The sequence below is a fragment of the Paracoccus sp. FO-3 genome, assembly GCF_006386455.1.
GTDB classification, from domain to species: domain Bacteria; phylum Pseudomonadota; class Alphaproteobacteria; order Rhodobacterales; family Rhodobacteraceae; genus Paracoccus; species Paracoccus versutus.
In genome coordinates this window covers 1-55219 of the sequence record NZ_VCBQ01000016.1, presented here as the reverse complement: position 1 = coordinate 55219, position 55219 = coordinate 1, and the positions used below count along the sequence as shown (strand labels likewise).

Below are 55219 nucleotides of genomic sequence, written 5' to 3'. Positions count from 1 at the left end.
AGACCCCCTCGTGGCTGCGGGCATGGTCGAGGAAGCGCTTGATCGCCATGGCCCGGCCCGGCCGGCCCGCGAGGCGGCAGTGCAGGCCGATAGACATCATCTTGGGCGCGCCGGCCTCTCCCTCGGCATAAAGCACGTCGAAGCTGTCGCGCAGGTAGTCGAAGAACTCGACCCCGGTGCCGAAGCCCTGGCCCGAGGAAAAGCGCATGTCGTTGGCGTCCATCGTATAGGGCACCATCAGCTGCGGCTTGCCGTCGTGGACATGCCAATAGGGCAGGTCGTCGGCGATGGTGTCGGCCAGGTATTCGAATCCGCCCTCCTCGCAGCCCAGAGCCACCGTGTTCATCGAGGTGCGGCCCTGGTAGAAGCCGCGCGGCCGCTCGCCGGTGACGCGGGTGTGCAGCTCGACCGCGCGGGCGATATGCTCGGCCTCGACCTCGCGCGGGATGTCGCGGTAGTCGATCCATTTCAGGCCGTGGGTGGCGATCTCCCAGCCGGCGGCCTGCATGGCGGCGACCTGTTCGGGCGCGCGCTCCAGCGCGGTCGCGACGCCGTAGACGGTCACGGGCACGTCGCTGAGCAGCCGGTGGAGCCGCCAGAACCCCGCCCGCGCGCCATAGTCATAGATCGATTCCATGTTCCAGTGGCGCTGGCCGGGCCAGGGCTGGCAGCCGATGATCTCGGACAGGAAGGCTTCCGAGGCGGCGTCGCCATGCTCGATGCTGTTTTCGCCGCCTTCCTCGTAGTTGATGACGATCTGCACCGCGATCCGGGCATCGCCGGGCCATTTGGGATCGGGCGTATGCTCGCCATAACCGATCATGTCGCGGCTGTATCGCATCGCTTGCTTCCTTTCCTGATTTCTGGCTGACTAGCACTCATCACCCTGCCGGCCCCGCAGGCAACCCGAGAATTTCTATAAACAGAGCCAAGTTTTTCTTGAAAATGGCTGTTTATTAACGTCCCGTTGAAACTCTGTCGCCAGACCCTGCATTCTCGTTGAAGATGCCTGGGCATAATCTGGCCAGCATGGCGGGCAAACCGCCAATGGGAGGAATCATGCCAGACAAGCAATCCGGCCTGACGGCCAGCGGCGCCAGCATCAGTCCAGGGGAAGGAACCGTGCTCGACAAGCGCTTCGGCCTGACGGCCCATGGCACCAGCGCCAGAACCGAGGTGATCGCGGGGATAACCACCTTCCTGACGATGGCCTACATCATCTTCGTGAACCCCGAGATCCTGTCCTCGACCGGCATGGATCGCAACGCGGTCTTCGTCGCGACCTGCCTGGCCGCGGCGCTGGGATCGGCGATCATGGCGCTTTGGGCCAACTGGCCCATCGGCATGGCGCCCGGCATGGGGCTGAACGCCTTTTTCGCCTTCACCGTGGTCGGCGCGCTGGGGTTCACCTGGCAACAGGCGCTGGGAGCGGTGTTCATCTCGGGCCTGGTGTTCCTGTTCCTGTCGGTGACGGGCATCCGGCGCTGGCTGATCGCGGGCATCCCCACATCCATGCGCAGCGCCATCGCGGCCGGCATCGGCATGTTCCTGGGGCTGATCGCGCTGAAGAACTCGGGCATCGTGGTGGACAACCCGGCGACGCTGGTCGGCCTGGGCGACCTGACCCAGACCGGCACGCTGCTGGCCATCGCCGGCTTCTTCATCATCGCGGCGCTGGATGCGCTGAAGGTGCGCGGCTCGATCCTGATCGGCATCCTGGTCATCACCGTCGTCTCGATCGCCATCGGCGCCAGCCCCTTTGCCGGGGTGATCTCGATGCCGCCCTCGATCATGCCGACCTTCATGCAACTCGACATCGCCGGGGCGCTGACCGTCGGCATCTTCCACGTGATCCTGGTCATGGTGCTGGTCGAGGTCTTCGACGCCACCGGCACGCTGATCGGCGTGGCCAAGCGCGCCGGCCTGCTGACCGAGGGGCCGACCCATACCAACAAGAACCTGGGCCGGGCGCTGATGGCGGATTCGACGGCGATCCTGGCCGGCTCGATGCTGGGCACCAGCTCGACCACCGCCTATGTCGAAAGCGCCTCGGGCGTGCAGGCGGGCGGGCGCACCGGGCTGACCGCGCTGGTCGTGGCGGGTCTGTTCCTGCTGGCGGTGTTCTTTGCGCCGCTGGCAGGCTCGGTCCCGGCCTATGCCACCGGACCGGCGCTGCTTTACGTCGCCTGCCTGATGGTGCGCGAGTTCGAGGAGATCCAGTGGAGCGACGTCACCGAAAGCGCGCCCGCCGTGCTGACGGCGCTGATGATGCCCTTCACCTATTCCATCGCCAATGGCCTGGCCTTCGGTTTCGTGAGCTATGCCGCGATCAAGCTGGCGACCGGCCGCGCGCGCGAGGTGCATGCCGCGACCTGGATCGTCGCCGCGCTGTTCGTGATCCGGTTTGCCTTCTTCATGGAGTGATCTGCGCCAAGGCCGGGGGTCTGTCTGCCCCCCGGACCCCCCGAGGATATTTGGACAAGGAAGAATGGAACTTGCCGGGTCGGCCGGGATTCCGGCCGGAGGCCATTGCCTGGGCCGCGTGATCGCGCATCGCAAGCCGGGCCATCGCAAGCCGGGGCGCGGGATGCGCATCCGGCCGTTGCGTTTCTGGCCGGGTTTCCGCGGGATCCCCGGCAGGCCGGCTGCCGCGGCCCGGCATGGCTTGGCTTGGTCGCGTCGGGTGAACGGGGCGAGGAAAGCGGCCAGGGAATTTTCCCGTCCGGCGCGGCTTGGCTTGGCTTGGTTTTCGTCGCCGTCGGCTGCGCGTGCCCCCTGTCCGATTCGAACGGACGACCTACCGCTTACAAGGCGGTTGCTCTGGCCAGCTGAGCTAAGAGGGCGACGCCCGGACTGTTTAAACGACCAGCGCCTTTCGGGCAAGTGAGTCCGCCGCGCCGGGAAGATGATAGGCCGCAGCACAGCCAGGAGTGCAGATGCAGCCGACCGTCTGTCGCCCGGTGCCTGCCCGCCGATTCGACGAAGGCCAGGCGGCGCGGAGGGAGGCCAATGCCTGGGACGCAGGCGCGCGATGCCGCAGGGCACAGGGCACAGGGCACAGGGCACAGGGCACAGGGCACAGGGCACAGGGCACAGGGCACAGGGCACAGGGCACAGGGCACAGCCTGCGATAGGCAGCTACTGAACGCAAGGCGACCCTCGCCTGGCCGGGACAGCATCCATTCTACCGCGGGACAGGTCTTGGGAAGGATGGCCCCGAGGCGTCGCTGACTTGCCATTCGCCCTTGGGGAATCACCACCATCGTAGCCGAGGGCGGGGCAGTTCGCGCTGCCGCATGGCGAGGGCCGATGCTGCCCCGCTTGCCCGCGCGCCCTTGCCACGGTCACGGGGGACGGCCATCGGGGGTGGCGACCATGCGCACCGTCTCGACCAGCCGCACCGGGTCGAGCGGATAGGGCAGCCAACCCGCCGCCCCGGCATTGCGGGCGCGGGCCTTCAGCTGCGGCGTGGCCGAAACGGCCATGACCAGGATCGGGATATCGCGCAGGCGGGCCTGGCGCCGCACCGCCTCGATGAAGCCGAAACCGCAGATCCGCCGCATGTTGATCCCCGTCAGGATCACGTCGACGGAAGCGGTCCTGAGCAGCGCCAGCCCCTCGGCGCCGTCGCAGGATCGCTGCACCGCCATCCCCGCCGCCTCCAACGCAGCGACGGCGGCTTCGCGCAATTCGCCGCGGGGATGCTGGACCAGCACCGTCAGCGCCATCGCCGCCCCCAGGCGACCGGGCCAGGCCGTCCTTTTCCTTCCGCAGCGATCATCCGCCCCCTCCGATTCAGCCGGTTTCGCGCAGGATCGCGCAGAAAGATTGAATTTCGGTTGACGCGGCCGGGGCGGAAGGCCATCTGTCCCGAATTGCCGCGAAACCGGCCCATTTCCTGTCGCCGGGGCTTGCATTCCGGGCGGAAAAGGACTATTTCGCGCGCACTTCACAGGCGGGGTCGGGCCCCGGAGGGAGACATCCTTCGACGGTCCACCGGTTGGGGCAAGCCCCTGAAAGCCCCGCCAAGGCGCAAACCGGAAAGGACATGGACATGGCGCTTCCCGAATTCTCCATGCGTCAGCTGCTTGAAGCTGGCGTTCATTACGGCCACCAGACCCAGCGCTGGAACCCCCGCATGGCCGAGTTCATCTATGGTGAACGCAACGGCATCCACATCGTCGACCTGACCCAGACCGTGCCGATGCTGGACGCGGCGCTGCAGGTGGTGCGCGACACCGTCGCCAAGGGCGGCCGCGTGCTGTTCGTCGGCACCAAGCGCCAGGCGCAGAAAGCCGTCGCCGACGCGGCCGAGCGTTCGGCACAGTTCTACATGAACCACCGCTGGCTGGGCGGCACGCTGACCAACTGGAAGACCGTCTCGCAGTCGATCCAGCGCCTGAAGGCGCTTGACGAGACGCTGGGTTCGGGCGCCGAGGGCCTGACCAAGAAGGAACGGCTGCAGATGGAGCGCGAGCAGGCCAAGCTGCAAGCCTCGCTGGGCGGCATCCGCGAGATGGGCGGCCTGCCCGACCTGCTGTTCGTCATCGACGTGAACAAGGAAGACCTGGCCATCGCCGAGGCGAAGAAGCTGGGCATCCCGGTGGTCGCCGTGGTCGACACCAACTGCTCGCCCAAGGGCGTGGACTATGTCATCCCCGGCAACGACGACGCCGCCCGCGCCATCGCGCTTTACTGCGACCTGATCAGCCGCGCCGCGCTGGACGGCATGACCGCGCAGATGGGCGCTGCCGGCGTGGACCTGGGCGCGCTGGAAGCCAGCGTCGAGGAAGAGCTGGCCGGCGAGACCGCTGAGGAAGCCGCCGAAGCCTGATCGGCGCCGGTCCCAAGCGGGCCGCGACAGGTTTACGGAACATTCATCAGGCGGGGATAAACCCCGCCTGACGCATTGAAAAGCAAGGAGACTCTCGATGGCTATCACCGCTGCTATGGTGAAAGACCTGCGCGAAACCACCGGCGCGGGCATGATGGACGCCAAGAAGGCGCTGACCGAAACCAATGGCGACATGGAAGCCGCCGTCGACTGGCTGCGCACCAAGGGTCTGGCCAAGGCCGCCAAGAAATCGGGCCGCGTCGCCGCCGAGGGCCTGGTGGGCGTCGCCGTCCGCGCCGGCCGCGGGGTCGCCGTCGAACTGAACTCGGAAACCGATTTCGTCGCCAAGAACGCCGATTTCCAGCAGCTCGTGCGCGAGATCACCAATGTCGCGCTGGACGCTGCCACCGATGTCGAGGTGCTGAAGGCCACGCATCTGAACGGCCGCCCGGTCGAGGACGTGCTGACCGACGCCATCGCCCGCATCGGCGAGAACATGACCCTGCGCCGGATGCACGCGCTGGAAGGCGACACCATCGTCTCTTACGTGCATAACGCCGCTGCCGAGGGCATGGGCAAGATCGGCGTGCTGGTCGCGCTGAAGGGCGATGCCGCCAAGGCGCAGGAGATCGGCAAGCAGATCGCCATGCATATCGCGGCGACCAACCCGGCCTCGCTGTCGGAAGCCGACCTGGACCCCTCGCTGGTCGAGCGCGAGAAGTCGGTGCTGACCGAGCAGGCCCGCGAATCGGGCAAGCCCGAGGCGGTGATCGAGAAGATGATCGAAGGCCGGATGAAGAAGTTCTTCGAGGAAGTGACCCTGCTGGGCCAGAAATTCGTCATCAACCCCGACGTGACCGTGGCCCAGGCCGCGCAAGAGGCCGGCGTCGAAGTGACCGGCTATGCCCGCGTCGTGGTCGGCGAAGGCATCGAGAAGAAGGAAGAGGATTTCGCCGCCGAGGTCGCCAAGACCCGCGCCGGCGCCTGATTCTCGCCAGACCCGGATTACGGACGCCGGCCCCCTTTTGGGCCGGCGTTTCGCATTCCGCGACGGCATCGGGCCGAGGCTGTGTGAAAACTCCAATTCTGAAAATTTACGAAGAACAGTTTCCTTAGAAATACATTCACGGCGGCCCGCTTTAGAACAAAGTCTCTCTGCAAGGCCAGCAGGCGAACATTGTTCCGTGCCCGACCATGCTCGACTGAGTTTCCACACAGCCTCGGCCGCAATGCGTCAGCCGGCGCAGATCTGGTCGCGCGCCGACAGCCCCGGCGCGCCGTCTCGGGCGGGCGAGGGATGCCCGCCCTGTCCGGGGCCATGCGGCTCGGCGGTGGAGTTGAAGATCTGCCTGCGGCTGGCGGCCAGCAGGATCGCCTGCGCCGTGGTCTTGGCCCCCAGCGCCTTGCGCGCCAGCCGCAGATGCTTTTCCACCGTGGCCGGCGTGACGTCCAGGATCTCGGCGATTTCCTGGGTGGTGCGGCCGACCGAGATGCATTCCAGCACCTCGCGCTGGCGCAGGGTCAGCACGCATTCCTGCTCGGCATGGGGCAGGGTCGAGATGCGCAGATGCGCCAGCCGGCTCAGCGCCTCGACAAGCCGGCCGTGCTGCGCCCAAAGCGCGTCCAGCCGGTCCTGCCGCATGCCGATCGCGCCGCCGAGGATCACGCCAGCGCGCACCCGCTCCACATCGTCGCCCATGCCGACCGCATAGCCCGCGACATGGCCGTAGCGGGCGAAAGCATCGGCCGCGCGCTCTTCCTGCGGCGTCAGCCGCCCGGCCAGGCGGAGCCGCCGCATCCAGTCCCAGCTTTCGCTGCCCCTGTTATGGGTCAGCCAGCGGTGCATCGGCAGGCTTTCAAGCAGGTCCAGCGCGGCAAGCTCCTGCATCAGGCGCGGCGGGTAACTGGACAGCAGGACGCGGTCCTCCAGCATCCGGTCGCACGAGGCCTCCAGGATCCGCACCGCATGATAGGAAATGTTGGGAAAACCCAGTTCGGTCAGGCGCGCAACGTAATGCTGCCAGACCTCTTGCGCCGAACGGGCCCCCAGGATGACTTCGATGTCATTCAGCATTTCCATATTATACCAAGCTCTTTCGAAAATATTTAAGAATAAATTTGCACCATAACGGATAGCTTTGAAACATTATTGCCAAGAACCGCAAAGGATCAATGCATCACGCGCAAACCGAACGGTTACGTAAGGTCAACATGATTAACCCTGGCCGTGAAACCCGTTGTTCGTCATGGAAAATCTTCCGTCCGCCGATGAAATGGCCACGCCATCACCACGATTTTTGCCGCAGGATTCGCCATATCGCGCCATTTTCGCGACACGTCATGATTGCATGATTGAATAAATTTCCACCTTTGCATGAAAATCGCGCGGCTCGGTGCCAGGGCGGGGGGAATCCGGGCCACTCGTCGACGCGGTGTCGTTGGAAGCCCGCGCCGGGACATTCATGAAAACCCGCCGCTGCCGCAGAATCAGCCATGCCGCGGTGCCGGTTCCCCGGCCGGCAATTGCAGCCGATCTTGCGCTTTCGCACCGGCCCGCCGCATTCCGCAAGCCGGGAAACCGCCCGGTCAGGGGGTAAGGAATTCGATTCCGGGCAGGGCGGCGATCTCGGCCATGTCGGCGTCATAGGCGGCGGTGATGCGATCGACCATCTGCTGGGTCCAGCCGGGCAGGTTCAGCTCGACCTCGATCTGCTCGGGCTGGCCATATGCCTCCAGGGCGGCGGCAAAGATGCGGCGGCGGCTTGCGACGGTCAGCCGTTCTTCCTGCGCCAGCGCGTCGCGGATCATGCGGATGCCGTCCGGGTGCAGGATGTCGCCCAGGATCTGCAATCCGGCCTTGAGCGGCACGTCGGCGGGCATGGTCGCGATGCGGCGCACCACCTCGGGCCAGATCAGCGAGGTGTCCTCGTGGCACCAGACCACCAGGCGCCGGCCCGGCAGCGCGGCCTGGATGCGCCGCAGCGCCGGCCCCCAGCGCAGCGCCTCGGGATCGACGCCGTCCATCAGCTCGGCATAGCTGCCGCTGCCCTCCTGCGACAGGACGAACGGGACCAGCGTGGCCGGGTTCTTCAGCGCGATGAAGAACTCGACCTCGGCGCTGGGAAACAGGTTGGCCAGCGCCGCCATCTTCTCGCCGGCGGTGACGTAAAGCCCCTCGGGCGAGATGGCCCGCGTCGCCCGGCCAAGAAAGCTGGGCGTGCTGCAAATGATACGGCGCGGATCGTCCGAATCCAGGATCGCATCCAGCATCACCTGCTCCATCGCCTTGGTGGCGGGGCCACCGCGCAGCGCGCTCAGCGCCTCGTTGAAGATCTCGCCATGCCGGTTCGGGGTGACGGGCTCGATCCCGTTGCGCAGCAGCCAGTCGCGGTTCTGCAACAGCGTCTTGACCATGCGATAGAGGTCCGTTCCGTGAACCCCGCAATGAAAGACCACCTGCATACCCGCAACCCCCGACTCGTTTGGGCGCACAGTAACCAGCAATGCGCGCGCAGAAAACCTCATGGTTGAGCGACGCCTGTGCCGATCCCGCGCCCCGCGCCCACCGTCCATGCCCGGCCATCTTGCGACGCGCCGCCGCGGCGCGGAACAGCAGGACCGGATCGCAGCTGAGGCGCGGCATGCGGCATGGCCGGAGCGCGATCATCCGCCCCGATCATCCAGGCGCGGATCAGCCGCCGGGATCGGTCCACAGTACCACCCTGCCCTTGCCGGCCAACTTCGCCTGGTAAAGCGCCGCATCCGCCATCTCGAACAGCTGGTGCTGGTGGGTGATGCGCCTGTTGCCGGACACCGCGACGCCCATGCTGGCCGTGATCCGGCACGGATAGGTTTTCGCGGCCATGATCTGGTGGATCATCCGGGTGCAGACGTTCATCGCATCCTCCTCCGGCCTGTCGGAGAAGATCAGGATCAGGAACTCGTCCCCGCCGATGCGGCAGACCCGGTCGCCGGAACGCACCCCCGAGGCCAGGACCGATGCCACCGTGACCAGGACGCGGTCGCCGGCGGCATGGCCGAATCGGTCGTTGACCTCCTTGAAATGGTCGAGATCCAGGTGGACCAGCGCAAAGGGATTGCGGTTGCGCGCCTCGAATGCCTTGGAAAACACGACGTCGAAGCCACGCCTGTTCAGCAGCCCGGTCAGCGGATCGGTGATCGACAGGATCTGCGCGCTTTCGCGGGCGCCCTCCAGGCTGGTGTTGACGCGCGACAGTTCCAGCAGCGCCGCGCGGTTCGCCTCGTGCAGGAACAGGAATTCCATGGCCAGGTCGGACGGCGGAAAATCGGAATCGTTCAATTCGAATTTCTGCACTGCCGAGGAAAGATATATGCCGAAGCCCAGGTTGAGCATGGCCATGTCCGGCGACAGATGCACGCCATGCCCGCGCAGGGAAACGCCGCCATGGTCGCGCAGCTGCAAAAAGACCCGCCTGCCGCAGCCAAGCTGGGGAAACAGCTCCTCGAAACGGATGCGGTGGCCCAGGTTGTTGGCGGGAATGAAGGCGTCCTCCAGGCGGGACGCGCTGCCCAATACCTTGGCAAGCGTCTTGCCGCGCGACACCATCACGCCGGCGCGATCCACCATGAGATGCATCGGCATCAGCTCCGACAGGGTGCGAATGTCTATCACGGCGTCTTTCAAATCTGCGCTCGCTTGGGGGAAAGCTCGAAGCCCCGCTTGCTGGAGTAATCAGGCAGGACGACATCTATGTCGATGCGGTCCCGGACGACCGAAATGACGGCAAGCGAGCCATAGTCGTCCGCCATCACCCGCAGCATGCCGGCCAGGACGCGCATCAGGCCCGGCTGGTGCGGCTCGGCGATGATCCGGTAGCGTCCCGGCGCGTCGGACAGGACCGTGAATCCGGGAAACTCCAGGTCGGGGATCACCAGGTGGATGCGGCCCGGCAATTCACGCAGCGATTCGACGAATTCCTGGAAATTCGCGCCGCCGAACCGCAACAGCCGGCGGATCTGCTCCTGCCGGCTCAGCCATGCCCCGACATCCTCGAGCAGCTCGCCCACCGATTTGTCGAGCCGCCGGGCCGAGGCGAGGACGATGGCATGGGTGATGCTGTCCGGGCTGCTTTCCCAGGTCAGGAACCCGTCGGGGTGGACATCGGCTTCGGCGGCGACCTGCTGCCAGGTCGCGCTGCCATAGGTGTTGCGCAGGAACGCCTCGATACAGCGATTGACCAGACCATGCATTTGCTTCGACCCCATGCGGATTGCGTCAGTGCCAGAGTCGGCGGATGCCCGGCCGGTCGACGGAAACGTATCTGGGGCCGGAAGGCTCCAGGAATATCGCCACCGCGCCGTGTTTCCGCAGATAGGGCGGATCGAGAACCAGGCATTCGCCCAGGGCGGCGGGGCTGGGGGAAAGGGCGGCGTTCGCGACCAGGATGCCGCCTTCGCGGCATTGGCCGCGGGCATCCTCGCGCGTGGCCCTGCCGGTCAGGTGGCGGATGCGAAGCCGGATCCCGCCTCGGTCGAGTTCCGCCCAGCGATTCGCGGGCGGGCCCTGCCACAGCGGGCGCGCCGCGGCACCGGCCTGATCGGCGGCGTCGCCATCGGCCTTGAGCCAGCTCTCTACCGCGAAGCTGCCGCCGCCGGGCTTCGAAGGCACCCTGCCCGCGGGGGTCAGCACCGCCACCGCGTCGCCCTGGGCCGAAACCAGGATGTCAGGGCGTGTCGCACCCAGCCACAGCACCCCCGCCGCCGCCAACAGGGCGATGCCCGTGCCCCGGCGCAAAAGCGGCAGGGGACCGCGCGCGCCCGCGGGCTGCGCACCGGGCAAAAGCAGCATGGCGCCCACGGCCATCAGCGGCAGGACGGCGCGCGGCGCGACGGGAAACAGCGTGACCGCCCCGCCCAGGTCCGAGATCCATTGCGCGACCGCCAGCATCCAGCCGGTTCCCAGCCCCATCAGCCACAGGGCCGGTTGCGCCAAGCCCAGCGGAGCCAGCAGCGCGGCGAAGACCCCGCCCGGCATCACCAGCGCGCCGACGACGGGCACGACCAGCATGTTGGCCAGCAGGCCGTATTGCGTCATCCGCCCGAAATGCGCCGCGGCGATGGGGGCCGTCACCATGCCGGCCACGAAGGAGGACAGAAACAGCATCAGGACCGGCCGGGCCCACCAGGGCAGCCGCGGTGACAGCCTTGCCCATGGCTCCTGCATCAGGATCAGCGCGACCGTGGCGGCAAAGCTCATCTGGAAGCCGGCCTCGGTCAGCGCTTCGGGGTTCAGCACCAGCACGATGCCGGCGGCGACGGCGACGGTGCGCAGCGACACCGCGCGCCGGTCGGCGATGATCGCAAGCAGCATCACCGCCACCATGATGAAGGCGCGCTCGGTCGCGACGCCGCCGCCCGAAAGCCACAGATACAGCGCCGAGGCGCCAAGCGCCCCCGCCGCCGCCAGCTTGTGGACCGGCACCGCCCGCACCCCGCCCAGCCCCTGCGCCGCCACGCCGCCCAGCCGCAACGCGGCATAGACGAAGCCGGCCAGCATGCTCATGTGCAGCCCCGAGATCGACACGATGTGGTAAAGATTCGAATCGCGCATGATCTGGTTGGTCTGCTCGGCGATGCCGGAACGGTCGCCGGTCATCAGCGCGGCCGAGACCGCCCCCGCCTGGCCGCCGATCCGCTCCTGCATGGCCTGGGACAGCGACATGCGGATACGGTGCAGCGCCAGCATTCCGCCATCGGCCGGCGGCTCGACCGTCATCACCGGCGCGCGGGCATAGCCCACCGCGCCCAGGCGTTCGAACCAGGCCAGGCGGCGGAAGTCGAAGCCGCCCGGCTCGGACGGGCCGGCGGGCGGACCCAGATGCGCGGTCAGCATCACGCGCTGGCCGGGCACCGGCAGTTCCTGCGGCTCCATCAGCGAGATCCGCACCCGCGCCGGCGTGCGGCCGGGCGCGACCTCGTGCAGCCCGACCTGGTCGAGCAGCAGCCGCATCCGGTCGCGCGACGAGCGGTCGATGCCCACGACCCGCCCCTCGACCGGGCCGTAATAGCGGAAATCCAGCACCGGGGCGGCGACCAGATGCGCCCGGACCCCGGCGAGCCCCGCCCCCAGCACCACCAGCAAGGCTGCGAAGGCGGCCAGCCGCAGCCGGTCCGCCCAGGCCCAGCCCAGCCTGCCGGACCCGGCCAGCCGCATCGCCCCGGTCGGCAGCAGCAGGCAGGCGACCCCGGCCAGGACCAGCCCGGCATGGAAGCCCGGCCCCGGTTCCCGCGGCAGCAGGAACCAGCCGCCGATGCCCAGCGCAAGCCAGAAGGGCATCCAGGGCAGCAGCCCCGCGCGAATGCCGACCGACGGCCGCAGCCCGGCCGCCGCCTGCCGCCCGCCGCGCGGCGCCAGGGCCGGCAGCCGCGTTTGCAAAGCATTCACCGATTCCGTCACCAAAACTTGTCCTTGCCGTGGCACTTGCTTATCTGTGGCGCCAAGATTGGCATGCCGACCTTTCGAAAGGATTAACGGGCATGGCCGATGGCCCCGTTTTCTGAAACTGACCGGACCGCTGATGACTGATTCCCGCCCCGTCGTGACCCGCTTCGCGCCCTCGCCCACCGGCTACCTGCATATCGGGGGCGCGCGGACGGCCCTGTTCAACTGGCTCTATGCCCGCGGGCGGGGCGGAAAGTTCCTGCTGCGGATCGAGGATACCGATCGCGCCCGCTCGACCCCCGAGGCGACCGAGGCGATCCTGCAGGGCCTGCGCTGGCTGGGCCTGGACTGGGATGGCGAGCCGGTCAGCCAGTTCGCCGGCGTCGCCCGCCATGCCGAGGTCGCCCGCGCCATGCTGGAAAACGGCACCGCCTACAAATGCTTCTCGACCGCCGAGGAGATCGAGGCCTTTCGCGAAAAGGCCAAGGCCGAGGGGCGCTCGACCCTGTTCCTGTCGCCCTGGCGCGACGCCGATCCGGCCAGCCTGCCCGACGGCCCCCATGCGATCCGGCTGAAGGCGCCGCGCGACGGCGAAACCGTGGTGCGCGATGCGGTGCAGGGCGACGTGACCTTCGGCAATGCGCAGCTGGACGACATGGTGCTGCTGCGCTCGGACGGGACGCCCACCTATATGCTGGCGGTGGTGGTGGACGACCACGACATGGGCGTGACCCATGTGATCCGGGGCGACGACCACCTGACCAATGCCGCGCGGCAGATCCAGATCTATCAGGCGATGGGCTGGGACATCCCGGTCTTTGCCCATATCCCGCTGATCCACGGGCCGGACGGCAAGAAGCTGTCCAAGCGCCATGGCGCCGTGGGCCTGCACGAATATGCCGCCATGGGCTATCCGGCGGCAGCGATGCGCAACTACCTGGCGCGGCTGGGCTGGAGCCATGGCGACGACGAGCTGTTCGACGACGCCCAGGCCAGGGCCTGGTTCGACCTGGACGGCATCGGCAAGGCCCCGGCCCGGCTGGACTTCAAGAAGCTGGAACATGTCAGCGGCTGGCATATCGCCCGGATGGGAGATGCCGAATTGCTGGAGGAAATCGCGCGTTTCCGCGCCGCGACCGGCGCACCGCCGCTGTCCGAACGCCAGATCGCCCGGCTGCTTCCCGCGCTGGAGGCGCTGAAGGCCAAGGCCAGGACCCTGCCCGCGCTGCTCGACCAGGCGCATTTCGCGCTGATCGACCGGCCGGTCGCGGTCGAGGAAAAGGCGGCGGCGGCGCTGGATACTGTATCCCGTGGTATACTGACTGAATTGACTGCCGCGGTGCAGAATGCTAGCTGGGACCGCAACGAACTCGAAGCGGCAGCCAAGCGGATTGGCGAGTCGCACGGGCTGGGGCTGGGCAAGGTCGCGGCGCCGCTTCGCGCGGCACTGGCCGGGCGCAGTTCCACCCCCAGCGTGTTCGACATGATGTTGGCGCTTGGCCGCGACGAAACGGTGGCCCGGCTGCAGGATCAAGCGGGCTGAGACCCGCCCCCATCACCCGGCCTGCGGGCCGGAGACAGGTGAAAGGAACTGGGAATGGCAGAAGAAAAAGCCGCAAGACTGCATCTGGCGGGCAAGGACTACGACCTCGCGGTCCTGTCCCCGACCGCGGGGCCGGATGTGGTCGACATCCGCAAGCTCTATGGCGAGGCGGGCGTTTTCACCTATGACCCCGGCTTTACCTCGACCGCGTCCTGCGATTCGACGATCACCTATATCGACGGGGACAAGGGCGAGCTGTGGTATCGCGGCTATCCGATCGAGCAATTGGCCGCGCAGTCGCATTACCTGGAAGTCTGCTACCTGCTGCTTTACGGCGAATTGCCGACCCCCGACCAACTGGTCGATTTCGAGACCCGGATCACCCGCCACACCATGGTGCACGAGCAGATGCACTATTTCTTCCGCGGCTTCCGCCGCGACAGCCACCCGATGGCGACCATGGTGGGCGTCGTGGGGGCGATGTCGGCCTTCTATCACGATTCGATCGACATCAACGACCCGGTGCAGCGCGAGATCGCCTCGATCCGGCTGATCGCCAAGGTGCCGACCATCGCCGCCATGGCCTACAAGTATTCTCTGGGCCAGCCCTTCGTCTATCCCCGGAACGAGCTGGATTATGCCAGCAACTTCCTGCACATGTGCTTCTCGGTCCCGGCCGAGCCCTATAACGTCGATCCGGCCCTGGCCCGCGCCATGGACCGCATCTTCACGCTGCATGCCGATCACGAGCAGAACGCCTCGACCTCGACCGTGCGCCTGGCCGGCTCCTCGGGGGCGAACCCCTTTGCCTGCATCGCGGCCGGCATCGCCTGCCTCTGGGGCCCGGCGCATGGCGGCGCCAACCAGGCCTGCCTGGAAATGCTGCGCGAGATCGGCTCGGTCGAGCGCATCCCCGAATTCATCGCCCGCGCCAAGGACAAGAACGACCCGTTCCGGCTGATGGGCTTTGGCCACCGCGTCTACAAGAACTTCGACCCGCGCGCCAAGGTGATGAAGGAATCGGCCGACGAGGTGCTGGACCTGCTGGGCGTCCACAACAACCCGACGCTGCAAGTTGCCAAGGAGCTTGAGAAGATCGCGCTGGAGGACGAGTATTTCGTCTCGAAGAAGCTTTATCCGAACGTCGATTTCTACTCGGGCATCATCCTGGAAGCGATGGGCTTCCCGACCTCGATGTTCACCCCGATCTTCGCGCTGTCGCGGACCGTCGGCTGGATCTCGCAGTGGAAGGAGATGATCGCCGACCCGCAGAACAAGATCGGCCGCCCGCGCCAGCTTTACGTCGGCTCGCCGCGGCGCGATTACAAGCCGCTGGACGCCCGCTGAGCGCGACCGTCCAGGACCAGGATCGGCCCCGGACCAGTTCCGGGGCCGTTCTGCTGCGCCCCCATCACGTGCTTTGCTCGATCGGCTGGCAGGGGCGCGGCTATTCGCCCGAGTTCACCCGGAACATGAACGCCGTCGTCCTGGGCCGGCTGCGCGCCGATCCGCAGGTGCCGGTGGTCTTTACCGTCATGGCCGATTCGATCTGCGCCCCTTGCCCGTCGCGGCGCGGCATGGGCTGCGCCGCGGACGACCGGATCAGCCGGCTGGATCGGCGCCATGCCGCGGCGCTGGACATCCGCCCAGGCCAGCGCATGACCTGGGCCGAGGCCCAGGCCCGCGCCGCGGCGCGGCTGCAGCCCAGGGATCTGGAGCGGATCTGCAACGGCTGCCGCTGGCTGGGCCTGGGCATGTGCCAGTCCGCGCTGGCCAAGCTGCAGCAGCCCGACTGAAAGCCCCCGATCAGCGCTGCGGGCGGCGGCAAGGTCAATGTGACGCAGTTGCCGGCAGCCCCGCTGCAAGGGGCTTGCGCGCCGCCGCGGCCGGTGCGAAATCGGCACTATGACCGAGCATGACAAAATCGCGCTGATCACCGGCGCCTCGCGCGGCCTTGGCGCCGCTTTGGCCGAAACCCTTGCCGCGCGCGGCTGGCATATCCTGGCCGTCGCCCGCACCACCGGCGCGCTCGAGGAACTGGACGACCGCATCCGCAAGGCCGGCGGCTCGGCCACGCTGGCGCCGATGGACGTGGGCGAGCCGCAGGCCATGGTGCAGATGGTCCGGGCGGCGATGGAGCGCTGGGGCGGGCTCGACCTCTGGGCGCATACGGCGATCCATGCCGCGCCGCTGTCGCCGGCCGGGCATATCGACGCCAAGGATTTCCAGAAATCGGTCGACCTGAACATCGTCGCCACGCGCGGGCTGCTCAACCTGATCGAGCCGCTGTTGCGCGCCCGCCAGGGCACGGCGCTGTTCTTCGACGACAAGCGCGCCGGGCAGAAGTTCTTCGGCAGCTATGGCGCGACCAAGGCCGGGCAGATCGCCCTGGCCCAAAGCTGGCAGGCCGAGAACGCATCCCTGGGCCCGCGCGTCGTCATCGCCGAGCCGGCGCCCATGCCCACCGCGGTGCGCGCCCGCTTCTTCCCCGGCGAGGACCGCGCCCGCCTGACCCCCTGCCTGGCCGAAGCCGAGCGCATCCTGGCGGAAACCCTCTAGCCGCGCCGGCGCAAAGGGCCGGCCCCTCGCGCGCCAGTGCGAAAATCCGGTCCCTAGCGCGCCAGCGCGAAAATCTGGTCGATGTCCAGATGCGCCTCGAGATGCGCGGCCAGCCGGTCCAGCACCGTCTCGACCCCCGCGCCGTAATCCAGCGCCGAAGCTGCGCCGAACTGCCCAAGCCAGGCGGCGCGGAAAGCGTCGCCCGAGAACAGCCCGTGCAGATAGGTGCCGGCGACGCGCCCGTCGGGGCTGGTGGCGCCGTCCGGGCCGGGGATATGGGCGAAGGGGCGGGCGCAGTCCGGCCCCTCGGTCCGGCCCATGTGGATCTCGTAGCCCTCGACCGGCTGGCCGAGCGCGGTGCCTTGGGCCCGCGTCAGGCGCTTGTCGGGCGCCATGCGGGTCTCGACGTCCAGCAGGCCCAGGCCGGGGGTGCTGCCGGGGTCGCCGTCATGCCCCTCGGGGTCGTGGACCCAGCGGCCCAGCATCTGGTAGCCGCCGCAGATGCCCAGGCACCGCCCGCCGCGCCGCAGATGCGCGGCCAGGTCGACGTCCCAGCCCTGCTGGCGCAGAAAGGCCAGGTCGCCTCGCGTCGATTTCGTGCCCGGCAGGACCACCAGGTCGGCATCGCCCGGCAGCGCCTGTCCGGGCGGCACCATGGTCAGCCGCACCCCCGGCTCGGCCGCCAAGGGGTCGAGATCGTCGAAATTCGCGATCCGCGACAGCATCGGGCAGGCGATGTGCAGCCCGCCCGTGCCGCGGGTGCGGCGCAGGTCCACCGCATCCTCGGCCGGCAAAAGCGCGGCATCGGCGAACCACGGCACGAGGCCCAGGTCCGGCCAGCCGGTGCGCTGCGCGATAAAGACCCGGCCGGCATCGAAAAGCGAGGGATCGCCGCGAAAGCGGTTGATGACGAAGCCGCGGATCATCGCCGCATCCACCGGGTCGATCACCGCCTGGGTGCCGACGATCTGCGCGATCACCCCGCCGCGGTCGATGTCGCCGGCCAGCACTACCGGAACATCGGCGGCGCGGGCGAATCCCATGTTGGCGATGTCGCGGGCGCGCAGGTTGACCTCGGCCGGGCTGCCCGCGCCCTCGACCAGCACCAGGTCATGCGCGGCGCGCAACCGGGCAAAACTGTCCAGCACCGCGCCCATCAGCTGCGCCTTGAGCGCGCCGTAATCCGCCGCCGCGGCCCGCGCCACGGCGCGGCCCTGCACCACCACCTGCGCGGCGCGGTCGGTTTCGGGCTTCAGCAGCACCGGGTTCATGTGGACCGAGGGCGCCAGCCCCGCCGCCCGCGCCTGCAGCGCCTGCGCCCGGCCGATCTCGCCCCCGTCCGGGGTCACGGCGGCATTGTTCGACATGTTCTGCGGCTTGAAGGGCGCCACGCTGATCCCGCGCAGCCTGGCAGCCCGGCACAGCCCCGCCACCAGCAGCGATTTCCCGACATTCGACCCGGTTCCCTGGATCATCAACGCGCCCATGCCAGCCCCCGCTTGCCAATCCGCGCCTTGGTGACTAGATAGGCGCGTCGCTGAATGAAAGGCCCCGTGGTGGAAAACGTCGTTCTTACCGTGCATCTGATCCTCGCCGTGCTGCTGATCGGGGTGGTGCTGCTGCAGCGGTCCGAAGGCGGCGGCCTTGGCATGGGCGGTGGCGGAGGCGGCGTCATGACCGGCCGCCAGGCAGCCAATGCGCTGTCGCGCCTGACCTGGATCTTTGCCATCGGCTTCATCATCACCTCGATGACGCTGACGCTGATCGCCGCGCAGAACGCCTCCAGCGGCTCGATCGTGGACCAGCTGAACCTGGGCGGCACCCAACAGGCCCCGGCGACCGGCCTGCCCGGCATCGGCGACTACGTCCCGCCGCCCGGCGCGGGCCAGCCCGTGGTTCCGGGCGCCGGCCAGCCGGTCGCACCGCCTGCGACCGCACCTGCACCCGCCGCCGAGACCCCGACCGAAACCCCGGCCCCGACGCCCGCCGCGCCGACCGAGGGCAATGCCCCCGCGACCGCGCCGGTGACACCGCCGGCCGCTGCACCGGCGCAGGAAAGCCCGGCACCGGCCAACAACTGACACCACAACTTGGGGGCGCGACCGGCGCCCCTTACAACAACTTGCGGTCCGTTGCGGCCACGGGGCAAATCGGATATGAGTCGAGTCCCGTGATGCCGCCCAGATTCGGGCCGCGATCTTTTATTGGATTACTCACGGGGGCCCCTCGATGGCGCGTTACATCTTCATCACCGGCGGCGTGGTTTCCTCGCTCGGCAAGGGGCTGGCATCGGCGGCGCTGGGGGCGCTGTTGCAGGCGCGCGGCTTTACCGTCCGGCTGCGCAAGCTCGACCCCTATCTGAACGTCGATCCCGGCACGATGAGCCCCTTCGAGCATGGCGAGGTCTTCGTCACCGACGACGGCGCCGAGACCGACCTGGACCTGGGCCATTACGAACGCTTCACCGGCGTCTCGGCGCGCAAGACCGACTCGGTCTCGTCGGGGCGGATCTATTCCAACGTGCTGGAAAAGGAACGCCGCGGCGCCTATCTGGGCAAGACCATCCAGGTCATCCCCCACGTCACCAACGAGATCAAGGACTTCCTGGCCGTGGGCGAGGACGAGGTCGATTTCATGCTCTGCGAGATCGGCGGCACCGTAGGCGACATCGAGGGCCTGCCCTTCTTCGAGGCGATCCGGCAATTCGCCCAGGAACGCGCGCGCGGGCAATGCATCTTCGTGCATCTGACGCTGCTGCCCTGGCTGGCGGCAAGCGGCGAGCTGAAGACCAAACCGACCCAGCATTCCGTCAAGGAGCTGCGCTCGATCGGCATCGCCCCCGACGTGCTGGTCTGCCGCAGCGAGCAGCCGATCCCGGAAAAGGAACGCGCCAAGATCGCGCTGTTCTGCAATGTCCGCCCCGATGCGGTGATCCCGGCCTATGACCTGAAGTCGATCTACGAGGCGCCGCTGGCCTATCACCGCGCGGGCCTGGACCAGGCGGTGCTGGACGCCTTCCAGATCAGCCCGGCGCCGCGCCCCGACCTGACCCGGTGGGAGGACGTGATGGACCGGCTGACCAATGCCGAGGGCCAGGTCCGCATCGCCATCGTCGGCAAATACACCCAGCTCGAGGATGCCTATAAATCCATCGCCGAGGCGCTGACCCATGGCGGCATGGCCAATCGCGTCCGCGTCAAGGCCGATTGGGTGGACAGCGAAAAGCTGGAGGGCGAGGGCGCGCATCTCTTGGACGGCTATAACGGCATCATCGTGCCCGGCGGCTTCGGCGAGCGCGGCACCGAGGGCATGATCGCCGCGGCGAAATATGCGCGCGAGAAGAAGGTGCCCTACTTGGGCATCTGCCTGGGCATGCAGATGGCGGTGATCGAGGCGGCGCGGAACCTGGCCGACATGCCCGACGCGGGTTCCGAGGAGTTCGACCACGAGGCCGGCAAGACCCGCTTCACCCCCGTCGTCTATCACCTCAAGGAATGGGTGCAGGGCAATTACACCGTGCAGCGCAAGCTGAGCGACGACAAGGGCGGCACCATGCGGCTGGGCGCCTATACCGCCGTGTTGGCGCCGGGCTCGAAGATCTCGGAAGTCTATGACGGCGCGCTGGAGATCGAGGACCGCCACCGCCACCGCTACGAGGTAGACGCCAAATACCGCGACCAGCTGGAGGCGGCGGGGCTCAGCTTCTCGGGCATGTCGCCGGACGGGCGGCTGCCGGAGGTGGTGGAATACCGCGACCATCCCTGGTTCATCGGCGTGCAGTCGCACCCCGAGCTGAAATCCAAGCCGTTCCAGCCCGCGCCGCTGTTCGCCGGCTTCGTCCGCGCCGCGATGGAGAACGAGCGGCTGGTCTGAACCGCCGCGCCGCGCCATAGTGTCGGGATCCAATGGACGGTCCCGACATGCGCCTTGCCCCGATTCCGGTCCTGATGCTTTGCGCCTTGCCCGCGCTGGCGGATGCGCCGCTGTTCGTGCTGGACCAGACGCGCCTGCCCTTCGACCTTGGGCCGGGCGCGCCGCAGAACCAGCCCTCGCGGCAGGCGAACTCGCCGCATGCGGCCGCCAATTCGGCGGCAAGCCCGGCCAACAGCGCCTCGCGCTATGCCAATTCGCCGCGCAACCCGGCCAATGAGAAGCGGGTGATCTTCACCGCGGACGGCTCGGTCGTCGGCTATTACGCCCCGAACGGCGCGGGCACGCTGAACCTGTTCGACCTGGGCGGCAAGCGCGTCGCCTATCGCCCCAAGGGCAGCAAGAGCCTGTTTTCCAGCGACGGGCGCTGGTGCGGCACGGTGGCCGATGCCAGCGGCGGCGGCTTCGCCTTTGGCGTCACCCGCGACTGCGCCGGGCTGTTCTGAGGGGCGACACAGGATTGTCACATTGCAAGGCTAGATCGCAGGCAAGCGCAGCAGGAGATCCCCATGCAGGACCAGACACCCAAGGACTGGCTTGAAGCCGAACTTCAGGACACGCTCGACGAGGATTTCGAGATCGAGATGGAGGATGCGATCCTGTCCCAGGAAATCGCCCGCATCTATCGCGACACCCATCCCGACCAGATGCCGCGCGCCGACTATTTCCGCGAGCTGCTGCGGCTTCAGGCGGAGCTCATCAAGCTGCAGGACTGGGTGGCCCATCACAAGGAAAAGGTGGTGGTGATCTTCGAAGGCCGCGACAGCGCCGGCAAGGGCGGCGCCATCAAGCGCATCACCCAGCGCCTGAACCCGCGCGTCGCCCGCGTGGTGGCCCTGCCCGCCCCTTCGGACCGTGAAAAGACGCAATGGTATTTCCAGCGCTACGTCCCGCACCTGCCGGCCGGGGGCGAGATCGTGCTGTTCGACCGCAGCTGGTACAACCGCGCCGGGGTCGAGCGGGTCATGGGCTTCGCCTCCGAGGACGAGGTGCAGCAATTCTTCGACGACGTCCCGGAATTCGAGCGGATGCTGGTGCGTTCCGGCATCCGTCTGGTGAAATACTGGTTCTCGATCACCGACGAGGAACAGCAGATGCGCTTCCTGATGCGCATCCACGACCCGCTGAAACAGTGGAAGCTGTCGCCGATGGACCTGCAATCCCGCATCCGCTGGGAGGATTACACCAAGGCCAAGGAGGACATGTTCGAGCGCACCAATATCCCCGAGGCGCCCTGGTATATCGTGCCCGGCAACGACAAGAAGCGGGCGCGGCTGAACTGCATGGCGCATCTTTTGACCATGGTGCCCTACGGCCCGGTCCCGCACGAGGAGATCACCCTGCCCGACCGGGTCTTCAACCCCGATTACGAGCGCGAGGTGCTGCCGCCCGAGCTTTACGTGCCGCAACGTTACTAGGGCGGGATCGGGCTTGCGGCGGCGGCCCCGCGCGGCATGATCGGCACGGATCAGCCGCAAGGAGCCCGCCATGCCCAAAGCCTATTGGATCGGCCATGTCACGGTCGACGACCCCGCCGCATACGAAGCCTATCGCCAGGCCAATGCCGCCGCCTTTGACCGCTATGGCGCGCGTTTCCTGGTGCGCGGCGGCGCGCTCGAGGTGGTCGAGGGCCAGATGCGCCCGCGCACGGTGGTGATCGAGTTTCCCGACCTGGAAACCGCCCGCGCCTGCTATCGCAGCCCGGAATACCAGGCGGCGCTCGCCTTGCGGCAGCCCTGCTCGATCGCCGACCTGGCCATCGTCGAGGGCTGGGAATCTGCCTGACAAATTTCGCGCGGGATATTGTTGCGCCGCCAAAATACCCTAATATCCGGTCATGTTTCGCAATCTTCTGAGCCGGCTTTTCGCCGACCGCCCCGATTCCGCCCACCTGAGCGGCCAGGATGCCGAGGTCGCCATCGCCTCGCTGCTGGTGCGGCTGGCGCGCGCCGACGACCATTACGGCGCGGCCGAGCAGCAGCGCATCGACCAGGTGCTGGCCCGGCGCCGCGGCCTTGGCGCCGCCGAGGCGGCCGAACGGCGCGCCGCGGCCGAGATGATCGAGGCCGAGGCGCCCGATACCGTCCGCTTCACCCGCACCATCAAGGAGCGCGTCGACCTGCATGACCGCCAGGAGATCGTCGCCGCCCTGTGGGAGATCGCCTATGCCGACGGCGCCCGCAGCGCCCACGAGGAATCGCTGGTGCGGCTGGTGGCCGGCCTTCTGGGCGTGAACGACCGCGATTCGGCCTTGGCGCGGCAAAGGGCGCTGGACGATCTGGGGCTGTCGGGCAAGTGAACGCGCAACCCCGCCCCAACCCGCCGTCTCAGCCCCTTGCCGGGGCGATCCACGCCCCTGCCCTGCCGGCAAGGCCCGCGACGAAAGCGTTGCAATCGCGCGGCAAATATCGCCTCATATTCCCATGAGCCAGACAGAACCGACCATGGCCGCCCCCGTCACGGCCGCCGATCCCGCCGCCGATCCTGCGCGGGTGCCGGTGATAGAAATCAGGGATCTGCACAAGGCCTATGGCCCGCTTCAGGTCATCCGCGGCGTCAGCCTGGCGGCGCCGCGCGGCCATGTCATCAGCCTGATCGGCTCGTCCGGCTCGGGCAAGTCCACGCTGCTGCGCTGCTGCAACCTGCTCGAGGACAGCCAGCAGGGCGAGATCCTGTTCGAGGGCGAGGCGGTGAAATGGCGCGGCACCGGGTTGGCCCGCGTGCCCGCCGACCGGGCGCAGGTGACGCGGCTGCGCACCAACCTGTCCATGGTGTTCCAGCAGTTCAACCTGTGGTCGCACATGACCATCCTGCAAAACGTCATGGAGGCGCCGGTGCATGTGCTGAAGCGCGATGCGCGGCAGGTCGAGGCACGGGCGCGCGAATTGCTGGCCAAGGTCGGCATCGGCGACAAGGCCGACGCCTGGCCGGCGCAGCTGTCGGGCGGCCAGCAGCAGCGCGCCGCCATCGCCCGCGCGCTGTGCATGGAGCCCAGGGCGCTACTTCTGGACGAACCGACCAGCGCGCTCGACCCCGAATTGCAGCAGGAGGTGGTGCGGGTCATCAAGGATCTGGCGGCCGAGCATCGCACCATGCTGCTTGTCACCCATGACATGCGGCTGGCGGCCGATGTCAGCGATCACGTCGTCTTCCTGCATCAGGGCCGGATCGAGGAAGAGGGACCGCCGGCGCAGCTTTTCGGCGCGCCGCGGTCCGAGCGGCTGCGCCAGTTCCTGAGCGCCACCATGGCCGAATGAAAGAACCGACAGGAGAGCAAGGACATGAAGAAACTGACGCTTGCCGCCGCAGCCTTCGCGCTGACCGCGGGCATGGGCATGGCCCAGACGGTGCGCATCGCCACCGAGGGCGCCTATCCTCCCTACAACCTCATCAACGACCAGGGCCAGGTCGCCGGTTTCGAGGTCGATCTGGGCAACGAGCTGTGCAAGCGGGCCGAACTGCAATGCACCTGGGTCAAGAACGACTGGGATTCGATCATCCCCAACCTGGTATCCTCGAACTATGACGCCATCATGGCGGCGATGAGCATCAACGAGGAACGCAAGCAGGTCATCGCCTTCACCGAGGATTACCTGCCGCCGGCGCCCTCCTCCTATGTAGCGCTGGACGAGGGGGCGAACCTGGAAACCGGCATCGTCGCGGTGCAGACCGGCACGGTCCAGGCGTCCCATATCGCCGACACCCAGGCCACGATGCTGGAATACCCCAACATCGACCAGGTCTTCGCCGCCGTCCGCAATGGCGAGGCCGATGCGGCCTTCGGCGACCATGAGGTCATGCGCCCCTTCGTCGAGGACAGCGACGACCTGATCTTCGTGGGCGAGCAGGTCCGGCTGGACGAGGGCATCGGCATCGGCGTGCGCCAGTCCGACAACGAGCTGCGCGAAAAGCTGAACGGGGCGATCGCCGCGATGAAGCAGGACGGCAGCCTGAACGCGCTGATCAAGACGCATTTCGGCGAGGATGCGCAGACCTACGAATGACATCACTGATGCCGCCGCGGTCCCTGCCGCGGCGGCCAAACCGGCGGCATGATGCTTTCCCATTGCACCGACCCCTCTGCCCTGCAAGGGCTTGCCTGGTTGTCATGCTATCTGACGACCGGCAACCACATGCTGTTCTATGCCAGCTTCGGCACGGTGCTGTTGCTGCTGGCGATCACCGCGCCGGTGGCGCTGCTTTTCGGCTTCGGCGGCGCCATGGCCTCGCGCTCGCGCATCGCCGGTGTGCGCTGGTTCGGCCGCATCTATACCTCGATGGTGCGCGGCGTGCCCGACATCATCTTCTTTCTCTTCGTGCCCATCGCGCTGGACCAGGGCTTCGAATGGCTGCGCTCGCGCGTCTATTGCGACCCCTCGGTGCCGGTGCGGCAGGGCAATGAGTTCATCGTCTGCGCCGCGGCCAAGCTGCCGCTTTCGACCAGCCCGGAATGGGTGCATCAGGCCTATGGCATTTTCCTGGCGGTGATCGCCTTTGCCGTGGTCTTCGGCGCCTTCGCGGCCAATGTGCTGCATGGCGCGATGAACGCGGTGCCGCGCGCGCAGCTGGAAACCGCCGAGGCCTACGGCATGACCCCGCGCCAGGTGAACCGGCGCATCCTGGTGCCGCAGATGTGGACCTATGCCCTGCCGGGCCTGGCGAACCTGTGGATGATCCTGATCAAGGCCACGCCGCTGCTGTTCGTGCTGGGGGTCGAGGACATCGTCTATTGGGCGCGCGAACTGGGCGGCGCCAAGACCCGCGCCTATGCCTATCCGCATCCCGACTGGCGGCTTTACTATTTCCTGGCCATCCTGGTCTTCTACCTGCTGATGACCTGGGGATCGGAGCGGATCTTCGACCGCATCCGGGCCAGGCTGTCGCGGGGCCAGGCCACCGCCGCCGGCGAGGCGATGCGAAAGGCCGCGACATGAACCAATGCCTGCAAACCATCCAGGACTATGGGCTGCGGTCGCTTGGCCTGGGCGAAAGGCTGCTGCCGCGCAGCGGATTTACGCTGTGCGAGCAGGTCACGCTGATCGGCTCGGGCCTGATCTGGAACGTCTATTTCGCTGCGCTGGCGCTGCTTTTCGGCTTTTTCCTGGCCAATGCGCTGGCCGTGGCCAAGGCCAGCCGCAACCCCTGGGCCAGGAAGCCGGCCGAGTGGTTCATCTTCCTGTTCCGCGGCAGCCCGCTCTTCATCCAGTTCTTCCTGGCCTATGAGCTGCTGGTGCAGCTGCCGCGCGCCGGCATCGACGTGCTGGGCATCACCGTGCAGACCAGCTGGATGACCCGCGCCTGGGCCGGGGCGCTGCTGGTGCTGATGCTGAACACCGCCGCCTATTCGGCCGAGATCTTCTACGGCGCGCTGCGCAACCTGCCCAAGGGCGAGCTTGAGGCCGCCGACGCCTATGGCATGGCCGGCTGGACCCGCTGGCGCCGCGTGGTCTGGCCCACGGCGATGCGGCTCGCCTGGCCCGCCTATACCAACGAGGCGATCTTCCTGTTCCACGCCACGACGCTGGTGTTCTTTTCCGGCTTCCCGGCCTTCCAGCAACGGGGCGACGCGCTTTATTACGCCAATTATTTCGCCGACAAGACCTTCAACCCCTTCATCGCCTATCCGATCGTGGCGGGCTATTTCGTGCTGCTGACCCTGGGACTGATCGCGCTGTTCGGCCTGGTGAACCGGCGGCTGAACCGCCACCTTCCCGGCGCGGCGAAGAAGATCCGTTACAGGCCCAATCTCATCAGGTGACCCATGGACTGGCTGCGCGAGCATCCCGACGTCAAGACCATCCGCATCGCCGCCGCCGACCTCAACGGCGTGGCGCGCGGCAAGCGCGTCCCGGCACGCTTTGCCGACAAGATCCTGACCGAGGGCACCAAATTCCCCTTCTCGGTCCTGAACATGGACATCTGGGGCGAGGATATCGAGGACAGCCCGCTGGTCTTCCAGGCCGGCGACCCCGACGGGCTACTGCTGCCGACCGAGCGCGGCTTCATGCCCATGCCCTGGCTCGAGGCGCCGACCGGCCTGCTGCCGATCTGGATGTTCCATCTGGACGGCCGCCCCTATGAGGGCGATCCCCGCCAGGCGCTGGCCCGCGTGGTCGAACGCTACAAGGCCGCCGGCCTGACCCCGATGGTCGCGACCGAGCTGGAGTTCTTCCTGATCGACGATTCGGGCGGCCAGCTGCGGGTGCCGCCCAGCCCGCGCTCGGGCAAGCGCCGCACCGGGGCGGAAACGCTGTCCCTGCGCGCGCTCGACGCCTTCGACCGTTTCTTTACCGCGCTCTACGACGCCTGCGAGGCGATGGACATCCCCGCGGATACCGCGATCTCGGAAGCCGCGCCGGGCCAGTTCGAAATCAACCTGATGCACCAGCCCGACCCGCTGAAGGCCGCCGACGACGCCTGGCTCTTCAAGCTGCTGGTCAAGGGGCTGGCCCGGCGCTACGGCTTTGCCGGCTCCTTCATGGCCAAGCCCTACGAGGCATGGAACGGCTCGGGCATGCACATGCATTTCTCGGTGCTGGACGCACAGGGCCGCAACGTCTTCGACAATGGCGGCGACGAGGGCTCGGACGTGCTGCGCCATGCCGTCGCCGGCTGCCTTGCCGCCATGCCCGGCTCGACGCTGCTGTTTGCCCCGCACGAGAACAGCTACGACCGGCTGGTGCCGAACGCCCATGCGCCGACCGGCATCGGCTGGGCCTATGAAAACCGCACCTCGGCCATCCGCATCCCCTCCTCCGGCCCCAAGGCGCGGCGGATCGAGCATCGGGTGGCGGGCGGCGACGTGAACCCCTACCTGACCGTCGCGGCGGTGCTGGGCGCGGCGCTGAACGGCATCGAGGACAGGGCCGAGCCGCCGCCGCCGATCCAGGGCAATGCCTATGAGCAGGGGCTGGAGCAGCTTCCCGGCAGCTGGGGCGCGGCCATCGACGCCTTCGAAACCTCGCCCGAGATCCGGCGCATCTTCCCCGCGCATCTGATCGAGAATTTCGTCATGACCAAGCGGCAGGAACTGCACTACATGGCCGAGCTTTCCGACGACGAAACCGTCGAGCTTTACCTCGACACGGTCTGACCCGGCGGCTTCCGCACCTCACCGGCCGCCCGGCCTTCAGGCCGCCAGCACCCCGGCCAGCGAGTTCGGCGCGCTATGGGTGATGCGCACCCGCACCAGGTCGCCGACCTTCGCCGCCGGCGCCTCGACAAAGACCGCGTGCAGATAGTCCGACTTGCCGACCATCTGGCCGGGATTGCGGCCGGGCTTTTCGAACAGCACGCCCAGCTCGCGCCCGACCATGCCTTCCTGCGCCGCCTTCTGCTGGCTCGACAGCAGCGCCTGCAATTCCTGCAGGCGCGCATCGGCCACGGCGCCCTCGACCTCGGGCCGCTCATAGGCCGGGGTGCCGGGACGCGGAGAATACTTGAAGCTGAAAGCGGTGCCGAAATTCACCGCCCGCACCAGATCCAGCGTGTCCTGGTGGTCCCGGTCGGTCTCGCCGGGGAAGCCGACGATGAAATCGCTGGTCAGCATGATGTCGGGCCGCGCCTCGCGGATACGCTCGATCAGCCGCAGATATTGATCGACGGTGTGGCGGCGGTTCATCGCCTTCAGGATGCGATCCGAACCCGACTGCACCGGCAGGTGCAGATAGGGCATCAGCTTCGGCTCGTCGCGATGCGCCGCGATCAGGTCGTCGGCCATGTCGTTCGGGTGGCTGGTGGTATAGCGGATGCGGTCGAGCCCGTCGATCTCCGCGATCGCCCGGATCAGCCGGCCAAAGCCCCATTCGGCCCCCTCCGGCCCCTCGCCATGCCAGCCGTTGACGTTCTGGCCCAGAAGCGTGATCTCGCGCACGCCGCGCCCGACCAGGTCGCGCGCCTCCGAAAGGATGCGCGAGACCGGGCGCGACACCTCGGCCCCGCGGGTATAGGGCACCACGCAAAAGGCGCAGAACTTGTCGCAGCCCTCCTGCACGGTCAGGAAGGCGGCGGGCGCGCGCCGGGTGGCGGCGGGCTTCGGCAGATGCTCGAACTTGTCCTCGGCCGGGAACTCGGTATCGACCCCGCCGCCCGCCCGCACCATGGCCGGCAGCCGGTGATAGGCCTGCGGCCCCACCACCAGGTCGACGATGGGCATGCGGCGCTGGATCTCGCCGCCCTCGGCCTGGGCGACGCAGCCGGCGACGCCGATCTTCAGGTCGGGCTTCTCCGCCTTCAGCGGCTTCAGCCGGCCCAGGTCGGAATACAGCTTCTCGGCCGCCTTTTCCCGGATATGGCAGGTGTTCAGCAGCACCATGTCGGCGTCCGCCTGGTTCTCGGTCAGGACATACCCTTCGGCGCCCATGGCTTCGGCCATGCGCTGGCTGTCATAGACGTTCATCTGGCAGCCATAGGTCTTGATGAAAAGCTTCTTCACCGCCGGGGCGGGCTTGCTGGCTGGGTCACTCATGCCGTGCTGTCCTTGGGATCGACGCCTGATACAGGAAAACGCCCGGCTTGGAAAGACCGGCCGCCCCATGCCCGGCGCCCGGCTTCTTCGTTGCCCAAATACCCGAATCCGGCCTCAAAGCCGGTAGATGGCCGAGAATTTCTCCTCCAGGTAGTCGAGCAGCGGCCCTTCGCCGACATCGGCCCCGGTCGCCTGCCCGATCAGCGCGCGCACCGGGTAAAGCCCGCCATGGCGCTGGACGTTCTCGCGCAGCCATTCGACGGCCGGGTCGGCCTCGCCGCGCGCCAGCGCCTCGTCCAGGTCCGGCACCGCAGCACGCAGCGCGGCATGCAGGCAGCCGGCATAGACGTTCCCCAGCGCATAGGTCGGGAAATAGCCGAACAGCCCCACCGCCCAATGCACGTCCTGCAAGACGCCATTGGCCGGCCGGTCCACCGCCACGCCGAAATCCCGCAGGAAGCGGGCGTTCCAGGCCTCGACCAGATCCTCGACATCCAGCCGCCCGGCGATCAGGTCGCGCTCCAGGTCAAAGCGCAGCATGATGTGCAGGTTGTATTGCACCTCGTCGGCCTCGGTGCGGATGAAGCCGGGGGTGACGCGGTTCACGGTGGCATAGAAGGCATCGGCATCGGGCACCGAAAGCCCGCCGAAGGCGTCCGACATGCGCTGGTAAAGCCAGCCGGTAAAGGCGCGGCTGCGGCCCAGCTGGTTCTCGTAGATCCGGCTCTGGCTTTCATGCGCCCCCATCGAGACGCCGCGGCCGAGCGGCGTAAAGGCATAGTCGCTGTCGATGCCCAGCTCATAGCTGGAATGCCCGACCTCGTGGATGGTCGAATAGAGGCAGTTGAAGGGATCGGCCTCGACCACCCGCGTGGTGATGCGGCTGTCCTGCCAGCGCCCCGAGCTGAACGGGTGGACGGCGATGTCCATCCGCCCGCGCGTCCAGTCATAGCCGAAGGCGGTGGCGCAGGTGCGCGCCAGGCGCAGCTGGGTCTCCTGCGGGAAATGCCCGGCCAGCGGCTCGGGCTGGAAGGCGGCGCCCAGCACGTCCTCGCGCAGCGCCACCAGCCGCGGCCGCATGGCGTCGAACAGCTGCGCGATCTCGGCCTGGGTGGTGCCCGGCTCGTAATCGTCCAGCAGCGCATCGTAAAGATCGCCGCCATCCGCCAGGGCCGAGGCCTCCTCGCGCTTCAGCATCAGGATGTCGTTCAGCGCCGGCAGGAAATCCTCGGGCGCGTCCTTGGCACGGGCATCGGCCCAGATGCCCTGCGCCAGCGAGGTCTGCCGCGCCAGCTCCGTCGCCAGCCGCGACGGGATGCGCGAGGCGCGGCGATGGTCGCGCGCGATCAGCTCGATGACGCGGGCATCCTCGTCGTCCTCGGGCTCGGCCTGGTCCAGCCATTCGCCGATGCGCGGATCGGTGCGCCGCTCGTGCAGCACCGCTTCCATCGCCGCCATCTCCTCGGCGCGCTGCTCGACGGCGCCCCGCGGCATCACGGTTTCCTGGTCCCAGGCCAGCCGCTCGGCGACCGAGGACAGCGCCTCGGTCTGGCGCTGGAAGGCGAGAAGATCGTCGAAAGCGCTCATCGGACAGTCCCCCGGACCGAAGTTTCGATTGGATAGCGCGCATGGTGGCGCGCGCGCAGGATCAGCGTAAACAGTGCCACGGCTCCGATCTGATGCGCCAGTGCCAAAGCCAGCGGCGAGGCATGCAGCACGTTCATGATGCCCAGCGCCACCTGCACCGCGACCGCCGCGATCATCGCGGCATAGGCGCCGCGCGTCACCGGATGCGGCGAGCGGCGGGCGCGCAGGAACACCACCACGGCAAAGATTGCCAGCAGATAGGCCACCATGCGGTGGATGAACTGCACCAGCGCCGGGTTCTCGAAGAAGTTGCGCCAGCCCAGAGCCGCGTCCCAGATCTCGGCCGGGATCCATTCGCCGCCCATGGTGGGCCAGCCGGTATACATGCGCCCGGCGTCGATCCCCGCCACCAGCGCGCCCAGCAGGATCTGGACGAAGGCCAGGTGCATCAGCCCGGTGGTCATCGAGAAAAGCTTGCCCTCGCCCGCCCGCCGCGCGCGCAGCAGCGCCGCCTCGGACCGCGACAGCGCCAGCACCTGCCAGGCGATCATGCCCAGGATGGCGAAGGCCAGCCCCAGATGCGTGGCCAGCCTATAGGAGGCCACGCGCACCATCTCGCCCGACAGGCCCGAATGGACCATCCACCAGCCGATGGCGCCCTGCGCGCCGCCCAGCACGCCCAGGCCCAGCAGCCGCGGCACCCAGCCCGCGGGGATGCGCCTGGTCGCCAGGAAAAAGACGAAGCCCGCCGCCCAGACCAGTCCCACCAGCCGCCCCAGCAGCCGGTGCGACCATTCCCACCAATAGATCCGCTTGAAACTCGCCAGGTCCATGTCGGAATTGACCAGCTGGAACTGCGGGATCTGCCGGTACTTGTCGAACTCGGCCTGCCAGGTCGCGGCATCCATCGGCGGGATCGCCCCGGTCACCGGCTTCCATTCGGTGATCGACAGGCCCGAGCCGGTCAGCCGCGTCGCGCCGCCCAGCGCGATCATCGCCGCGACCATGACGAACAGCACGATCAGCCAGATGCGGATCGCGCCGCGCGCGCCCTTGGGTCCGGCGTCGATCATGCCGCCGGCGGGCGGCGTGCTGCGGGGGGTCGTCTCGGTGACTTCCTGAAAGACGGGACGTCTTGCCATGTCAGCTTCCTTCTCGATCGGGCGCGACCTTGGCCCGCCCGCGCCCGGAAATCAATCAGCCGCGGCGGATCAACTGCCGCAGCATGCCGTGGAAGATGCGCGTGTCGGCGCGGGTCAGGGGCAGCCGCGACCAGAGGTTGCGCAATGTCAGCTTCATCGCCGGCGCCTTCTCGGGCGGGAAAAAGAAGCCGGCCTCGTCCAGCCGCTCTTCCCAGTGATCGGCCAGCCGCTCGATCTCCAGCCGCGTCGCCTGGGCTTCGCCGTCGGGGCGGCGGCCATGCGGGGCGGGCTCGGGCGGCAGGCTGTCCTGCGCCCATTCATACCCGGCCAGCAGCACCGCCTGCGCCAGGTTCAGCGAGGGGAAGTCGGGATTGACCGGCACGGTGATGATGGCATTGGCGCGCGCCACGTCCTCGTTCTCCAGCCCCGCGCGCTCGGGGCCGAAGATCACCGCGACCCGGCCGCCCTGCGCGACCCGGCCGCGGGCATCCGCCATGGCCGTGGCCGGGGTCAGCACCGGCTTGGTCAACTCGCGCCCGCGGGCGGTGGTGGCATAGGCGTAATCGACATCGGCCATCGCCTCGGCCAGGGTCGCGAAAACCCGCGCCCGGTCCAGCACCCGGCCGGCCGCGCCCGAGGCCATGGCCACGGCGCGCGGGTTCGGCCAGCCATCGCGCGGCGCCACCAGGCGCATGTCGCTCAGGCCGAAATTCAGCATGGCGCGCGCGGCCGCGCCGATGTTTTCGCCCATCTGCGGGCGGACAAGGATGATCGCCGGTTCCATGGCCGCGGCCATATCCTTCCGCAGACCCACTGGCAAGGCGCGCGGCGCTGCGCTATCTGCTGGCGGAACTCCAGGGGATGACAGCGCCATGACAGACCAGCCCAATTCGCCGCAACTCTACCTGATCGCCCCGGTCGGCGCGGCCGCCTCGACGCTGGGCCCGATGCTGGCCGAGGTCATGGACCGCTTTCCCGTCGCCTGCCTGCGCATCCCCGGCGCCGGCACCGAGGAGGAGCTGGGCCGCATCGCCGATCTGGCGCGCGAGATCGCCCATGCCCGCGACGTGGCGGTGGTGATCGAGGACCATGTCCAGCTGGCGCAGCGCCACGGGCTGGACGGCGTGCATCTGACCAATGGCGCGCGCGGCGTGCGCCATGCCCGCAAGGAACTGGGCCAGGACGCCATCGTCGGCACCTTCTGCGGCGCCTCGCGCCACGACGGCATGAACGCGGCCGAGGCGGGGGCGGATTACGTCAGCTTCGGCCCCTGCGGCGCCACCGCGCTCGGCCATGGCGAGACCGCGCCGCTGGACCTGTTCCAATGGTGGTCCGAGATGATCGAGATCCCTGTGGTCGCCGAGGGCGCCCTGACCCCCGCGCTGATCGGCCAGCTGGCCCCCGTCGCCGATTTCATCGCGCTGGGGGCAGAGATCTGGTCCGAACCGGACCCGGCCGAAGCCCTGGGGATTCTCTGGCGCTGACGGCCCTTGCCGCGGCGTTGCATGGGTATTTGAACAACAGAGAAGGCGACGGACCCCGATCGAGCCGCGCTGCCGGCAGAGGCGCGACGGCTGGCCTTCTCTGTTGTTCAAATACCCATGCGGCGGTGCAGCCGGCGATGCGTCAGCCCCCTTGCGAAGCGCCATGCCGCGGCCTAAAGCCTTGCCATGACCCAGCATCAGCGCCTTCTCATCATCGATTTCGGCTCCCAGGTCACGCAGCTGATTGCGCGCCGCCTGCGCGAGCTGAACGTCTATTGCGAAATCCACCCGTTCAACGCGGTGGACGACGCCTTCCTGAAAGCCTTTGCCCCGCAGGCCGTGATCCTGTCGGGCGGGCCAGCCTCGGTCACGCAGGCGGATTCGCCGCGCGCGCCGCAGGGGCTTTTCGATCTGGGGGTGCCGGTCTTCGGCATCTGCTATGGCCAGCAGGTGATGATGGAGCAGCTGGGCGGCCGCGTCGAATCGGGCCATCACGCCGAATACGGCCGCGCCTTCATCGCGCCGGCCGAGGATCACAAGGGCGACGGCATCTTCTCGGGCCTGTTCGAGACCGGCCGCGAGGAGGTCTGGATGAGCCATGGCGACCGGGTGACGCAGCTCGCGCCCGGCTTCGAGGTCATCGGCACCTCGCCCAATGCCCCCTTCGCCATGATCGCGGACGAGGCGCGCCGCTTCTTCGCCGTGCAGTTCCACCCCGAGGTGCATCACACTCCGAACGGCCGGATCATGCTGGAGAACTTCGTCCGCATGGCCGGCTTCACCGGCGACTGGACCATGGCCTCCTATCGCCAGGAGGCGATCCGCAAGATCCGCGAGCAGGTCGGGGACAAGCGGGTGATCTGCGGGCTTTCGGGCGGCGTCGACAGTTCGGTCGCCGCGGTGCTGATCCACGAGGCGATTGGCGACCAGCTGACCTGCGTCTTCGTCGATCACGGGCTTTTGCGGCTGAACGAGGCCGAGGAAGTCGTGACCATGTTCCGCGACAACTACAACATCCCGCTGATCCATGCCGACGAGAGCGAGCTGTTCCTGTCGGCGCTGGAAGGCGTCAGCGACCCCGAGGTCAAGCGCAAGACCATCGGCAAGCTGTTCATCGACGTGTTCCAGAAATACGCGAGCGGGATCGAAGGCGCGGAATTCCTGGCCCAGGGCACGCTTTACCCCGACGTGATCGAATCGGTCAGCTTCTCGGGCGGGCCCTCGGTCACGATCAAGAGCCACCACAATGTCGGCGGCTTGCCCGAGAAGATGGGGCTGAAGCTGGTCGAGCCGCTGCGCGAACTCTTCAAGGACGAGGTCCGCGCGCTTGGCCGCGAACTCGGCCTGCCCGAGAAATTCATCGGCCGCCATCCCTTTCCCGGTCCCGGCCTTGCCATCCGCTGTCCGGGCGAGATCACCCGCGACAAGCTGGAGATCCTGCGCAAGGCGGATGCTGTCTTCATCGACCAGATCCGCAAGCACGGGCTTTACGACGAGATCTGGCAGGCCTTCGTCGCCATCCTTCCCGTCCGCACCGTCGGCGTCATGGGCGACGGGCGCACCTACGACTATGCCTGCGCCTTGCGCGCGGTGACCTCGGTCGATGGCATGACGGCGGATTACTATCCCTTCAGCCACCAGTTCCTGGGCGAGACCGCGACGCGGATCATCAACGAGGTCAAGGGCATCAACCGCTGCACCTATGACATCACCTCGAAGCCGCCGGGCACGATCGAGTGGGAATGACCCCGAGGGGCGGCCGCTGCGCCGCCCTTTTCGTTTCAGGGGCTGCATTCGGGGCAAGGCGCGGCTTTGCAAATTGACAAGGACGGCGCAATGCCGCCCGATAAGGTTATCGCTGCTAACGGTTCCGGCCGCGGGAAGCCGCCGTCGTCCATTGTTGCGGCCCGTTCACGACGAGGATCTTGCCATGAGTTGCGCCTGCGGACAGAACCACAACCACGCCCCCCCGCCCATCCTGGGCGGCGAGGAGATCCCCCTGGAAAAACCGCTGGTCTCGCTGACCGGCCGGCTGATCTGCAAGGATGCGGCCCAGATGATGCTGGCCATGGACCTGCTGACCGAGCATGTCGCGCTGAGCCGGGCCGAACCCGGCAACCTGCGCTTCGACCTGTGGCAGTCCGAGGATCCGCTGGTCTGGGAACTAAACGAGCTTTACGCCGACGACGAGGCTTTCGAAGCGCATCGTGCCCGGCTGGAACATAGCCGCTGGGGCCGCGAGAGCCATGGCATCGGGCGCGATTTCACCCGCAGCGATCCCCTGCCGCGCATCCGGGCCGAACTGGCGCATGACCGCGCCGCGGTGGCCGACCTGCTGGCGCGCGCCTTCGACGGCCCGGCCGAGGCGCGGCTGGTCGAGGCCCTACGCGGGGCCGGCGACCTTGCGCTGTCGCTGGTGGCCGAGGCCGAGGGCACGGTGATCGGCCATATCGCCCTGTCGCCGCTGGCGGCCGAGGGGCCGGCCCTGGCGCTGGCGCCGCTGGCGGTGCATCCCGCCGTGCAGTCGCGCGGCATCGGCACGGCGCTGGTCCGCGCCGCCCTGGCGGCATTCGACGACCATACCATCGTGGTGCTGGGCGATCCGGCCTATTACCGCCGCTTCGGCTTTGTCCCGGCCGACCTGGAATCGCCCTATGCCGGGCCGCATCTGATGGCGCTGGGGCCGCGGCTGCCCGCAGGCAGCCGCATCGTCCATGCGCCGGCCTTCGCCGGGCTCTGAGCCGGCTCAGCCTTCGGCCGGGGGTGGCGGCTCGGGTTGCGGCAACCGCAGCCGCACCCGCTTGACCCGGCGCGGATCGGCGTCGATGATCTCGAACTCGGCGCCGCTTTCATGCGGGATCACCTCGCCGCGCACCGGCACGCGGCCGGTCAGCATGAAGATCAGCCCGCCCAGCGTGTCGATCTCTTCCTCTTCCTCGTCGGTGGCCAGGCGCAGGCCGGTCTGGGCCTCGACATCCTCCAGCGCGGCGCGGGCCTGGATCAGCCATTGGCCGGGCTGTTCCTGGATCACCAGGCCGCCTTCGATCTCGTCATGCTCGTCCTCGATCTCGCCGATGACCTGTTCGATCAGGTCCTCGATGGTGACGAGCCCGTCCACCCCGCCATATTCGTCGATCACCAGCGCCATGTGGATCCGCTTCTGCTGCATCTGCTGCAGCAGAACGCCGATCGGCATCGAGGGCGGCACGTAAAGCAGCGGCCGCAGCATCGGGCGCAGCGCGAACTTGACCGGAGCCTTGGCGCCGAAGCCGTATTTCAGCGCCAGATCCTTCAGGTGGATCAGCCCCAGCGGACTGTCCAGCGTGCCGCGAAACACCGGGATGCGGGAAAAGCCGTGTTCGCGGAACATCTCGACCAGTTCGGGCAGGGTGGCCGTGACCGGCGCGGCGACGATCTCGGCCTTGGGCACGGCCACGTCGTCGACGCGCATCCGCCGCAGGTTGACCATCCCCGGAACGCCCGCCGGCGGGGCGGCAGGGCCCCTGTCGCGGGCCTCGGCGCCGGCCGGCTCGGCCTCGCCGCCGCCGAATGCGCCCAGGATGCGCCCCAGAAAGCCGCGCGATTGCGGCAGGTCACGCCCGTCCCCGCCTGTGCCATCCGCCCATGAGGCGGGTTCGGCGGAAACGGGCGTGTCGGGACTTCGGTCGTTGGTCATGTCTCATGTTCCAGGTAAGGGTCGGGGATGCCCAGCTTGCCCAGGATCGAGCGTTCGGCATCCTCCATGGTTTCGGCATCCTCGTCGTCGATATGGTCATAGCCTGCAAGATGCAGCATGGCATGGACCAGCAGATGCATGGCGTGATCGGCGAAGGGCTTGCCCTGCGCCTCGGCCTCGCGCAGGCAGGTGTCGTAGGCGATGGCGATGTCGCCCAGTTCCTCGACTTCGGGCGGTTCGGGATGGGCGCCGGGCAGGCGCGCATCGAACTCGACCGCGGGCCAGCTCAGCACGTTGGTCGGCTTGGGCTTGCCGCGGAACTCGGCGTTCAGCGCGGCGATGCGGGCATCGTCGCAGCCCATGACGACGATCTGGAACGCGCCCAGATCCAGCCATTCGCCGACCGCGCGCGCCGCGCGCTCGGCCATGGCGGGCAGGCCGGCGTCCTCCCAGCGGTCGTCCTCCAGCACGATGTCGACGATCTCCAGCGCCTCGTCGGGCGCATCGGCGCTGTCAGGCATCGCCCTGCCCCCCCGAGGCCAGCCGCGGCTCGCGCCGCGGTATGCGCTGGCCGCGCTCGTCGAAGATCTCGCCGCGGGCCAGCGCCGCCTCGGCCTCGGCGTCATAGGCCTCGATGATGCGGGCGACCAGCGTATGGCGCACCACGTCCTTGGCGGTGAAATAGCTGAAGCTGATGCCCTTGATGTCCTTGAGGATCTTTTCGGCCTCGACCAGGCCGGAATGCACGCCGCGCGGCAGGTCGATCTGGGTGCGGTCGCCGGTGACGACCATGCGCGAGCCCTCGCCCAGCCGGGTCAGGAACATCTTCATCTGCATGGTGGTGGCGTTCTGCGCCTCGTCCAGCACCACGAAGCTGTTCGACAGCGTGCGGCCGCGCATGAAGGCCAGGGGCGCGATCTCGATGCGCTTTTCCTCCATCAGCTTCTGCACCTGCTTGGCCGGCAGGAAGTCGTTCAGCGCGTCATAGAGCGGCTGCATGTAGGGATCGACCTTTTCCTTCATGTCGCCGGGCAGGAAGCCCAGCCGCTCGCCCGCCTCGACGGCGGGGCGCGACAGGATGATGCGATCCACATGGCCGCCGATCAGCATGGTCACGCCCACGGCCACCGCCAGATAGGTCTTGCCGGTGCCGGCCGGGCCGATGCCGAAGGCCAGCTCGTTGGCGAACAGCGCGCGGACATAGTCCTTTTGCGCATCGGTGCGCGGCTCGACGGTCTTCTTGCGGGTGCGCAGCTCGATCGGGCCGGTCTGGAACATCTCCAGCTGCTCGGCCGGGCTGGGGCCGTCGACCACCGTCTCGGCCCCCATGCGCAGCGCCGCCTCGACCTCGGCCATCTCGACCGGGCGGCCCTGCTCCAGCCGGGCGTAAAGCGCGCGCAGCACCTGCGCCGCCTCGGCCTGGGCCTCGACCGGACCCACGACGGACAGAAGGTTGCCGCGTCGCAGGATATGCACCTTCAGCGCCTCCTCGATCCGCGCGAGATAGCGGTCATGCGGGCCGCAGAGGTCGATCAGCAGCCGGTTGTCGTGAAATTCCAGCAGGGTTTCGCCGGGGGTCGCGGTCGCGGGATGCGTAGGGGTCAGACCCAAATTCGTCTCCGAGGTGGGGTTCTCAGTAACTCATGGTTGCAACTGAGCGGGATTCGCACAAGGGGGGCGGGCCCGCAGTTTCGGATTTGCCGTCGATTCGGCGAAAAAACGGACATCACGCCTGCGGCCCGCGCGCCATGGGCCGGGCGCGCCCTGCGACGAAATCACGCAGGTAATCGTCCTCGGCCGCGTCCATTTCCGCCACCCCTCCCTGCCAGCGGACCCGTCCGCGATCCAACAGCGCCACCCGGTCGGCGATGGCGCGCACCGAGCTCATGTCATGGGTGATTGTGATGGCGGTGGCGCCGGTCTCGTCGACGATGCCGCGGATCAGCGCATTGATCGCCGCGGCCCGGATCGGGTCCAGCCCGGTCGTCGGCTCGTCGAAGAAGATCACCTTCGGGTCGGCGGCGATGGCGCGGGCCAGCCCGGCGCGCTTGCGCATCCCGCCCGAGAGTTCCGCCGGGTAAAGATCCGCCACCTCGGGGCCCAGGCCGACGCGGGCCAGCTTTTCGATGGCAATGGCGCGGGCGCGCGCCTTGGGCATGGTCCGCAGCAGGCGAAAGGCGACATTGCGCCAGACCGGCAGGCTGTCGAACAGCGCCGCGTTCTGGAACAGCATGCCGAAGCCCTCCATGAAGGCGGCGCGCCGGCCGGCCAGCGGCTGGCCCTGCCACAAGACCGTGCCGGCATCGGGCGTCTCCAGCCCCAGGATGCAGCGCAAAAGCACCGATTTCCCGGTGCCCGAGCCGCCGATCACCACCAGGCTTTCGCCCTGGGCCAGATCCAGCTCGACCCCGTCCAGCACCCGCTTGGCGCCATAGGCTTTGCAAATCCCCCGCACCGCCAGCATCAGAAGAACAGCCCCGTCAGCGCGAAATTCGCAGCCAGGATGCCGACCGAGGCGGCGACCACGGCATTGGTCGTAGCCCGTCCGACGCCCGCGGCACCGCCCGCCGCCGTCATGCCGAACCAGCAGCCCGACAGCGCCACGATCAGCCCGAACACGGCGCCCTTCAGCAGGCCCGAGACCACGTCCCAGCTTTCCAGATAGGCCCAGGAATTGGACAGGTAGATCGCCGAGTTGAACCCCAGCGCATTCACCCCGATCAGCCAGCCGCCCATGATGCCGATCACGTCGCCCACGCCGACCAGCACCGGCACGCACAGCAGCGCCGCCCACAGCCGGGGCGAGACCAGCCAGCCCATGGGATCGGTGGACAGCGTCACCAGCGCATCGATCTGTTCGGTCACGCGCATGGTGCCCAGTTCGGCGGCGATGGCGCTGGCGACGCGGGCCGCGACCATCAGCCCGCCCAGGACCGGGCCAAGCTCGCGCGCCATGCCGATGGCGACGATGGCCGGCACCACGTCGCCGGCCTGGAAGCGCTCGCCCCCGGAATGGATCTGCAAGGCCAGCGCCGCGCCGGTGAACAGCGCCGTCAGCCCGACCACCGGCAGCGACAGCCAGCCGATCTGCATGACCTGCCGCGCCAGTTCCGCCGGATGCTGCCCGATGCCGGCCAGGCCGCGCAGGGCAAAGATCGTCACCCGCCCGGTCAGCCGGGTCAGACCGATCACCGCCCTGCCGGTCGGCCGGGCCGGGTTCACAGCCAACGACGCTCGTAGCGCCGGCCCAGCGAGGTCAGGATCTCGTATCCGATGGTGCCCGACAGCGCCGCCAGGGCGTCCACGCCCTGCCGCGCGTTCAGGATCTCCAGCGCCGGGGGCACGTCGGGCAGGTCGGTCACGTCGACGGTGATCAGGTCCATCGAGATGCGGCCGATCACCGGGCAGGCGCGCTCGCCCGACCAGAGCGTCAGCTTGCCGTCCCGCGCCAGGGCCCGCGCCAGCCCGTCGGCATAGCCCGCCGCCACCGTCGCCACCCGCGACGGCCGCGCGGCCGTCCAGGCATAGCCGTAGCCCACGGATTCGCCGGGGCGCACCTCGCGCGTCTGGATCACCGGCAAGGCCAGCGTGACCACGGGCTGCGCATCGCCGAACGGCTCGCCGCCGTAAAGCCCGATGCCCGGCCGCACCAGGTCGAAATGATAGTCCGGCCCCAGCAGGATGCCCCCCGTCGCGGCCAGCGAGCGCGGCACGGCCACGCCCTCGGTCATGGCGCGGAAGGCGGCGAGTTGCTGGGCATTGGCCGCATGGTCCGGCTCGTCGGCGCAGGCCAGGTGCGACATGATCAGCGCCGGGCCGGCCGCCAGGGCCTCGGTGCGGATGGCGGCCCATTCGCCGGGCTCGATCCCCAGCCGGTTCATGCCGCTGTCCAGCTGGATGCCGAAAGGCCCGCGCGGCCGCAGCGCCCGGTCGCGGAAGAACTGCTCGGGACTGTTCAGCAGCGGGATCAGCCCGGCCAGGTCCGCGCCCTCCATATGGCCCGACAGCACGAAGATGCGCGCATCCTCGGGCAAAAGCGGCCGGATCGCCCGCCCCTCGCCGGCCAGCGCCACGAAGAAATCCCGCGCCCCCGCCGCGTAAAGCGCCGGGGCCACGCGATCCGCGCCCAGACCATAGGCGTCGGCCTTGACCACCGCCGCCGCCCGCGCGCCCTGGGCCTTGGCCGCGAGCGCTTTCCAATTGGCCACGACGGCCGCAAGATCAATGACGAGTCCCATGGCAGCGGCATGGCTCTTGCCCTTGCCCGCGTCAAGGGTTTTAGCAATTTTGCTGTTTGCAGAGAAATTATCTAGCATATTTTGCAAATATTCGCCTTTCCGCTTCCCGCACCCGCGCCAAGCCGGTAGTTTGCGCCAAACCGGAAAGGGAGACGGCTCATGAAGGACATCCTGGGCGAACTGGAATCGCGCCGCCGCGATGCGCGGCTGGGCGGCGGGCAGCGGCGCATCGACGCCCAGCACGCCCGCGGCAAGCTGACCGCGCGCGAGCGGCTCGAGCTGTTGCTGGACGAGGGGTCGTTCGAGGAATTCGACATGTTCGTCCGCCACCGCTCGACCGATTTCGGCATGGAGGAGGATCGTCCCTATGGCGACGGCGTCGTCACCGGCTGGGGCACGATCAACGGCCGCATGGTCTATGTGTTCTCGCAGGACTTCACCGTCTTCGGCGGCTCGCTGTCGGAAACCCATGCGCAGAAGATCTGCAAGATCATGGACATGGCGGTGCAGAACGGCGCGCCGGTGATTGGGCTGAACGATTCCGGCGGCGCGCGGATCCAGGAGGGCGTGGCCAGCCTTGCCGGCTATGCCGACGTGTTCCAGCGCAACATCATGGCCTCGGGCGTGGTGCCGCAGATCAGCGTCATCATGGGCCCCTGCGCCGGCGGCGCGGTCTATTCGCCGGCGATGACCGACTTCATCTTCATGGTCAAGGACACCAGCTACATGTTCGTGACCGGCCCGGACGTGGTCAAGACGGTGACGAACGAGGTGGTGACGGCCGAACAGTTGGGCGGCGCCTCGACCCATACCAAGAAAAGCTCGGTCGCCGACGGCGCCTTCGAAAACGACGTCGAGGCCATGTCGGAAATCCGCCGTCTGGTCGACTTCCTGCCGCTCAACAACCGCGAAAAGGCGCCGAGCCGGCCGTTCTTCGACGACCCGGCCCGCGTCGAATCCAGCCTCGACACGCTGATCCCCGACAACCCGAACCAGCCCTACGACATGAAGGAGCTGATCCTGAAGGTCGCGGACGAGGGCGATTTCTACGAGATCCAAAAGGATTTCGCCGCCAATATCATCACCGGCTTCATCCGCATCGAGGGCCAGACCGTCGGCGTCGTCGCCAACCAGCCGATGGTGCTGGCCGGCTGCCTCGACATCGATTCCAGCCGCAAGGCGGCGCGCTTCGTGCGCTTCTGCGACGCCTTCGAGATCCCGATCCTGACCTTCGTGGACGTGCCGGGCTTCCTGCCGGGCACCGGGCAGGAATATGGCGGCGTCATCAAGCATGGCGCCAAGCTGCTCTTTGCCTATGGCGAGGCGACGGTGCCGAAAGTGACCGTCATCACCCGCAAGGCCTATGGCGGGGCCTATGACGTCATGGCCTCCAAGCACCTGCGCGGCGATTTCAACTATGCCTGGCCCACGGCGGAAATCGCGGTGATGGGCGCCAAGGGCGCGGTCGAGATCCTGTATCGCAGCGAGCTGGGCGATACCGACAAGATCGCCAACCGCACCAAGGATTACGAAGACCGCTTTGCCAATCCCTTCGTCGCCGCCGAGAAAGGCTTCATCGACGAGGTGATCCAGCCGCATTCGACCCGCCGCCGCGTCGCGCGCGCCTTTGCCAGCCTGCGCGGCAAGAAGCTGTCGAACCCCTGGAAGAAGCACGACAACATCCCGCTGTAACGGCGGGAGACCGAGGGAGGAAACATGTCGGGAGTTGCGGTGATCGGCCTTGCGCTGGTGCCCTCGGCCGTTCTGGCCGGGTTGGCCGGCGCCGCCCTCGCGCAAGAGCCGGGGGCGGATATCACCCTGCCCTCGGGCGCGGTGGTGCGCTGGCTGGAGACCCGCCACGACAATTCCGGCGGCATGGGCCTGACCTATCGCTTTCGCTTCGTCATGCCCGACCTGGCGCAGCGCGTGCCCGCGACCGTCGGTCCCGCCTCGGACTTTGCGCCGGACGAGGCGCGCGCGCCGATCGAGATCGACACCGAAAGCGACGAGGCCTGGGAGGACGAGGCCGATGACGGGCTGATCGACCCGGCCACGCTGGAGGATCTGGCCCAGGCGGACCTTCCCGACCCGGCCGACGAAGAGGCCGCCGACGCCCTGGTCGGCGCCCCGGTCCTGCCCGCCGCGCCCGATGTGCTGGCCCAGGATCCGGTGCATGAGGACATCGTCTGGCTGTGCGAGAACTGGGCCCTGCCCCGCATCGCCGCCCCCGCGCCGCGGCCCAGCCAGATCGTCATCAGCCTGGCCGACCGCGAGATCCCCTTTGGCGCCTTCGACCCCGAGGCGGTGCAGGTCTTCGAGGCGTTCGGCCTGCCGCCCGACCGCAACGCCTGCGAATGGGAGCCGTGGTGATGTCTGCGGTGATGCCTGCCCTTTGCCACCCTGATGCAAGCCTGCCACAGCGCCAGGCACCCGCACGACTGCGGCCTCAACGCGCCTGTCGGCGCTTCGCGGCGCTGGCTATCATGCCGCCGCGGTCGCATGAGGCGGCCGAATCTCAACCGAGCAGTCGGGACTTGTCGGTCCCGCATCACAGGAGCACGACGACATGTCGAAAAAGCTTGCACTCGCCCTCGTCCTGGTCGGCCTCGCCGCAGCCTGCGCCAAGAAAGAGCCGGAAGTCGCCCCGATTCCGGTCCAGCCCGAGCCTGTTTTCCAGGGCAAATACGGCGCCAACTAAGCCATTGGCCGCGCGCGGGCTGCCTGGCGGCCCGCGCCATCTGCGTTCCGCCCGGCCCCCGCGCGGCAACGCAATCCTGCAAGGGGGCAAGACATGCTGAAGCATCGCGGCTTTCCGGGCCGCCTTCCCGGCACCGATTTCCAGTTCATCATCCGCCGCGCCAACAAGAAAGGCGCGACACCCCTGGTCCGGCGCGAGCGCTATCGCGACCGCAAGCCGGCCGACCGCCGCGCCGATACCGCCTTCCTGGCGGCCTTGATCCAGCATTTCGGCGAGGAACCCTTTGCCCGCGGCAACCTGGATGCCGGGCGGCTGTCCTGGCTGATCGGCCGCGAGGTGATCGCGGTCGGCAAGCTTGATCCCACCGATTACGACCAGCTGCTGCGCGTCGACATGAAGCGCGCCGAGGCAAGCTTTCCCGAGCTTTTCGCCCAGGACGCCCCCGAGTTCGACTGGGACGATGCCGGCTGGGACGAGGACGACTGGGACGACGAGGACGAAGACTGATGGCCGGCCGAAGGATGGGCGGATTGCCGCGTAGTCTTGTCTTTTCACACCGTTGTCAGTTTCTTCCGGGGTTGGCGCGTGCAATATTGTGCGCACCTCTATCACCAACGGCCCGGAAGCGGGTCCATAATACAGGCAAAACGCTATGCAAAAATCCGTCATCCTTCGTCTTTCCGGCGCGGTCCTGCTGGTCGCCGGCCTTGCCGCCTGCGAACAGGGCTATGGCGGCGGCTCGACCCTTTCGCCCGACGCGCAGCGCGCGGCCGGCGGCGCGCTGGCCGGTGCGGCCGTGGCAAAGATCATCGACGGTGACGTGGCCACCGGCGCGCTCATCGGCGCCGCGGGCGGTGCGCTTTGCGACGACGCCGGCGTCTGCCAGCGCCGCTACTGATTTCAACAGGGCGGCAGGCGCTGCACCGACGGCTCGCGCCACCGCCCGCATCCCGGAGCAAACGAGATGTCCAAGAAACTCGTCCTCGTGCTTGGGCTGGGCCTGTTCGGCCTGGCCGGCTGCACCCAAGGCATCAATCCGACCGACATGGACCGCGGCATCATCGGTGCCGGTGTCGGCGCAACCGCTGCCCATGTGGGCGGCCATGATGTCGCCAAGGGCGCGGCGATCGGCGCCGTCGCCGGTGCGCTTTGCGACGACGTGCGGCTTTGCCAATAACGCCTTCGCCACGCTGACGGCGCGCCCGCGCGCGCCGGCCCAGCCTTTTTCCAGCCGTCCCGGCAGCCTGCCGGGGCGGCTTTTTCACGTTCGGGATCTGCCCCAAGGGAAAGAAGCATGTTCAAGAAAATCCTGATCGCCAACCGGGGCGAGATCGCCTGCCGGGTCATCAAGACCGCCAAGAAGATGGGCATCCAGACCGTCGCCGTCTATTCCGACGCCGACCGCAATGCGCTGCATGTCAAGATGGCCGACGAGGCGATCCACATCGGCCCGCCGCCCGCGAACCAGTCCTATATCGTGATCGACAAGATCATGGAGGCGATCCGCCGGACCGGCGCCGAGGCGGTGCATCCCGGCTATGGCTTCCTGTCCGAGAACATGAAATTCGCCGAGGCGCTGGAGAAGGAAGGCGTCACCTTCATCGGCCCGCCCTCACCCGCCATCGAGGCGATGGGCGACAAGATCACCTCGAAGAAACTGGCGCAGGAGGCCGGGGTCAGCACGGTTCCGGGCTACATGGGCCTGATCGCCGATGCCGACGAGGCGGTGAAGATCTCGGGCCAGATCGGCTATCCGGTGATGATCAAGGCCAGCGCCGGCGGCGGCGGCAAGGGCATGCGCATCGCCTGGAACGACCAGGAGGCGCGCGAGGGCTTCGAATCCTCGAAGAACGAGGCGGCGAACAGCTTTGGCGACGACCGCATCTTCATCGAGAAATTCGTCACCCAGCCCCGGCATATCGAGATCCAGGTGCTGGCCGACAAGCACGGCAATTGCGTCTATCTGCACGAGCGCGAATGCTCGATCCAGCGCCGCAACCAGAAGGTGATCGAGGAGGCGCCCTCGCCCTTCCTGGACGAGGCGACGCGCAAGGCCATGGGCGAGCAGGCCTGCGCGCTGGCCAAGGCGGTGGGCTACACCTCGGCCGGCACGGTCGAGTTCATCGTCGATGCGCAGAAGAACTTCTACTTCCTGGAAATGAACACCCGCCTGCAGGTCGAGCATCCGGTGACGGAACTGATCACCGGCATCGACCTGGTCGAGCAGATGATCCGCATCGCCGCGGGCGAGCCGCTGCCCTTTGCGCAGGCGGACCTGAAGATCAACGGCTGGGCCATCGAAAGCCGGCTTTACGCCGAGGATCCCTATCGCAACTTCCTGCCCTCGATCGGGCGGCTGACCCGCTATCGCCCGCCGGCCGAGACCGCGGCCGGCCCGATGCAGGCCGCCGACACCTGGGTGCCCGCCCATCCCGGCGACCACCCGCCGGCGGCCGCGACCGGGGTGCGCAACGATACCGGCGTCTACGAGGGCGGCGAGATCAGCATGTATTACGACCCGATGATCGCCAAGCTCTGCACCTGGGCGCCCAGCCGGGCCGAGGCCATCGAGCAGATGCGCCTGGCGCTGGACGAGTTCGAGGTCGAGGGCATCGGCCACAACCTGCCCTTCCTGTCGGCGGTGATGGACCACCCGAAATTCGTCTCGGGCGACATTTCCACGGCCTTCATCGCCGAGGAATATCCCGACGGCTTCCTGGGCGCGACCCTGCCCGAGGCCGAGATCACCCGCGTCGCCGCCTCGGCCGCGGCCATGCATCGCGTGGCGGAGATCCGCCGCACCCGCATCTCGGGGCGGCTCGACAACCATGAACGCCATGTGGGCGAGCATTGGGTCGTCTTCGTCGCCGGCAAGGAGATCCCGGTGCGCATCACCGCCGACCGCCAGGGCTCGACGGTCGAGATCGACGGGCGCAAGCTGCGGGTCGAAAGCGACTGGCTGCCCGGCCAGTCGCTGGCGCGGCTGTCGGTCGACGGTGCCCCCCTGGTGATGAAGGTGGATCGCCTGCCCTCGGGCTTCCGGCTGCGGGTGCGCGGCGCCGACCTCAAGACCTATGTCCGCCGTCCGCGCGCCGCCGAGCTGGCGCGGCTGATGCCCGAGAAGCTGCCGCCCGACACCTCGAAATTCCTGCTTTGCCCGATGCCGGGCCTAGTGGTCAGGATCAATGTCGAGGCCGGGGACGAGGTGCAGGAAGGCCAGGCGCTGGCCACGGTCGAGGCGATGAAGATGGAAAACATCCTGCGCGCCGAAAAGAAGGCCGTGGTGAAATCCGTGAACGCCAAGCCGGGCGAAAGCCTCAAGGTCGATGACGTGATCATCGAGTTCGAGTGACGGAAAACCGCCGGGCGCCCGCCAGCGCCCGGCACGAGGATCGGGAACCATGCCGCTTCTGGACGACTATCTCAGCCCCCATGCGCAGCAGGCGTTGATCGCCGGGCTGTTCATCGCCGCGGGCTGGTGGGTCGTCGCCTTCCAGAACCGCCGGCGCGACGCCAAGCTGCGCGCCGAGCGGGTCGGCGACGTGCAGCGCGCGCTGCTGGCCGAGATCCGCGCCCATGTCGTGGCGCTGGAAGCGCAGCGGCTGGACGAGGACGAGGCGCAGCGGCTGCTGGACAGCCTGCGCGACAGCGGCCGGGTGCCGGTGATCCCGACCCAGGCCAACGACCGGATCTTTGCCGCCATCCTCGACGAGGTGCATGTCCTTCCGGCCTCGGTCATCGACCCGGTCGTGACCTATTACCGGCAGCTTTCCGTCATGGCCGCCTTTGCCGAGGCGATCCGCAGCCAAGCCAGGAAGGACGCGGCCCGCGCGGTCGAGATGTTCGGGGATTACCTGGGACTGACCGAAGCGGCGCGCGAGACCGGGCACGAGGCGATGCGGCTGCTCATGGCCAGCATCTTCGGCGGCGAGCGGGCGGTTCAGGAATTGCTGCAACAGGAGGAACGGACGAGCGCCGGGCGCATCGCCGCCGCCCTGCCCGGCGAATTGGCGGAACTGCGCGACCGCCTCAGTAGGCGATCTTCGGACCGGAGCGGCCTTTGATGGGTTTCAGACCGACGATGATGGCCATCTCATTGGCGGTGCGGGCACGGGCCAGCCGCTCGGCCAGCGAGGCCGCGACCGGGCCCGGCTTGGGCTGGCCGGACACCGTCGCCGGGGCGGGTTCTTCCGTCGCGCGCAGCAAGGGCGTTTTGGCCATCGAGCTTCTCCTTGTCACCGGGCATCCGTGCGGCCCTGCCCCCAAGATAATGCCTGGGCGGCCGTCCCGCAACGGAATCGCTGCGATTTTCGCCATGCCGCGTTACGGCAGGCCGGCGCGGCCGATTTCCTGCAGGCGCAGCGGGAACTTGTCGATGGCCCGCGTGATCTCGCGCACCGACCAGGGCACGGGCTTGCGCTGCTTGACCTGGCCGTCCTTGTCCATCAGCACCAGCGAAAACCCCTCGGGGCGCAATTGCCGGCGCCAGATGCTTGCCGCCGCCGGCTCGGTATCGGTGACGACCACCACGTCGCGGGCGATCAGCGGCGCCGGGTCGCGCTGCAAGGCGGCCAGCTGCTCGATGAAGGCCGGATCGGCGGCGGTATCGGCAAAGATCACCACCGGCCGGGCCTGCCACCTGAACTCGGCCGGATCGGCCTCGGCGGCGGGCAGCACCGTCAATTCGCCCGCAGGCGTTTCGGGACGCGCGGGCGTCCCCGTCTCGCTGCGCGCGGCGGGCACTTCGCCGCGGACATATGGGCGATGGCCGTCGGCCTCGCCTTCGGGCCTTGGACCCATCGCCGCCACCAGCGGCACCACGACCAGCAAAATCAACCGTTTCAGTTTCATCGCCCCCTCTTCTCCTCATTCATATAAGAGCCGAGGGGCCATGGGAAAGGATGCAAGATGACCGAAAGCACGAAAGCCGCCCTCGATGAATGGCGCCGGCTCGCCAGCAAGGAGCTGAAAGGCGCCGATCCCGACAGCCTGACCTGGCACACGCTGGAGGGGATCGAGGTCAAGCCGCTTTACACCGAGGCGGACGTGAAGAGCCTGGATCACCTGGGCAGCCTGCCCGGCATCGAGCCCTTCACCCGCGGCCCGCGCGCCACCATGTATGCCGGCCGGCCCTGGACCATCCGGCAATATGCCGGCTTCTCGACGGCCGAGGAATCGAACGCCTTCTATCGCAAGGCGCTGGCCGCCGGGCAGCAGGGCGTCTCGGTCGCCTTCGACCTGGCGACGCACCGCGGCTATGACAGCGACCACCCCCGCGTCGAGGGCGACGTGGGCAAGGCCGGCGTCGCCATCGACAGCGTCGAGGACATGAAGATCCTGTTCGACGGCATCCCGCTGGACAAGGTGTCGGTCTCGATGACCATGAACGGCGCGGTGATCCCAATCCTGGCGAATTTCATCGTCACCGGCGAGGAACAGGGCCATTCCCGCGCCGTGCTGTCGGGCACGATCCAGAACGACATCCTCAAGGAGTTCATGGTCCGCAACACCTATATCTATCCGCCCGAGCCCTCGATGCGGATCATCGCGGACATCATCGAATACACCTCGAACGAGATGCCCAAGTTCAACTCGATCTCGATCTCGGGCTATCACATGCAGGAGGCGGGGGCGAACCTGGTGCAGGAGCTGGCCTATACGCTGGCCGACGGGCGCGAATACGTGCGCGCCGCGCTGAAGGCCGGCATGGACGTGGACCAGTTCGCCGGGCGGCTGTCCTTCTTCTTCGCCATCGGCATGAACTTCTTCATGGAGGCGGCCAAGCTGCGCGCCGCCCGCCTGCTGTGGACGCGGATCATGAAGGAATTCGACCCCAAGAAGCCGGGCAGCCTGATGCTGCGCACGCATTGCCAGACCTCGGGCGTCAGCCTGCAAGAGCAGGATCCCTACAACAACGTGGTCCGCACCGCCTATGAGGCGATGGCAGCGGCGCTGGGGGGCACGCAGTCGCTGCACACCAACGCGCTGGACGAGGCCATCGCGCTGCCGACCGAGTTCAGCGCCCGCATCGCCCGCAACACCCAGCTGATCCTGCAGGAGGAAACCGGCATCACCCATGTCGTCGATCCGCTGGCGGGCAGCTATTACGTCGAGAGCCTGACCGCGCAGCTGGCCGAGAAGGCCTGGGCGCTGATCGAGGAGGTCGAGGCCATGGGCGGCATGACCAAGGCCGTCGCCTCGGGGATGCCCAAGCTGCGCATCGAGGAGACGGCGGCCCGCCGCCAGGCCCAGATCGACCGCGGCGAGGAGGTGATCGTCGGCGTGAACAAGTATCGCCTGGCCAAGGAGGATCCGATCGACATCCTCGACATCGACAACATGAAGGTGCGCGACGCCCAGATCGCGCGGCTGCACAAGATGCGCGAGACGCGGGACGAGGCGAAATGCCAGGCGGCGCTGGCCGAACTGTCGCGCCGGGCGAAGGAAGGCGGCAACCTGCTGGAAGCCGCGGTCGAAGCCGCGCGAGCGCGCGCTTCTGTGGGAGAGATCAGCATGGCGATGGAAAAGGAATTCGGCCGCCACCGCGCCGAGGTCAAGACCCTGGCCGGCGTCTATGGCGCCGCCTATGAGGGCGACGACGGTTTCGCGCAGATCCAGCGCGACGTCGAGGCCTTCGCCGAGGAGGAAGGTCGCCGCCCGCGCATGCTGGTGGTCAAGATGGGCCAGGACGGCCACGACCGCGGCGCCAAGGTGATCGCCACCGCCTTCGCCGACATCGGCTTCGACGTCGACGTGGGGCCGCTGTTCCAGACCCCCGAGGAAGCGGCGCAGGACGCCATCGACAACGACGTGCATGTGGTGGGGATTTCCTCGCAGGCGGCGGGCCACAAGACCCTGGCGCCCAAGCTGATCGCGGCGCTGAAGGAGCAGGGCGCGGGCGACATCATCGTGATCTGCGGCGGCGTGATCCCGCAGCAGGACTACGATTTCCTGAAGAAAGCCGGCGTGAAGGCGATCTTCGGGCCGGGGACCAACATCCCCGCGGCGGCGCGCGACATCCTGGGCCTGATCCGCGCGGCGCGGGCGGCATGACAAGCCTGCGGCCGGGGCGCCCGGCGTCGCGGCCGCATGGGTATTTGGGGAACGAAGAAGCGCGCGGCCCTTGCCCGATGGGCGGCGCGGGGAGGGAGGCCCGGCAATGATGCTGCGTCCTGTTGCCGAGGGGGACATTCCGGCGATCCTGGCGTTCTGGAACCCGCTGATCCGCGAGACCACGATCACCTTTTCCAGCGAGGAGAGGACGGCAGAGGGGCTGGCGCGGATGATCGCCGGCCGCCGGGCCGCCGGGCGGGCGTTCCTGGTCGCCGAAGAGGCGGGCGCGGTCCTGGGGCTGGCGAGCTATGACCAGTTTCGCGCCGGCAACGGCTATGCCCATTGCATGGAGCATACCGTGATCCTGTCCCCCGCCGCGCGCGGGCGCGGGGTCGGCCGGGCGCTGATGGCGGCGCTGGAGGATCACGCCCGCGCCGGGGGCGCGCATGGCATGATCGCCGCCGTCTCGGCCGAGAACGGCGCCGGCCTCGCCTTTCACCGCGCCATCGGCTATCGCCAGGTCGGGCTGGTGCCGCAGGCGGGGCGCAAGTTCGGCCGCTGGCTGGACCTGGTGCTGCTGCAAAAGATCCTCTGACCCGGCTTGCCTGCGGCCGGGCGCTATGGAAAACTCGTGCCCGGCAGCGCGGGGACAGGATGGACGACGGCAGGGGCAGGCAGATCACCGGCATCGCAGGCAACGGAAAATTCGGCCGGAGAGACGTTTTCTTGAGACGCAGGAGGCAGGCGCCCCGAGGGGCCGCGGCCTGCTTGCCGCCCGATGCGGTCCCGCTGCGCGCTCGCACACCGCTTGATCCCCGGCGGGCGGCATTCGGCGGGCCGCGGCCTGTAGGCCTGGGTCATGGCCTGCTTCCCCTCGCCCCTATCGGTGCATCATGGCCAGGATAGGCGCGCCGCCCGAGACGCATTACACCCTGCCGCCGGATTTCGCCGCAGCCCTGGGGCAATGCGTGGCGAATTTCGGCTGGCTCGAGGAGATCATCAAGCGCACCATCTATGCGCTGGACCGCGCGCGGCTGGCCGACGACCTGACCGAGGAAGAGCTGCAAAGCTGGCTGACCCGCATGGTCTCGATCGCCGACGATTCCATGGGCACGCTGATCGAGCAGCTCGACGCCGCCATGCGCCGCTATCCCGGCCTGCGCGACCGCAACCGCATCACCGACCGGCTGGCCGAGATCCGCCTGCAGCGCAACCTGCTGTGCCATGCCTCGTGGCGGCCAACCGAGGACAAGGCGTGCTGGCACCCCGCCTTCGTCAACACCAAGGGCGAGGTGCAGCGCCAGCCCCTGGGCATCGCCGACCTGGAGGTCATCCGCGCCGACACGGTCGAGATCGGCACCCGCGTGCTGCGGGTGATGCGGGCGACCGGCGTGCGGGGCTATTGGGCGGGCGACGACGAGGCCTGAGCCGCGGCCGGCAGCCATGCGCGTTGCAACGTGCCGCGCCATCCGCTAACACCGCATCGTCCATAGATAAGAGTTTCATATGTCCGCCCAGAACCAGGGGCAAAACGCCTCTCCGCTTCGTCTCGGCATCGCTGGCCTCGGGACGGTCGGCACCGGCACCGTCAAGATCATCCAGAAACACGCCGCCCTGCTGGCCCTGCGCGCCGGCCGGCCGATCACCGTCACCGCCGTCTGCGCCCGCGACCGGCGCAAGAACCGCGACCTGGACCTGTCCGGCTATGGCTGGGAAGAGGACGCCCGTGCGCTCGCGCTGCGCGAGGACGTGGATGTCTTCGTCGAGCTGATCGGCGGCGACGAGGGCATCGCCCGCGAGGCGGTGACAGCGGCGCTGCGCGCCGGCAAGGACGTGGTGACGGCCAACAAGGCGCTGCTGGCGATCCACGGCCAGGAGCTGGCGGAACTGGCCGAGGCCAATGGCCGGGTGATCCGTTTCGAGGCCGCGGTGGCGGGCGGCATCCCGGTGATCAAGGCGATGACCGAATCGCTTTCCGGCAACGAGATCCGCCGCGTCATGGGCGTCATGAACGGCACCTGCAACTATATCCTGACCCGGATGGAAAGCGCCGGCCTGCCCTATGAGGAGGTCTTCGAGGAGGCGCGGCAGCTGGGCTATCTGGAGGCCGATCCGACGCTGGACGTCGGCGGCATCGACGCCAGCCACAAGCTGGCGATCCTGTCGGCCATCGCCTTCGGCACCCGGCCCAGCTTCGACGCGGTCGAGATCGAGGGCATCGAGCGGGTCAGCATCGACGACATCCGCCGCGCCGCCGACATGGGCTATCGCATCAAGCTTCTGGGCGTGGCGCAGATGACCGGGCGCGGGCTGGAACAGCGCATGTCGCCCTGCCTGGTGCCCGCCGACAGCCCGCTGGGGCAGTTGCAGGGCGGCACCAACATGGTGGTGATCGAGGGCGATGCAGTCGGCCAGATCGTGCTGCGCGGCGCCGGGGCCGGCGAGGGCCCGACCGCCAGCGCGGTGATGTCCGACGTGGTCGAGATCGCGCGCGGCGTGCGGATGCCAAGCTTCGGCCAGCCGGCGGCGACGCTGGCCCGCCCGCAGCCGGCGCGCACGGCGGTGCCGGCCGCCTATTACATCCGCCTGCAACTGACCGACAAGCCGGGGGCGCTGGCCAAGGTGGCGACGGTCCTGGGCGATGCGGGCATCTCGATCGACCGCATGCGGCAATACGGCCATTCCCGCACCGAAGGGGTGGCGCCGGTGCTGATCGTCACCCACAAGACCACGCCCGAGGCCATCGACCATGCCATCGAGGCCCTGCCCCGCACCGGCGTCATCGCCGGCGAGCCGGTCGAGCTGCGGATCGAAGAGGTCTAAGGCCGCCGCCGGCCGGCTGCATGGCGACAGGAGCGGTGGAGGCATCGAAGCCGGAGCGCGGTGGCCTTTGCGGCCGGGATTTCTCCTGCCGCCCGCAACGGGCCGGTGATCGCAGGACCACCGCCCCGACGCGCAAAAGGTGAAGACGGCGGAAGGTTCGCCCCGGCGGCCGTCCCCTGGCGATCAATCCCCTCGGAGGCGGGGCTTGCCCTGCGCGTGGCTGCGAAATGCAGTCAGTCGTCGGAACCCCGCCAAGGACGCATGAAGCATCGCCCCCGCCGGGATCGAAAACCTCGGCCAGGGCGGCGCCGGATCGGATCGCCGGTCCATCCGGGCCCATTGGATCGGCCGAGCCGGGGCGGGATCAGGCCCGCCCCGCCACGATAAATCCGGGCCGGCCGCTTCGCCGGGAGGACCGGTGGTCGGAACCATCCCAAGCCCTGGCGAAGCGGCCAGCGGGCCGAGGCTTATTCGCCCCCTTCGCCCAGCCTTTCCAGGTCGATGCGCAGCAGCGAATCCAGCGCGCCCTCGCGATAGTCCGGGTGGTCCTTGTCATGCGGGGCCTTCACCGTCACGAACAGGGTCCGGCCGTCCTCGCTGACCTCCAGGCTGTTGGGATGGCTGGGCAGCGGGATGCGCTGCTTGACCGCATAGTCCTGCGCGTCGATCACTGCCAGGCCGCCGGTGCCGGCCTTGTTCTCGCGCTCGACCCCGCGCCAGGTGGCGTAGATCTCGGACCGCGCCGGGTTATAGGCCACGTCCAGCATGCCGGAGCCGACCGGAACCTGCTTGGCCACCTTGGCCCCGGCGATGTCGAAGACGTAAAGCGCGCCCTGGTTGGCATCGGCCGCAAACAGGCGCTGGCCCTCGGCGTCGATCGCCAGGTTCACGAGGAAATGCTGCGAGGCCTCGGCCCCTTCCTCGGTGGTGTCGCCGGTCGAGATCGCGCCGACCCGCGCGCCGGCCGCGTCGATCGCCGCGATCTCCTCGATGCCGCCGCCGCTGGCGTAGAAGCGCCCGGCAGCCGCGTCATAGGCGGCGCCGGCGGTCCAGAGCCCGCCCTCGATCCGGTGCAAGAGTTCCCCCGCCTTGGTGTCCACGATCCAGGTCACGCCCTTCTGGCCGGGGCTGGTGACGAAGGCGAGGCCCTTTTCCTCGTCCAGCGCGATCATGCGGGTATGCTCGAAGCCCTCGCCCTCGGGCTGGCCGAGCTGGATGGTGTCGAGGATCTGCCCGCCCTTCGCGTCGATCACGGTCAGCGAGCCGTCCAGCGTATTGCCGGCGTAAAGCCGCCCCGCGCTGCGGTCCAGCGCCAGCGCGAAGGGCCGGCGCGGCAGCTGGATCTGCCGGATCGGGTGCAGGTCATTGGCGTCCAGCACATGGATGAAGCCCGGCGTGCCCTTGTCGAAGCTGGGCACCGAGGCGACGAAGACCAGCCCGGCCTCGGCCCAATGCACGGCCTCGTAGGCGCCGGGGATGGAATCGGTGCGGATCACGGCGGGGGCGAACTGGGCCATGCTCATGGCTTCGGGCTCGGCGGGCGCGTCCTGCGCGGCGGCGGGCATGGCCAGCGCCAGCGCCATCAGCGCAGGCAGCGCCATGCGCCATGCGGTCCGGGTCTTCGGTTTCATCGTCATTCTCCTGTTCGGGGCCGCAAGGGCGGCGGTTCGGGGAAAGGCTGGCGGTCCGGCAGGACGGCTGGCGGGAAGCTCATTGGCTTGCCAGCGCCTCGACGGGGCTTAGCCTGGCGGCGCGGATGGCG

The 55219-nt window shown here is 68.2% G+C and carries 54 protein-coding genes and 1 tRNA gene (1 of these 55 cut by a window edge); 33 read left to right on the top strand and 22 right to left on the bottom strand.

Annotated elements, in window-relative coordinates; genetic code table 11:
* Positions 1-841 carry the 5' portion of an allantoinase PuuE gene (gene puuE / locus FE811_RS06615; RefSeq protein WP_116220585.1) on the bottom strand. Its footprint begins 572 nt before the window's first position, so 841 of the gene's 1413 nt are visible here — the first part of the coding sequence; it begins with the start codon at positions 839-841; its stop codon lies beyond the left edge, outside the window.
* A 218-nt stretch (positions 842-1059) separates the two neighbouring features.
* Between puuE and FE811_RS06610 the strand changes: the two genes are divergently transcribed.
* Positions 1060-2424, top strand: a complete 1365-nt coding sequence (locus FE811_RS06610; RefSeq protein WP_208861507.1) for an NCS2 family permease — start codon at positions 1060-1062, stop codon at positions 2422-2424.
* Positions 2425-2769: 345 nt separating this feature from the next.
* On the opposite strand, the gene FE811_RS06605 is transcribed toward FE811_RS06610, so the two are convergent.
* Positions 2770-2843, bottom strand: a tRNA-Thr gene (locus tag FE811_RS06605).
* Positions 2844-3344: 501 nt separating this feature from the next.
* Complete coding sequence (locus FE811_RS06600) at positions 3345-3728, bottom strand: response regulator (protein ID WP_114538047.1); 384 nt, start codon at positions 3726-3728, stop codon at positions 3345-3347.
* A 320-nt stretch (positions 3729-4048) separates the two neighbouring features.
* On the opposite strand from FE811_RS06600, the gene rpsB reads away from it, so the two are divergent.
* Together rpsB and tsf are read left to right on the top strand one after the other, a co-directional pair.
* Positions 4049-4834, top strand: coding sequence for a 30S ribosomal protein S2 (gene rpsB, locus FE811_RS06595; RefSeq protein WP_116220584.1), 786 nt, complete (start codon positions 4049-4051; stop codon positions 4832-4834).
* A 97-nt stretch (positions 4835-4931) separates the two neighbouring features.
* A complete protein-coding gene (gene tsf, locus FE811_RS06590) occupies positions 4932-5822 on the top strand; it encodes a translation elongation factor Ts (protein WP_036756409.1) in 891 nt (296 codons plus the stop codon).
* A gap of 246 nt (positions 5823-6068) precedes the next feature.
* On the opposite strand, the gene FE811_RS06585 is transcribed toward tsf, so the two are convergent.
* From FE811_RS06585 to FE811_RS06565, 5 genes are all read right to left on the bottom strand, one after another.
* A complete protein-coding gene (locus tag FE811_RS06585; protein WP_116220583.1) occupies positions 6069-6914 on the bottom strand; it encodes a LuxR family transcriptional regulator in 846 nt (281 codons plus the stop codon).
* A gap of 506 nt (positions 6915-7420) precedes the next feature.
* Positions 7421-8248, bottom strand: coding sequence for a hypothetical protein (locus FE811_RS06580; RefSeq protein WP_243700233.1), 828 nt, complete (start codon positions 8246-8248; stop codon positions 7421-7423).
* 277 nt (positions 8249-8525) lie between these two features.
* Positions 8526-9488: a GGDEF domain-containing protein gene (locus FE811_RS06575; protein WP_036756457.1), complete on the bottom strand. Its 963-nt coding sequence runs from the start codon at positions 9486-9488 to the stop codon at positions 8526-8528.
* Between the two features lie 8 nt (positions 9489-9496).
* Positions 9497-10066, bottom strand: a complete 570-nt coding sequence (locus FE811_RS06570) for a heme NO-binding domain-containing protein (protein WP_036756456.1) — start codon at positions 10064-10066, stop codon at positions 9497-9499.
* Positions 10067-10091: 25 nt separating this feature from the next.
* Entirely contained in the window at positions 10092-12272 is a 2181-nt protein-coding gene (locus FE811_RS06565) for a ComEC/Rec2 family competence protein (protein ID WP_244294851.1), read from the bottom strand.
* Between the two features lie 121 nt (positions 12273-12393).
* Here FE811_RS06565 and gltX point away from each other — a divergent pair, with 121 nt between their 5' ends.
* From gltX to FE811_RS06545, 4 genes are all read left to right on the top strand, one after another.
* Positions 12394-13800, top strand: a complete 1407-nt coding sequence (gene gltX, locus FE811_RS06560; RefSeq protein ID WP_116220582.1) for a glutamate--tRNA ligase — start codon at positions 12394-12396, stop codon at positions 13798-13800.
* A gap of 54 nt (positions 13801-13854) precedes the next feature.
* Positions 13855-15147 (top strand): citrate synthase, encoded by a 1293-nt coding sequence (gene gltA / locus FE811_RS06555; RefSeq protein WP_036756401.1) that lies wholly within the window; start codon positions 13855-13857, stop codon positions 15145-15147.
* Between the two features lie 68 nt (positions 15148-15215).
* The gene (locus tag FE811_RS06550; protein ID WP_036756400.1) at positions 15216-15596 is read left to right on the top strand and encodes a DUF1284 domain-containing protein; all 381 of its coding nucleotides are present in this window, start codon (positions 15216-15218) and stop codon (positions 15594-15596) included.
* A 109-nt stretch (positions 15597-15705) separates the two neighbouring features.
* On the top strand, positions 15706-16359 hold the full coding sequence (locus FE811_RS06545) for an SDR family oxidoreductase (RefSeq protein ID WP_036756397.1): 654 nt from the start codon (positions 15706-15708) through the stop codon (positions 16357-16359).
* A gap of 53 nt (positions 16360-16412) precedes the next feature.
* Here FE811_RS06545 and FE811_RS06540 read toward each other — a convergent pair whose 3' ends face one another.
* The gene (locus FE811_RS06540; RefSeq protein ID WP_116220581.1) at positions 16413-17846 is read right to left on the bottom strand and encodes a cobyric acid synthase; all 1434 of its coding nucleotides are present in this window, start codon (positions 17844-17846) and stop codon (positions 16413-16415) included.
* Between the two features lie 54 nt (positions 17847-17900).
* Here FE811_RS06540 and secG point away from each other — a divergent pair, with 54 nt between their 5' ends.
* From secG to FE811_RS06485, 11 genes are all read left to right on the top strand, one after another.
* Positions 17901-18440: a preprotein translocase subunit SecG gene (gene secG, locus FE811_RS06535; protein WP_116220580.1), complete on the top strand. Its 540-nt coding sequence runs from the start codon at positions 17901-17903 to the stop codon at positions 18438-18440.
* A 148-nt stretch (positions 18441-18588) separates the two neighbouring features.
* Positions 18589-20232, top strand: coding sequence for a CTP synthase (locus FE811_RS06530; RefSeq protein ID WP_114538040.1), 1644 nt, complete (start codon positions 18589-18591; stop codon positions 20230-20232).
* Positions 20233-20264: 32 nt separating this feature from the next.
* A complete protein-coding gene (locus FE811_RS06525) occupies positions 20265-20735 on the top strand; it encodes a hypothetical protein (RefSeq protein WP_255469683.1) in 471 nt (156 codons plus the stop codon).
* A gap of 63 nt (positions 20736-20798) precedes the next feature.
* A complete protein-coding gene (gene ppk2, locus FE811_RS06520; protein ID WP_116220579.1) occupies positions 20799-21707 on the top strand; it encodes a polyphosphate kinase 2 in 909 nt (302 codons plus the stop codon).
* Between the two features lie 70 nt (positions 21708-21777).
* A complete protein-coding gene (locus tag FE811_RS06515) occupies positions 21778-22074 on the top strand; it encodes a DUF1330 domain-containing protein (RefSeq protein ID WP_036756385.1) in 297 nt (98 codons plus the stop codon).
* 52 nt (positions 22075-22126) lie between these two features.
* Positions 22127-22588 (top strand): TerB family tellurite resistance protein, encoded by a 462-nt coding sequence (locus FE811_RS06510; protein ID WP_036756383.1) that lies wholly within the window; start codon positions 22127-22129, stop codon positions 22586-22588.
* Between the two features lie 145 nt (positions 22589-22733).
* Positions 22734-23546, top strand: a complete 813-nt coding sequence (locus FE811_RS06505; protein WP_052095955.1) for an ABC transporter ATP-binding protein — start codon at positions 22734-22736, stop codon at positions 23544-23546.
* 24 nt (positions 23547-23570) lie between these two features.
* The gene (locus tag FE811_RS06500; RefSeq protein WP_036756377.1) at positions 23571-24293 is read left to right on the top strand and encodes a transporter substrate-binding domain-containing protein; all 723 of its coding nucleotides are present in this window, start codon (positions 23571-23573) and stop codon (positions 24291-24293) included.
* A gap of 51 nt (positions 24294-24344) precedes the next feature.
* Complete coding sequence (locus FE811_RS06495; protein ID WP_036756452.1) at positions 24345-25223, top strand: ABC transporter permease; 879 nt, start codon at positions 24345-24347, stop codon at positions 25221-25223.
* Positions 25220-26047, top strand: coding sequence for an ABC transporter permease (locus FE811_RS06490; RefSeq protein ID WP_036756374.1), 828 nt, complete (start codon positions 25220-25222; stop codon positions 26045-26047). The genes FE811_RS06495 and FE811_RS06490 overlap by 4 nt, the downstream gene beginning before the upstream one ends.
* A gap of 3 nt (positions 26048-26050) precedes the next feature.
* On the top strand, positions 26051-27382 hold the full coding sequence (locus FE811_RS06485) for a glutamine synthetase family protein (RefSeq protein ID WP_116220578.1): 1332 nt from the start codon (positions 26051-26053) through the stop codon (positions 27380-27382).
* Positions 27383-27418: 36 nt separating this feature from the next.
* On the opposite strand, the gene miaB is transcribed toward FE811_RS06485, so the two are convergent.
* From miaB to FE811_RS06465, 4 genes are all read right to left on the bottom strand, one after another.
* Positions 27419-28756 (bottom strand): tRNA (N6-isopentenyl adenosine(37)-C2)-methylthiotransferase MiaB, encoded by a 1338-nt coding sequence (gene miaB, locus FE811_RS06480; RefSeq protein ID WP_052095953.1) that lies wholly within the window; start codon positions 28754-28756, stop codon positions 27419-27421.
* 114 nt (positions 28757-28870) lie between these two features.
* Positions 28871-30343, bottom strand: coding sequence for a carboxypeptidase M32 (locus tag FE811_RS06475; protein WP_116220577.1), 1473 nt, complete (start codon positions 30341-30343; stop codon positions 28871-28873).
* Complete coding sequence (gene ctaA, locus FE811_RS06470) at positions 30340-31485, bottom strand: heme A synthase (RefSeq protein ID WP_072462983.1); 1146 nt, start codon at positions 31483-31485, stop codon at positions 30340-30342. The genes FE811_RS06475 and ctaA overlap by 4 nt, the downstream gene beginning before the upstream one ends.
* A 55-nt stretch (positions 31486-31540) precedes the next feature.
* Entirely contained in the window at positions 31541-32281 is a 741-nt protein-coding gene (locus FE811_RS06465; protein WP_116220576.1) for an RNA methyltransferase, read from the bottom strand.
* A 76-nt stretch (positions 32282-32357) separates the two neighbouring features.
* Between FE811_RS06465 and FE811_RS06460 the strand changes: the two genes are divergently transcribed.
* From FE811_RS06460 to FE811_RS06450, 3 genes are all read left to right on the top strand, one after another.
* Positions 32358-32969 (top strand): thiamine phosphate synthase, encoded by a 612-nt coding sequence (locus tag FE811_RS06460; RefSeq protein WP_036756358.1) that lies wholly within the window; start codon positions 32358-32360, stop codon positions 32967-32969.
* A gap of 186 nt (positions 32970-33155) precedes the next feature.
* A complete protein-coding gene (gene guaA / locus FE811_RS06455; RefSeq protein ID WP_116220575.1) occupies positions 33156-34715 on the top strand; it encodes a glutamine-hydrolyzing GMP synthase in 1560 nt (519 codons plus the stop codon).
* Positions 34716-34899: 184 nt separating this feature from the next.
* The gene (locus FE811_RS06450) at positions 34900-35709 is read left to right on the top strand and encodes a GNAT family N-acetyltransferase (protein ID WP_116220574.1); all 810 of its coding nucleotides are present in this window, start codon (positions 34900-34902) and stop codon (positions 35707-35709) included.
* 6 nt (positions 35710-35715) lie between these two features.
* Here FE811_RS06450 and FE811_RS06445 read toward each other — a convergent pair whose 3' ends face one another.
* From FE811_RS06445 to alr, 6 genes are all read right to left on the bottom strand, one after another.
* On the bottom strand, positions 35716-36645 hold the full coding sequence (locus FE811_RS06445; RefSeq protein ID WP_036756353.1) for a CBS domain-containing protein: 930 nt from the start codon (positions 36643-36645) through the stop codon (positions 35716-35718).
* Positions 36642-37166, bottom strand: a complete 525-nt coding sequence (gene ybeY / locus FE811_RS06440) for an rRNA maturation RNase YbeY (protein WP_072462988.1) — start codon at positions 37164-37166, stop codon at positions 36642-36644. The genes FE811_RS06445 and ybeY overlap by 4 nt, the downstream gene beginning before the upstream one ends.
* On the bottom strand, positions 37159-38256 hold the full coding sequence (locus tag FE811_RS06435; RefSeq protein ID WP_036756350.1) for a PhoH family protein: 1098 nt from the start codon (positions 38254-38256) through the stop codon (positions 37159-37161). Before FE811_RS06435 ends, ybeY begins: the two co-directional genes overlap by 8 nt.
* 115 nt (positions 38257-38371) lie before the next feature.
* Complete coding sequence (locus FE811_RS06430) at positions 38372-39109, bottom strand: ABC transporter ATP-binding protein (RefSeq protein ID WP_116220573.1); 738 nt, start codon at positions 39107-39109, stop codon at positions 38372-38374.
* A complete protein-coding gene (locus FE811_RS06425) occupies positions 39109-39867 on the bottom strand; it encodes an ABC transporter permease (protein WP_116221653.1) in 759 nt (252 codons plus the stop codon). Before FE811_RS06425 ends, FE811_RS06430 begins: the two co-directional genes overlap by 1 nt.
* The gene (gene alr, locus FE811_RS06420; protein ID WP_072462990.1) at positions 39864-40883 is read right to left on the bottom strand and encodes an alanine racemase; all 1020 of its coding nucleotides are present in this window, start codon (positions 40881-40883) and stop codon (positions 39864-39866) included. Before alr ends, FE811_RS06425 begins: the two co-directional genes overlap by 4 nt.
* Positions 40884-41042: 159 nt before the next feature.
* Between alr and FE811_RS06415 the strand changes: the two genes are divergently transcribed.
* From FE811_RS06415 to FE811_RS06385, 8 genes are all read left to right on the top strand, one after another.
* Positions 41043-42575, top strand: coding sequence for an acyl-CoA carboxylase subunit beta (locus FE811_RS06415; protein ID WP_072462991.1), 1533 nt, complete (start codon positions 41043-41045; stop codon positions 42573-42575).
* 24 nt (positions 42576-42599) lie between these two features.
* A complete protein-coding gene (locus FE811_RS06410; protein ID WP_116220572.1) occupies positions 42600-43253 on the top strand; it encodes a DUF6497 family protein in 654 nt (217 codons plus the stop codon).
* A gap of 196 nt (positions 43254-43449) precedes the next feature.
* Positions 43450-43581 (top strand): hypothetical protein, encoded by a 132-nt coding sequence (locus FE811_RS28185; RefSeq protein ID WP_255469682.1) that lies wholly within the window; start codon positions 43450-43452, stop codon positions 43579-43581.
* A 93-nt stretch (positions 43582-43674) separates the two neighbouring features.
* Positions 43675-44088 (top strand): hypothetical protein, encoded by a 414-nt coding sequence (locus tag FE811_RS06405; RefSeq protein WP_114538029.1) that lies wholly within the window; start codon positions 43675-43677, stop codon positions 44086-44088.
* 145 nt (positions 44089-44233) lie between these two features.
* The gene (locus FE811_RS06400; RefSeq protein ID WP_011749921.1) at positions 44234-44479 is read left to right on the top strand and encodes a hypothetical protein; all 246 of its coding nucleotides are present in this window, start codon (positions 44234-44236) and stop codon (positions 44477-44479) included.
* Positions 44480-44545: 66 nt separating this feature from the next.
* Complete coding sequence (locus FE811_RS06395; RefSeq protein WP_036756331.1) at positions 44546-44758, top strand: hypothetical protein; 213 nt, start codon at positions 44546-44548, stop codon at positions 44756-44758.
* Between the two features lie 117 nt (positions 44759-44875).
* Positions 44876-46933, top strand: coding sequence for an acetyl/propionyl/methylcrotonyl-CoA carboxylase subunit alpha (locus FE811_RS06390; protein ID WP_116220571.1), 2058 nt, complete (start codon positions 44876-44878; stop codon positions 46931-46933).
* Between the two features lie 49 nt (positions 46934-46982).
* Positions 46983-47645, top strand: coding sequence for a hypothetical protein (locus FE811_RS06385; protein ID WP_036756327.1), 663 nt, complete (start codon positions 46983-46985; stop codon positions 47643-47645).
* Here FE811_RS06385 and FE811_RS06380 read toward each other — a convergent pair.
* A complete protein-coding gene (locus tag FE811_RS06380; protein WP_036756324.1) occupies positions 47611-47802 on the bottom strand; it encodes a hypothetical protein in 192 nt (63 codons plus the stop codon). The genes FE811_RS06385 and FE811_RS06380 overlap by 35 nt on opposite strands.
* A gap of 102 nt (positions 47803-47904) precedes the next feature.
* Entirely contained in the window at positions 47905-48432 is a 528-nt protein-coding gene (locus FE811_RS06375) for a DUF4174 domain-containing protein (protein WP_036756322.1), read from the bottom strand.
* A 57-nt stretch (positions 48433-48489) separates the two neighbouring features.
* On the opposite strand from FE811_RS06375, the gene scpA reads away from it, so the two are divergent.
* The 4 genes from scpA to FE811_RS06355 all read left to right on the top strand — a co-directional run bounded on the left by scpA (position 48490) and on the right by FE811_RS06355 (position 53457).
* Positions 48490-50634, top strand: a complete 2145-nt coding sequence (gene scpA, locus FE811_RS06370; protein WP_072462995.1) for a methylmalonyl-CoA mutase — start codon at positions 48490-48492, stop codon at positions 50632-50634.
* 109 nt (positions 50635-50743) lie between these two features.
* Positions 50744-51229: a GNAT family N-acetyltransferase gene (locus FE811_RS06365; protein ID WP_166435478.1), complete on the top strand. Its 486-nt coding sequence runs from the start codon at positions 50744-50746 to the stop codon at positions 51227-51229.
* 298 nt (positions 51230-51527) lie between these two features.
* Entirely contained in the window at positions 51528-52061 is a 534-nt protein-coding gene (locus FE811_RS06360; protein WP_116220570.1) for a hypothetical protein, read from the top strand.
* Positions 52062-52140: 79 nt separating this feature from the next.
* The gene (locus FE811_RS06355; protein WP_036756311.1) at positions 52141-53457 is read left to right on the top strand and encodes a homoserine dehydrogenase; all 1317 of its coding nucleotides are present in this window, start codon (positions 52141-52143) and stop codon (positions 53455-53457) included.
* Between the two features lie 467 nt (positions 53458-53924).
* Here the strand turns inward: FE811_RS06355 and FE811_RS06350 are convergent, their stop codons facing one another.
* A complete protein-coding gene (locus FE811_RS06350) occupies positions 53925-55088 on the bottom strand; it encodes a YncE family protein (RefSeq protein WP_140846988.1) in 1164 nt (387 codons plus the stop codon).
* Positions 55089-55219 lie beyond the last annotated feature (131 nt).

Excerpts from the sequence above, each read along its gene's own strand:
- FE811_RS06610 (WP_208861507.1), top strand. The coding sequence starts at position 1,060 with ATGCCAGACAAGCAATCCGGCCTGACGGCCAGCGGCGCCAGCATCAGT.
- FE811_RS06600 (WP_114538047.1), bottom strand. The coding sequence starts at position 3,728 with ATGGCGCTGACGGTGCTGGTCCAGCATCCCCGCGGCGAATTGCGCGAA.
- rpsB (WP_116220584.1), top strand. The coding sequence starts at position 4,049 with ATGGACATGGCGCTTCCCGAATTCTCCATGCGTCAGCTGCTTGAAGCT.
- tsf (WP_036756409.1), top strand. The coding sequence starts at position 4,932 with ATGGCTATCACCGCTGCTATGGTGAAAGACCTGCGCGAAACCACCGGC.
- FE811_RS06585 (WP_116220583.1), bottom strand. The coding sequence starts at position 6,914 with ATGGAAATGCTGAATGACATCGAAGTCATCCTGGGGGCCCGTTCGGCG.
- FE811_RS06580 (WP_243700233.1), bottom strand. The coding sequence starts at position 8,248 with ATGGTCAAGACGCTGTTGCAGAACCGCGACTGGCTGCTGCGCAACGGG.
- FE811_RS06570 (WP_036756456.1), bottom strand. The coding sequence starts at position 10,066 with ATGCATGGTCTGGTCAATCGCTGTATCGAGGCGTTCCTGCGCAACACC.
- gltX (WP_116220582.1), top strand. The coding sequence starts at position 12,394 with ATGACTGATTCCCGCCCCGTCGTGACCCGCTTCGCGCCCTCGCCCACC.
- gltA (WP_036756401.1), top strand. The coding sequence starts at position 13,855 with ATGGCAGAAGAAAAAGCCGCAAGACTGCATCTGGCGGGCAAGGACTAC.
- FE811_RS06545 (WP_036756397.1), top strand. The coding sequence starts at position 15,706 with ATGACCGAGCATGACAAAATCGCGCTGATCACCGGCGCCTCGCGCGGC.
- FE811_RS06540 (WP_116220581.1), bottom strand. The coding sequence starts at position 17,846 with ATGGGCGCGTTGATGATCCAGGGAACCGGGTCGAATGTCGGGAAATCG.
- secG (WP_116220580.1), top strand. The coding sequence starts at position 17,901 with ATGAAAGGCCCCGTGGTGGAAAACGTCGTTCTTACCGTGCATCTGATC.
- FE811_RS06530 (WP_114538040.1), top strand. The coding sequence starts at position 18,589 with ATGGCGCGTTACATCTTCATCACCGGCGGCGTGGTTTCCTCGCTCGGC.
- FE811_RS06525 (WP_255469683.1), top strand. The coding sequence starts at position 20,265 with ATGGACGGTCCCGACATGCGCCTTGCCCCGATTCCGGTCCTGATGCTT.
- ppk2 (WP_116220579.1), top strand. The coding sequence starts at position 20,799 with ATGCAGGACCAGACACCCAAGGACTGGCTTGAAGCCGAACTTCAGGAC.
- FE811_RS06515 (WP_036756385.1), top strand. The coding sequence starts at position 21,778 with ATGCCCAAAGCCTATTGGATCGGCCATGTCACGGTCGACGACCCCGCC.
- FE811_RS06510 (WP_036756383.1), top strand. The coding sequence starts at position 22,127 with ATGTTTCGCAATCTTCTGAGCCGGCTTTTCGCCGACCGCCCCGATTCC.
- FE811_RS06505 (WP_052095955.1), top strand. The coding sequence starts at position 22,734 with ATGGCCGCCCCCGTCACGGCCGCCGATCCCGCCGCCGATCCTGCGCGG.
- FE811_RS06500 (WP_036756377.1), top strand. The coding sequence starts at position 23,571 with ATGAAGAAACTGACGCTTGCCGCCGCAGCCTTCGCGCTGACCGCGGGC.
- FE811_RS06495 (WP_036756452.1), top strand. The coding sequence starts at position 24,345 with ATGCTTTCCCATTGCACCGACCCCTCTGCCCTGCAAGGGCTTGCCTGG.
- FE811_RS06490 (WP_036756374.1), top strand. The coding sequence starts at position 25,220 with ATGAACCAATGCCTGCAAACCATCCAGGACTATGGGCTGCGGTCGCTT.
- FE811_RS06485 (WP_116220578.1), top strand. The coding sequence starts at position 26,051 with ATGGACTGGCTGCGCGAGCATCCCGACGTCAAGACCATCCGCATCGCC.
- miaB (WP_052095953.1), bottom strand. The coding sequence starts at position 28,756 with ATGAGTGACCCAGCCAGCAAGCCCGCCCCGGCGGTGAAGAAGCTTTTC.
- FE811_RS06475 (WP_116220577.1), bottom strand. The coding sequence starts at position 30,343 with ATGAGCGCTTTCGACGATCTTCTCGCCTTCCAGCGCCAGACCGAGGCG.
- ctaA (WP_072462983.1), bottom strand. The coding sequence starts at position 31,485 with ATGGCAAGACGTCCCGTCTTTCAGGAAGTCACCGAGACGACCCCCCGC.
- FE811_RS06465 (WP_116220576.1), bottom strand. The coding sequence starts at position 32,281 with ATGGCCGCGGCCATGGAACCGGCGATCATCCTTGTCCGCCCGCAGATG.
- FE811_RS06460 (WP_036756358.1), top strand. The coding sequence starts at position 32,358 with ATGACAGACCAGCCCAATTCGCCGCAACTCTACCTGATCGCCCCGGTC.
- guaA (WP_116220575.1), top strand. The coding sequence starts at position 33,156 with ATGACCCAGCATCAGCGCCTTCTCATCATCGATTTCGGCTCCCAGGTC.
- FE811_RS06450 (WP_116220574.1), top strand. The coding sequence starts at position 34,900 with ATGAGTTGCGCCTGCGGACAGAACCACAACCACGCCCCCCCGCCCATC.
- FE811_RS06445 (WP_036756353.1), bottom strand. The coding sequence starts at position 36,645 with ATGACCAACGACCGAAGTCCCGACACGCCCGTTTCCGCCGAACCCGCC.
- ybeY (WP_072462988.1), bottom strand. The coding sequence starts at position 37,166 with ATGCCTGACAGCGCCGATGCGCCCGACGAGGCGCTGGAGATCGTCGAC.
- FE811_RS06430 (WP_116220573.1), bottom strand. The coding sequence starts at position 39,109 with ATGCTGGCGGTGCGGGGGATTTGCAAAGCCTATGGCGCCAAGCGGGTG.
- alr (WP_072462990.1), bottom strand. The coding sequence starts at position 40,883 with ATGGGACTCGTCATTGATCTTGCGGCCGTCGTGGCCAATTGGAAAGCG.
- FE811_RS06415 (WP_072462991.1), top strand. The coding sequence starts at position 41,043 with ATGAAGGACATCCTGGGCGAACTGGAATCGCGCCGCCGCGATGCGCGG.
- FE811_RS06410 (WP_116220572.1), top strand. The coding sequence starts at position 42,600 with ATGTCGGGAGTTGCGGTGATCGGCCTTGCGCTGGTGCCCTCGGCCGTT.
- FE811_RS28185 (WP_255469682.1), top strand. The coding sequence starts at position 43,450 with ATGTCGAAAAAGCTTGCACTCGCCCTCGTCCTGGTCGGCCTCGCCGCA.
- FE811_RS06405 (WP_114538029.1), top strand. The coding sequence starts at position 43,675 with ATGCTGAAGCATCGCGGCTTTCCGGGCCGCCTTCCCGGCACCGATTTC.
- FE811_RS06400 (WP_011749921.1), top strand. The coding sequence starts at position 44,234 with ATGCAAAAATCCGTCATCCTTCGTCTTTCCGGCGCGGTCCTGCTGGTC.
- FE811_RS06395 (WP_036756331.1), top strand. The coding sequence starts at position 44,546 with ATGTCCAAGAAACTCGTCCTCGTGCTTGGGCTGGGCCTGTTCGGCCTG.
- FE811_RS06390 (WP_116220571.1), top strand. The coding sequence starts at position 44,876 with ATGTTCAAGAAAATCCTGATCGCCAACCGGGGCGAGATCGCCTGCCGG.
- FE811_RS06385 (WP_036756327.1), top strand. The coding sequence starts at position 46,983 with ATGCCGCTTCTGGACGACTATCTCAGCCCCCATGCGCAGCAGGCGTTG.
- FE811_RS06380 (WP_036756324.1), bottom strand. The coding sequence starts at position 47,802 with ATGGCCAAAACGCCCTTGCTGCGCGCGACGGAAGAACCCGCCCCGGCG.
- FE811_RS06375 (WP_036756322.1), bottom strand. The coding sequence starts at position 48,432 with ATGAAACTGAAACGGTTGATTTTGCTGGTCGTGGTGCCGCTGGTGGCG.
- scpA (WP_072462995.1), top strand. The coding sequence starts at position 48,490 with ATGACCGAAAGCACGAAAGCCGCCCTCGATGAATGGCGCCGGCTCGCC.
- FE811_RS06365 (WP_166435478.1), top strand. The coding sequence starts at position 50,744 with ATGCTGCGTCCTGTTGCCGAGGGGGACATTCCGGCGATCCTGGCGTTC.
- FE811_RS06360 (WP_116220570.1), top strand. The coding sequence starts at position 51,528 with ATGGCCAGGATAGGCGCGCCGCCCGAGACGCATTACACCCTGCCGCCG.
- FE811_RS06355 (WP_036756311.1), top strand. The coding sequence starts at position 52,141 with ATGTCCGCCCAGAACCAGGGGCAAAACGCCTCTCCGCTTCGTCTCGGC.
- FE811_RS06350 (WP_140846988.1), bottom strand. The coding sequence starts at position 55,088 with ATGAAACCGAAGACCCGGACCGCATGGCGCATGGCGCTGCCTGCGCTG.